The sequence below is a fragment of the Coprococcus eutactus genome (genome assembly GCF_025149915.1).
Lineage (GTDB): Bacteria > Bacillota > Clostridia > Lachnospirales > Lachnospiraceae > Coprococcus > Coprococcus eutactus.
Window position 1 is genome coordinate 2,022,501 of the sequence record NZ_CP102278.1, and the last position, 57,671, is coordinate 2,080,171.

Below are 57,671 nucleotides of genomic sequence, written 5' to 3' on the forward strand. Positions count from 1 at the left end.
TCCTATACGCTCCGCCCTCATCTTTATCTGTGAAAGGGATTCCTCACCCGACACATACAGTATCTTCTGTCCCATCTCGGACATGTTTCTGCACATCTGCAGCAATATGGTGGACTTACCTATTCCTGGATCTCCTCCCACAAGCACCAGTGAACCACTCACTATTCCGCCACCTAACACTCTGTTTAATTCGCCTATTCCTGTGGTAAATCGTGTCTCGTCAGTCGTCTCAACCTCTAAAATGCTTGTAGGCGCCACGACAGTCCTTCTACCGGACTGACTCTTGGCGCCTACCGTCACTTTCTCCTCACAAAATGAATTCCAGGCCTTGCATCCAGGGCACTGCCCCATCCACTTTGTCGATTCAAATCCACATTCCTGGCAAAAAAACACCTGTTTTTCTTTTGCCATAAATATTCTCCTGTGAAACTCTCTTTATAATCCTAATAACAGATATTAAGATTCTCTGTTATCCTATTGATCTTATTATTTCTTCCAAATCGGTCTAACCTATCTGTTTAATCAAAAGCTCTCTTTACGTCTACCTTGACAGGTCTTCCCTCTTCGAGATCAACACTTATGCTCATCTTGCCACCAAGATTAGTCTTGTTCTTGCCGACATATACATCATCGACATGAACCTTGTACTCTGTCTCTGGCTCAAGCTCAAGTGTTATAGATGCATTCTCCGGTCCCTCGACAACAAATGTTACATCATTCTCGTCTGCCTTGAAACCATGTACTGCTGTTCCCGGAACTGACTCGTACACGAACAGACCGTTCTTCTCAAGCTTTGTGATCTCATTGAATGTCTTTATCTTGTATATATCTCCCTGAAACTCAAAGCCATCCTTCTTGGTCTTTGATCCAAGTTCATAATTACCAAATTCTAATGAATCTTCCTGTACATTTATCAAATCGCTTACAACTGCCATTTAAATTTCTCCTCCTGTTTTTTACTATCCGTTAGTGCTTTTCATTATACAGTAACGGGATGCATTTTTCTACATAATTATGCATTTTCACTAAATTTTAATATTATTTTCTACTTCGTAAGCATGCCACATATATCGAACCAATTAGTCTTCTATATTCTTTTGTTTTGCAGTAAGTGATACTTTTTCAGTCACGGAGCCATTTTCACCCTTGATCTTCTTGACCGTCACAGTAACCACTTCACCTTTATGGACACCTCCGGCAAGTATAGCCTCCGCTAGTTCATCCTCGACATATGTCTGTATTGCACGCCTTAATGGTCTTGCACCGTACTTCTTGTCATATCCCTTCTCGAAGATATATTTCTTCATATTATCAGTAAACTTAAGTTCTATATCCATCTGAGCCTGAACTCTGTTTTTGAGTTCCTTCAGCATAAGTCCTGCTATGTCACGCACATTCTTCTCGCTGAGCGCATGGAACACGATGGTATCATCAATTCTGTTGAGGAACTCAGGCTTGAACGTCCTCTTGAGCTCATCCATAACGTTTTTCTTCATGTCCTCATGTTCCTTGTTGTCATCCTGTACTGTGACAAATCCAAGCTGTTTAGGGTCTATAATTCTCTGGGCGCCTGTATTTGACGTCATGATAATAATAGTGTTCTTGAAATCCACCTTTCTTCCCTGTGAATCAGTTATATGACCGTCATCGAGAACCTGCAAGAGTATGTTGAACACATCGCTGTGCGCTTTCTCTATCTCGTCGAACAGTATCACTGAGTACGGATTTGTTCTCACCTTTTCACTGAGCTGTCCGCCTTCCTCAAATCCTACATATCCCGGAGGTGAACCGATAAGTTTTGACACACTGTGTTTTTCCATGTATTCCGACATGTCAACTCTGATAAGCGCATCCTCACTTCCAAATACTACATCTGCGAGTGCCTTTGAAAGTTCTGTTTTACCCACACCTGTCGGACCGAGAAACAGAAATGTTCCTATAGGTCTTCTTGGATCCTTAAGGCCTACCCTGCTTCTCTTTATCGCTTTTGCAACGGCGGACACGGCTTCTTCCTGTCCCACCACACGTTTGTGAAGTTCAGTTTCAAGCTTTTCAAGTCTCTTTGACTCCTTCTCGGTTAGTTTGCTGACAGGTATCTTCGTCCACACTGAGACAACGTCAGCTATGTCATTTTCCCCAACAATAATGTTGTGTCTTCCTGCCAACTGACTACGAGCCGTCTTCTTCGCAAGTTCTTCCTGTCTGTGTCTTATATTTGCCGCCTCTTCTATGTTGCCAGAAATGAGTGCAGTCTCAAGATCACTGTCAAGTGTCGCAAGTTCTGCCACACTCCTGTCTTGAACAATTCCCTGGGCAGAAAATCCAAGCCGTCTCCTGGAGCATGCTTCATCCATCAGGTCTATCGCCTTGTCCGGAAGGAATCTGTCCGTGATATATCTTACAGACAAATCTACAGCCGCTTCAACTGCCTCATCACTTATCTCTACTCCGTGATGCTGCTCATAGCACGATCTCAGTCCCTTAAGTATATCAACAGCCTCATCCCTTGTCGGTTCTTCGACATTCACCGGCTGAAATCTTCTCTCAAGAGCTGCATCTTTCTCAATGTATTTTCTGTACTCAGCTATTGTTGTGGCACCTATCATCTGTATCTCACCGCGTGAAAGCGATGGTTTAAGTATATTTGAGGCATCTATGGCGCCCTCTGCATCTCCTGCGCCAACCAGTGTATGGAGCTCGTCTACAAACAGGATAACATCCCCAGACATCATTACCTCCTGGATGACCTTCTTGATCCTGTCCTCAAATTCACCGCGGTATTTGGAACCTGCAAGCATTCCAGATATATCGAGGGACAACAGTCTCTTGCCCTTCACCGTATCCGGCACATTGCCACGACTTATCATATAAGCTATGCCTTCCACCACCGCAGTTTTTCCAACTCCCGGTTCCCCTACTAGACAAGGATTATTCTTCATTCTCCTGCTGAGTATCTGCATGACTCTTTGGATCTCCTTCTCCCTTCCAACAACAGGATCCAAATTTCCATGTCTTGCTTCCATGGTGATATCCCTTGAATACTTATCTAGTGTTGGTGTGGAAACGCCCAATTTTGCCTTCTTCTTTTTGACGGATGCATATTCCTTCTTTGCTACATTTGCGTCCATTCCGCAAGTCATCAATATATCTATATATACCTTCTGTATATTGATCTTCTCTATCTGCATAAGTCTCACAGCAACGCAGCTCTGAACCTTTAGTATGGCAAGCAGCAAATGCTCTGTTCCGACTTCGTCAGATGACAGTCTTGCCGCCTCCGCCTGTGCATCCTCAAGTATCTGTCTTGCCGTCTCAGTATATTTGTCCTTTTCCCTGGTGACTGTCCCACCCGGTTCCAAAATGAACTTCAACGCATGTGCCACCTTTGCTATATCCAGTCCGTTATTATTCAATATGCTGTACGCTGTTGTATCCGAGACCGACGCCAGAGCCAGTATCATATGTTCACTTCCTACAAAGTTCTGTCCCAGCTTTCGCGCTACTTTGTTAGCCTCTTTTAAAACTAACTCCGTTTCTTTGCTATATGGCAATTTCATAAATCTCACCTCGCCTATCACAGTTTTTTAACTTCGCACTCTCATACAGAGTAAAAAAGGTTTTGAAACATTATATCTCAAAACCTCTTTTGTGTGTATAAATATTTGTTTATAATTTCATGTCTGCAACTTCAAACCTCAAAAGTTATCCTACTGCTCGTCAATAGCTTTTCCTATATCGTGTCTCATATACTTATTGTCAAATGTGATCCACTCAGTTGCAGCATATGCATTTGCACGTGCCTCGAAGAGATCCTTGCCCTTTGCTGTAACACCGAGTACACGGCCACCATTTGTCACGATTTCATCGCCGTCAAACTTTGTTCCGGCATGGAATACAAAGTAGTCATCCTTACCGTCAAAATTCTCAAGCCCGTGTATAGGATAACCCTTCTTGTATGATACAGGATAACCGTCTGATGCAAGAACGACACAAACTGCCGCATTGTCCTCAAACTGAAGATCTATCTTATCAAGTGTTCCATCGATACATGCCTCCATGACATCGATGATATCATTCTTCATACGTGGAAGTACTACCTGAGCCTCCGGATCGCCAAATCTTGCGTTGTACTCAAGAACCTTAACACCGTTAGGTGTCATCATAAGTCCGCAGAACAGAACTCCCTTGAATTCTCTGCCCTCAGCCTTCATGGCTGCCATAGTCGGCTTGTAGATATTCTCCATGCAGTACTCGTCTATATCTTTTGTATAGAAAGGACTTGGTGAGAATGTTCCCATCCCGCCAGTGTTGAGTCCCTGATCTCCATCCTTTGCTCTCTTGTGATCCTGCGCTGATGTCATAGGCTTGATAGTTGTTCCATCACAGAAACAGAGAACTGATACTTCACGTCCTGTCATGAACTCCTCTATAACCATAGTATTGCCCGCTGAACCAAAGTGCTTGTCAAGCATGATCTCCTTGACACCTGCCTTTGCCTCCTCAAGGTCATTGCATATGAGAACGCCCTTTCCAAGTGCAAGTCCGTCAGCCTTTAAAACTATAGGGAATGTAGCTGTCTCAAGATACTTGATCGCTGAGTCTGGATCTGTAAAATTCTCATAAGCCGCTGTCGGTATACCATACTTCTTCATGAGATCCTTGGAGAATGCCTTTGATCCCTCTATGATCGCCGCATTCGCACGAGGTCCAAAAGCTCTGATACCAGCTGCCTCAAATGCATCAACCGCACCTGCAACAAGTGGATCATCCGGTGCTACCACTACCAGATCAATCTCCTTCTCCTTTGCAAATGCAACCAGCTTGTCAAAATCCATCACACCTATATCAACGCACTCTGCAAGTGCTGCGATACCTGCGTTGCCAGGTGCACAATATATTTTGGATACTTTATCGCTCTTTGAAATACTTGTAACTATAGCATGCTCTCTTCCGCCGCTTCCTACTACCAATACTTTCATGGATATTCCTCCTAATCTTCCACGACTGCTATACCATCTTCCACATGAACCTTGCCGTGGGCTATCTTATCTATAACCGCAGGCAGAAGCTTCCACTCAGCCTGCTCCATAACACGTTGCTGAAGAACCTTTGGTGTATCTCCATTCTGTACTGCAACTGCCTTCTGCATTATGATAGGACCTGTGTCAGTACCTTTATCTACAAAATGAACCGTTGCACCTACAACCTTTACACCTCTTGCGAGAGCTGCCTCATGAACTTTAAGTCCATAGTAGCCTGTTCCGCAGAACGCCGGTATGAGTGATGGGTGTATGTTTACTATCTTGTTCGGATATGCATCTATCACTATCTCAGGTATGACCACAAGATATCCTGCGAGGACTATGAGATCCGCACCGGTCTCCTGAAGTTTTGCGAGAAGTACCTCGTTAAACTCTGCGCGGTCTGCGTAATCCTTAGGGCTTACGACCTCCGCTGCTATCCCTGCCTTCTTCGCCCTCTCAAGAGCAAATGCATTCCTGTTGTTGCTTATGACTGCAACTATCTCTGTATCTGTTATGACTTTATTTTCTATGGCATCTATGATGGCCTGAAGATTGGTTCCGCCGCCTGATACCAGAACTGCAACCTTTAGCATAAGTCTACTCCCTTTTCGCCAGCTACAACTGTACCGAGAACAAATGCCTTGTCACCGGCAGCTTCTATAGCTGCAATAGTCTTATCTGCGTCTGCAGTGTCTATAGCAAGACACATACCAACTCCCATGTTGTATGTGTTGTACATCATATGCTCATCTATATCGCCTTTCTTTGCGAGAAGCTTGAATATAGCTGGCACCTCATATGAATCCTTCTTAACCTGAGCACGAACTCCGTCTGGAAGCATTCTTGGGATATTCTCATAGAATCCACCACCTGTGATGTGACTGCATCCCTTGATCGTAATGCCTGCATCCTTCACTGACTTGAGAGCCTTTACATAGATTCGTGTAGGCTCAATAAGTGCCTCACCGAGTGTCTTGCCAAGCTCGTCGTAATATGTATCAAGAGATTCCTTTGTCATCTCGAAAACCTTTCTTACAAGTGAGAAACCGTTGCTGTGCACTCCACTTGAAGCAATACCTATAAGTGTATCTCCAGGCTTGATGCTCTCTCCTGTAATAAGATCCTTCTTCTCAACAACACCTACTGCAAATCCTGCAAGGTCGTACTCATCCTCAGGCATAAGTCCCGGATGTTCTGCTGTCTCACCACCTACGAGGGCAGCTCCAGACTGGTTGCATCCCTCTGCAACGCCGCTTACTATAGTTGCAATCTTCTCTGGATAATTTTTACCACACGCTATATAGTCGAGGAAGAAAAGTGGCTCTCCACCAGAACATGCGATATCATTTACACACATTGCAACTGCATCGATTCCGATAGTATCATGCTTATCCATAATATAAGCCAGCTGAACCTTTGTTCCGCATCCGTCTGTTCCTGACAGAAGTATAGGCTCTTCCATGTCTTTGATCTTAGCAAGGCTAAATGCTCCTGCAAATCCACCTATTCCGCCAAGCACCTCAGGTCTCATGGTAGTCTTGATGTGCTTCTTCATAAGCTCCACCGACTTGTATCCAGCTTCAATATCTACTCCGGCATTCTTGTAATCCAATTTCTTATCCTCCTGTTATCCGTTTTTGGCTGGCGCGATCAACAGTGACCATACATGATCACTTATATCAGTGCCACGCCCCGCCTTCATCATATGGGAGTTCACTCCCATTCAAACATTCCCATAAATTATAGATTATAAAGATTGCTTTGTAAACCTTTTCATTATTACAAATTGCTAATAAATATAGCATGTGTTATAATTACAACAGGCTGTGATTTGAATTAGGTCAAAATTATTTACGAATAAATTATCAACAATTTTGGTCAACGGTAATTATAATACAAAGGAGTGCCCAGATGACTAACAACAGACTTAACATAGGAATATTTACATGTCATATCGATAATGACTATGCTATCGAAGTATGCAAGGGGGCTGAATTTGCAGCAAAAGAACTGGACTGCAATCTCATAGTCTTCCCAGGTATGTTCCTCAACGCTTCCTTTAATGATCCAGCCAATCAATTATATGACTATCAGTATAATTCTATTTTTTACTACGCCCATCCTGAGTGTCTCGATGCACTCATAGTATCAGTGGGAGCTATCTCTTCGTTTTTATCAGAAAAGGATATCCATGCGTTTCTCTCTCATTTTGAGGGAATACCTATCCTTACGCTGGAAGAAAAGCTTGATGAATACCCATGCATCATGACTGATAATCACGTGGGCATGAGAACTGCGATAGAACATCTCATAAATGAACACCACAGTCAGCATATCTGCTTTGTCGCTGGCAAGGAGAACAATTCAGACAGCAACCAACGTTTAAACATATACCGCGAAGTTCTTTCTGAACATGGATATACAGTCACTGACAATATGATAGTACACGGAGACTTCTCCGAATACTGTGGTTCCGAGATCGGTACCCTCATAGATAATAATCCAGACATGGATGCCATTGTATTTGCAAATGACCAGATGGCTATAGCCGGTTACGCTGAACTCAGGAAAAGAGGACTTCGCATAGGTGAGAATCTGTCTGTTATCGGTTTTGATGATTCCACATCATCTGTCAACATGGATCCGCCTCTCACAACCGTAAATATCAATTCCTGTGAGCTTGGCTACCGCGCTATCTATGGAGCTGTAAGTCTTGCAAAGACCGGGGCTGCCAGATCTGAAACAATGAATTCTCATTTTATAAAGAGACTTTCATGTGGATGCAGATTGTGCCGTGAGAATGATATAGTCTCCACCCCTGCAGAGCTTCTTTCACTGAGTGACTCAGAGATAGTAGACATACTGGATCATACACTCTTTGATGAGATCAGGGATTCCTTCTTCTCACACAAGGTTATCGAATCATTCAGCGATATATTTGCAGATATTATCAGGGTGCTTAAGAACGACAGGTCCGATCCATATCTTCAAAGAAATATAATCGACAAGATAAAGAATCGTCTAGAGTCCAACATAACGGATTTCTACCCTGTCCAGAAGATCACCTACATGTTCAGGGAGATGGCTTCCATATTCTCCAGCTGTAGCATGAGCCCGGCCAGAAGGCTTGAATTCAACAATCTGAATGCAGCTATCACCAATGCCCTGTCACTGTTTATGTCAAACAGTCTGCATAATCAGATGCAGGAGAACAGGATTCTTGGATGGTCGTCCATATACATAACAAGAGATACTCTCACTTACGGAGACGATCTCAACAAAACTTACTCTTCTATCCTTAATAAACTCAAAGCTCTGAATTATAACGGAGCATACATATACACCTACGATGATGAGATAAAGATCACCGACTCAGGAAGCTGGATTGTTCCAAAGTCACTGTTCTTACAGGCTTTCTACAATCCAAACAACAGCCAGGTTCTGTTCGGCGAATCAAGAAGGATCCCGTCAACCGAAATATTTGACAATGAATACACATACTATGACAAACGTTTTACATCAGTGATAGTGCCTATATTTACAAACGAAGACCACCATGGCATATTTATTTGCAACACTGACGTTGCCAGCTTTGGCACCATATATTCAACAAGCCTACAGCTTGGCGCAGCACTTAAATATATGACCCTGCTCAGGGAACAGAACATAACTCAGGAACAGTTAAAGCTCTCACTCAACGAGATCCACGAGAAAAATGAACTGCTGAACCATCTGTCCACATCTGATGAGCTTACCGGAATATACAACAGGCGAGGATTCATGGAGCGTGTTGAGTATTACATCAACATTCCTTCAAACCACGGGCTCAAGGCTATACTGCTTTTTGCCGACATGGATTCACTCAAAGTCGTAAATGACAAGTTTGGCCACAAGGATGGTGATTTTGCTCTGAAGAATATCGCCAACATCCTGTCGATGAGCTTTGGTCCTCACGATGTCATCGGGCGAATCGGTGGAGATGAATTTGTATGCTTTGCATTTACAGGCGATCCGGATTATGTAGCACAGGTTCAGAACAGGATCAAACAGTACTCCGCAGAGCTCAATGCAACCTGTGGCAAGCCATACTTCATAGAGATGAGTGTCGGTGTTACAGAGTTCACATGCGATGGGGAACAGACAATAGAAGATCTTCTCTCTCAGGCTGACAGCGCACTCTATACCAACAAGAGATACAAGAGAATGTCTATTATTAAATAGTTTTAGACCTACAGGACAAAACGTGTTGATAAAAACCGGCATCAACTCTTTATTTTGAGGGTTAATCTCAAAATAAAGAGTTGATGCCGGTTTAATCTTTTGATAACAGTTTGCTTTTATATTCTCTCCTGAAGAGGCTCGTTGAGTTTCTCCGTTCCCGGTAATACAAATCTTCCATCTTCTATGATGGCTGTCTCGGTGCCGTCCGAATGAAGTGCGTATATACCGCCGATCTCATCGTATGGGATAGTTATGTCTGTATGGCAGTTGAAATAGGCCTTTGCCAGATCTGTCTTTCTGAGAATCGAGCACTCGTTGTCCTTTGCGACTATCTCCTTGCCGTCAGGATTGTAGAGCTTGTTGTCCTCACTCCAGCTATAGCATGTATCTCCCACTGCAAAATGCGGTCCCATTTTCTCTACAATAAGGATCGGAAGCTTGTAGACAATATTGTATTTGTTCGCCATCACATACGCCGTAGTGTTTGTTCCTATGGCGAACTCTCCTATAGGCAATGTATCCCTACCTCCAAGAAGATTTTCTCTTATAAACTTCTGGTTCATGTCGTGGTCACTGTAGTTGTCACAATCATATCCCGCTATCTTTCCATCTTCAAACTTCAGCTTCAAGTTCACATACCTGAGGCCATCGAGATAGACCTCACTCACATTCAAAATTCCATGAGTCCCCGTGAGTTTTGGAGAAGTAAACACCTCGCCGACCGGAATATTTACGTCTGCAACACAGTTTTCAAAGTTTGTCTCCTTTGCAGGATCATCCAGCTCGTGAAGCATGACCAGCATGTCTGTCTCATTACTGCCTTTACCCACAACTCTCACACGATCTGCCTTGTCCAGCTCATCTATGATATTTTGGTGTATATGCCTAAATAGCTCATTGTCAAGGGTATTTATTCTAACTGTATCTCTAAATATCTCACGATATCTGTCGCCAATCTCTGGTATAGGATATGCAATTATTGTAAAACTGCACTTATCTTGCTCAATATACTCATTTACTATCTGAGCACTTTCTGTTCGGTACTCAACCTGAATCTCCTGTTGTTTTTTATCAAGCACAGGATTTGCATCACATGATACCGGTTCAAATGGATTCTCACCAAACACCTCAATGACCGCAGGACCTGCATAAACCGACGCCTCATGTGCAAGATTCCTGTATGCCTGTCTGAGCACCTCAAGCTTTCTCTCCATAAGTTTCTTGTCAAGAAACAGCGCTTCATCCATCCTATGATCATATTCAAGCTGTTTATTCGGAACCGTTGATGAATATCCAACCCGACTGATAAGTCTTCTGTTTATACGCGAAACCGCATACCTGTAGCATATCGGTTCAAGTCCCATGGCACGGAACTGTTCTATGGCAGCTTTTACCATTCTCTCCTGGCCGAGGAAGTATCTTATATTGACAGTTTTCTTCGCTGACAGATCTATCTTGGCAGCCTCAAATCCGAGTCTGTAGCCTTCAGTGTATGTTCTCGCCATTGACTCTATTTCTTCCTCCGTAAAGGTGCTGAGATATATTGCAGTATCGATCTCGTTTTTACTGATGTATTCTCCGTATTTATAGAGGTATGATACATCCTCAAGATCACTGTTCATAACTATATCAGTCGCAAATGTGAGATCAGGACTGAGCTGCTCTCTTATTCTGTATGACATAAAAAACTCAGCATAGTCATTTTCAAAGTAATATATAACATCCTCTAGTTCTTTTACCGTAAAATTATCCTGGAACATAAAATATATCTGGACAAATAACTCCGCAAGAAGTGTTATGTCAACTATTCTGCCCTCAAATGCATACACAGTCATGCCTCTTATCTCGTTATATACAAATCCAAGTAGCTGGGCTATTTTCTTTATTTCGTTTTTCTCTCTTGAATAATCCTTCATGAACTCATCGGTGATATACCTGTAATTGGCGTAACTCTTATTATAATTATCTCCTAGAATATCACTGTAAAGGCCATGGTTCATCGCCTCAAGCTGAGACAGACTCCTGTCTGAAAGGGCATCCTTCCTCACCAGTTCAAGAACATCCCCTATGCGGGTTATGAACGCTGCAACATGGGTAAAGTAACCACCATATGGCTGCTTCACAACTGATTCATGAGTTATCTGTCTTATCCTGCTGAGTACTAGTTCATAGCGTTCTTCTATATCATCAAATTCTTCTATAAAGTTGTCATAATAATTCATCTCGCGTCCTCTCTTTTCCAGCGTATTATTACAAACCCATCAATAAAAATATAATCGACAGTCCAAACACTACTCCATTCATTATGATAGCCATCTTCTTGCCGGTTATTCCACCATTGTCAGCTCTGTATCCTATAACAGAGAAAACAATCCCTGTAAACGCCATTATCAGAGCGCTCACCATCAAAACTCCGTACACCCTTTGGACTTTTCCCTGTGTAAGGATGGACTTTATTATTGATATGATGATAAACAGCCCGCCAAAGCCTCCAAGAAAGTATCCTATTATCGTGTCCGTCGGCATTCCCGGCGCCGAAACTCTGAATTCTTTACTTCTTTGCATGATATCTCCTAAGCAGCTTTGCTGTGACATAATATATACAGTATCCTACGATTCCACCCAACGTATTCATGATGATGTCATCGATATCGAATACCCCAAGCTTCGTTATGTACTGTGATATCTCTATGGCAAGCGTAAACATAAGGGAGTACAGCAAAGCTTGCCAAAACGTTGTGTTCTTATTTCTCGCCCATCTGAGCAACATGCCAAATGGAACAAATGCAATGATATTGCCGTACAGGTTCAGAAATACACTCCAACCGGATATCTGATCCCTGTATATTATAAATCTCTCTATCTCCTGAAACGGATGAAGATTATAACGTCTTTCATCATAACCGCTTCTTCCAAACATATCACTAAAAATAAGGAAATAAACGATACAGATTATATAAAGCACAAACAGCACCAGACATATCGCCCGGAACTTTTTTCTATCTATTTGCTTCAAGATAACACTCCCACTACGACTTAATCAGCAGCACGCATCTCCATTATCCTGTCAAGAAGCATGTCTGCACACTCTTCCTTTGACATCATTGGCAGTTCCCTGATCTCGTCGTTTGTTATAAGAGTGAGAACGTTGGTGTCCACACCAAATCCCGCTCCCGCGACCTTTAAATTATTTGCCGCTATCAAATCTATATGTTTAGAATCGATCTTTTTTCTGGAATTCTCAACAAGATCCCTCGTCTCCATCGAAAAACCGCATATGATCTGATCCTTTATCCCCTCTTCCATTCTCTGGGTTCCAAGTGCCAGGAGTATATCCTTTGTTCTGCAAAGAGGTATACTCATGTCACCATCCTTTTTCTTTATCTTATGCTCGGCAACCTCCGCTGGTCTATAGTCAGCCACAGCGGCAGCCTTAATGATAACATCCTGCTCCCTGCTTCTTGACATAACCGCCTCATACATATCCTGAGCTGATGTTATGTCGACCACATTTACAAACCTTGGTGGCTCTATCTCCACTTTGCCTGTGACAAGAGTGACATCCGCCCCCCTCAGCATCGCCTGCCTTGCTATGGCGTATCCCATCTTGCCCGTTGAATGGTTGGTAATATATCTCACAGGATCAATCGCCTCCCTGGTAGGTCCCGCCGTAACCAACAGTTTCACGCCTGCCATATCCTTTTCCTTTGCAATTGCCTTCAATATATAATCCTGCAACACCTCCGGATCGGGGAGTTTCCCCTTTCCGGTGTCGCCACATGCAAGATATCCACAAGCGGATTCAACTATCTCATATCCATATGATGCAAGCTTTTTGATATTGTCCTGCACTATTGGATTCTCTATCATTCCGGTATTCATGGCCGGTGCTATTATCTTCGGACACTTTGCTGGCATGATGGTCGTGCTGAGCATGTCGTCAGCTATTCCGCTGGCTATCTTGCCTATGATATTCGCCGATGCCGGAGCTACCATGAATACATCCGCACGCTTTGCGAGCGCCACATGTTCAACATTGAACTGAAAATTCCTGTCAAACGTATCCACAAGACACTTGTTTCCAGTAAGTGTCTCAAATGTAATAGGATTGATAAAATTGGTGGCATTTTCTGTCATTATGACATGAACGTCCGCATGTTTTTTCACCAACATACTGGCAAGATTTGCTATCTTATATGCCGCAATACTTCCCGTAACTCCGAGAACGACCGTCTTTCCTTTTAACATTTTATAACTCCTCTATAAAGTTATCTATAAGTCTCGCCTTGCCAAACTTCACTGCCATGGCACAGAGTACATGTCCCTCTGCTTTCTCGATGGACTGCATGGTATCCATGTTTACCATCTCTACATAGTCTATTGTGGCAAGCGGCTCTGCTGATATAAGCTCCTTCATAGCTCCAACTATCTTTGCAGCTTCGCGCTCACCGTCAGCGATCATCTGCTGTCCAAGCTTTACTGCCTTACTGAGAACAACTGCAGCCTTTCTCTCTTCGGCTGTCAGATATATATTCCTTGAGCTCTTCGCAAGTCCGTCAGCCTCCCTGATTATAGGGCATCCAACTATCTCTATATCAAAGTTCAGATCCTTCACCATTCTCATGATGATGGCGAGCTGCTGTGCATCCTTCTGTCCAAAATATGCTCTGTCTGGTGTCACTATGTTGAAAAGCTTACCTACAACTGTGCACACACCCTTGAAATGTATAGGTCTTGTAAGACCACAGAGCGCATTTGGAAGACCTGTCATATTTATGAACGAAACAAATCCATCAGCATACATCTCCTCAGGTTCAGGATTGAAGATTATATCTGCACCTGTAGCCTCACAGAGCTTTGCATCAGCCTCAAGATCTCTTGGGTAACTCTCAAGGTCCTCATTTGGTCCAAACTGAATAGGATTTACAAATACGCTCACAACCGTTCTGTCATTCTGCTCAACAGACTTTTTGATAAGGCTCTGATGTCCCTCGTGGAGATATCCCATTGTAGGTACAAGACCAACTGTGAGTCCCTGCTTCTTCCATTCCTTTACCTGTGCTCTAACTTCATCTATCTTCTTCAAAATAATCATGACACTTTCTCCTGTTCTTTAGTATAACTTCTCTATAACTTCATCGTCTATCTTGTATGTGTGCTCCGGTCCTGGGAATGTTCCGGCATTTATCTCATCGATGTATGCCTTTACAGCTCCTCTCATGGCATCGCCCACATTTGCAAACTGCTTTACAAACTTTGGAACGAAGTCTGAGAACATACCAAACATATCCTGATTTACGAGGACCTGTCCATCGCAGTATCTTCCTGCGCCTATTCCTATAGTAGGAATACTTATGCTCTCTGTTACGATCTTTGCAAGCTTCTCTGGAACGCACTCAAGCACAAGCATATATGCGCCCGCTGCCTCGACAGCTTTTGCGTCCTCTATGAGTTTCTTTGCCGCAGCCTCAGTCTTACCCTGAACCTTGAATCCGCCAAATGCATTGATAGACTGTGGCGTGAGTCCCAAATGTGCACATACTGGTATGCTCGCCTTCACTATAGCACTTATCTGAGGACACATATCCTGACCGCCCTCAAGCTTTACCGCTCCGGCACGACCTTCCTTCATGATCCTTCCAGCATTTACAACAGCATCATAGACACTTGCCTGATAAGACATAAATGGCATGTCTGTTACAACCAGAGCATTCTTTGCTCCCCTGGCAACCGCCGCACTGTGGTGGATCATATCATCAACTGTGACTGATATCGTATCCTCATAGCCGAGGATCGTGTTGCCTAATGAATCTCCCACCAGTATCGTGTTGACACCGCATTCATCCAGTATCTTTGCTGTGGTGTAATCATATGCAGTGATCATGGATATCTTCTTGTCTGTACCTTTCATCTGCATAAGTGTCGTCGTTGTGTTCTTCATAACTTTAATTCTCCTATTCCGTCCAAAATCTGTATCAAATCCTCATAATCTCTGTCCGGATGTTTTTTCTGTGCAACCGGTACAAGGCATCTAGAAACCGCAGTGTAAGCCTGCAGTTCATCGCCGGAAAGTACCGCCATGTGCTTTTTCACAGTTCCAATGTCGCACCGTTCTACCGGCCCGGTCAGACTGTCTGCCGGGCCCTTTGCTGCAGCATTTTCCGCATTCCCGAGAAACAATGGCATGATCGCCATCTGTGCTTCCTCCTCAGAAAATCCGCACTGTCTCAGAAGCTCCTGTGATGTGGCGAGAAGCCCCGTCACAAGATTGCTGGCAAATACGGCCGCACTGTGATATTTCACCTTATCCTTTCCTGATATCTTCACACATCTGTTTCCGAGGGTCTCTATCACTGAGCATATACGGTCCGCATATCTGTCATCTCCCTCAACGGTGAAAAATGAATTGTCCACTTCTTTATAGGATTCGTACTTTGAACTTATTGCATACATAGGATGAATCGAATAACCAAAGGCTCCCGCCTCCGTTATACCTGAGAAAATATCTGATGTCATAGCCCCGCTGGCATGACAAATGATCTTGCCACGTATGTCAAGATCTTTTAGTCTCCTCCAGACTTCTCCTATCTGTCCATCTGGAACAGTAAGAAAGATAACTTCACTGTTACTGCAAAGTTCTTCCAAGCTATTGTACATAACGGTCTCGGTAAATTCTGCTGCGTCCGCTGCGCTCTCACTGTGGGCACTATAATAACCACTAACCTCAAGCTGAATATGTTCAGGCTTTGAAACAACCATCTTTGTGGTTATATATTTGCCAAATGTGAATCCTACTTTCCCAGCTCCAATAAATCCAATCCTCATACAATCACCTGCTTATATACATCTCTTCAGTATCTGTAAAGTATATGTATTCCTCTGTCTGGCAGAATAAAGTTCAGGTATAGTTTCTTTCGAATACCATCCATTCCACATACTAACATTACCTTTTTTAAAAGTAAAGAAACAAAATCTTACTTAAACTTCTCTATTACCTCTTCATTTGCCTTCATTGCTGCCTTCTCCATATCCTTGCGCTCCTGCATAAGTCTGAGCTTTACAGACTCATTGTTTACTCCAATGATCTGAAGTGCAAGATATGCCGCATTCTTGCTTCCGTTTATTGCTACTGTTGCAACAGGGATTCCAGATGGCATCTGCACTATTGACAGAAGCGCATCCATTCCGTCTAATGTTGCCCCTGAGAGAGGTACACCGATTACAGGAAGCACTGTCTGTGAAGCAACCACTCCGGGAAGTGCTGCTGCCATTCCCGCTGCCGCAATGATAACCTCTGTACCATTGTTATTTGCCTCCTCTATGAACTCCGAAAGGCCTGCATGTGCCCTGTGGGCTGACAGACATCTGACATCCACCTCAACACCATAATCTTTGAGTATTGCTACTGCTGGTTCTACCTTTGGAAGATCACTTGTCGATCCCATGATTATTGCTGCTCTCATTCTTCTTTTCCTCTTTTCTTTTAGTTTATGATTTATATTTTGTTGTCATCATTGCTGATGTTACTGACTGTTAAGATACTGGTCTATCATCTCACTAGATGTCTGATAATCCCCGGATGCTACAAACTCTTTGAGCGCGGTAAAAAATTCTGTATCTATATCACCGTACTGGTATCTGTCGAGTTCGCTGACAAGGCTTTCCACAGGTTCTCTGTCACCTGCCCTCAGAAAAGCTCTTAGTTCTTTAAGTTTTCCCTTGTTGATGCCGTCACGGTATTCCTTCTCCTCTGGCTTAATAACATGGTTTATCTTCGCCATATATTTATCTATCTGTTTGAAGAAATCGTTCATCATCGCGACGAAATCGCGGGTGTTATCTCTGGCGTACTGCTGATTTCCTATATTTATGGCTGATTCCAGGTTGGCAGCCTTTCTCTCAATACCGTAGGCTCCTAGGTTTGCACTGCTGCTCTTGATATCATGAATGATATTTTTGTAGCGTCTGACATCGTCATCTATATACGTTCTGAGCATCTGGACTTCCTCCTGATACTCCTCCTTGTAATTTTTTACAAATGTGTTGAACGTCCTGAAGCTTCCGCCCATTACTCTGACAGTATCCTCAACCGCGATGAATCTTCTGAGGATAACAGCATCCTCAATATAATTCATGTCATCCCCATTCTGGGTAAGGTCTGTATTCTTCTCCTTGACCTTATCCTCCGAAACGTAGTTTCTCAGCATCGCCTCTGCCTGGTCAAGCTCTATCGGTTTCACTATGATATCATTGAATCCCGATGTGAGTATCTCCTCCCTTGATGTCTCAACCGTGTTGGCCGAAAGTGCAACGATAGGCATTTTCTTAAACTCTTCGCCGTCTAGATTCCTTATCTCCCTCACTGTATCGATACCATCCATGACTGGCATTACTGTGTCGATGAACACAACGTCATATCCATTCACCATGACCTTGTCAAGTGCGTCGAATCCCGATGTCGCAGTATCACAATCAAGTCCGTAAGTATCAAATATGGTCTTTTCCACCTGAAGACTTATCTCTGAATCATCAACGATAAGAATCTTTGCATCAGGCAGCCACAGATGTGAGTTTGCATTTCTTCTGGCCATCTCTTTACGTTTTCTCTCATTGTAGTTGACATAACTATAATCAAATACCGACTGCCTCACGCTGAACCTTATGGTTGTACCGGCTCCATATATACTCTCGACATTTATCTCTCCGTCAAGCAGTCTTACTAGCTCCTTCGCAATAGCAAGTCCAAGACTCACCCTGAACATTCCTATGTCTGATCTCTCATACGAATCATCAAGCTCAAACATCGTATCAAGTCTCTCTTCTTTTACTCCAAGTCCAGTATCTGATATCTTGAAGTCAAGGTATATTTCATCATGATCCTGGTCAAATATGCTGGATATCTCCGTCACTGGCTCGTCTATGTATTCCATATACTCCTCATTATCGGCAGTCTCCGGTGTATGATCATCATTTTCAGCATTTCTGGCCATGTGCCAATCCACATCTATACTTATATATCCCTCTTTTGTCGTGCTGGCAGACCATGCAAATATATCCTCTATTATCTCCTTGATAGCTTGCATATCTCCTATGAGACCATTAGGTATCTTGTCCTCGATGCTAACCTTCAGATCTATAAGATCCCTGTTGATCATTCCGCCAAGTTCTTCCGATAGCTCCTCTATGAGATCAGATGCAAAATACTGCTTAAATTCAGGATCAATGATATCATCCTTAAGGTTTGACAGCTTTGATATTCCATCTGACATATCAAGTATCTCCCGTCCAGCTGAGTAAAGTCTGCTGTACTGTATATACTCATCGCTATGGGTATCCTGACAGCCGCGCATGGCTATCTCTGATATGGATATAATATTGTTGAGCGGTGCCCTTATCTCGTGATTGAGATAGTTTACATAACCATTCTTCGCCTGATTAGATTTCTCAGCCTCCTCACTTTTCTTGCTAAGTTCCTCCACCTGCTCATTCTGCTTTCTGAGCGTTCTGAATATGCTTCTCGCAACCACCACTCCGATCAGTATAAGGAGAAGTATGAGTATAATGCCCAGCATCTTTGCCAGGTTTGTCTCAAAGAATCCAAGTTCTTTGTCTATGACAAATGTCAGTGGCTGCTCACATTCGACTCCATCAGCATTGTTTGCCGTGAGGACAAATTTGTATGTTCCCCCCTCAAGATTGGTATACTCAACCTCCATCTTGTCTGTTCCCGTGAGGGTTCTCTTCTCACTCTCAAATCCCTCAAGATAGTAATTTACATTTATATCTGCTCTGTTAACATAACTGAGGACAGAAAATTTTATGGTTATTCTGTTCGTATTCTTTGGAACATCTATCTGTCCATCAAGGTCAGATACCGGATAATCCTTTCCATCAACCTCAACAGATGCCACCCTTACTTTCGGTGCCACCGAGTTCACATACTCTGACTCCAGATTAATCTTGCACAATCCCTCATCACAGCACACATATACAGTGCCTGAATTAGACACATAGTTGGTTGACTTCTCTGTTATATTGGAAATTATGCCATCGTTCTTGGAGAAGCTGATATATTCAGGGGACGCACTACTCAATATGTCCTTTTCATAATATCTGTACATTCCCCTTGATCCGAATATCCACAGATATCCAGCAGAATCCAGGATCATATCATATATGCTGTTGGTATTGTCGACCGTAGTTATCTGTCTTACCGCACCTTCCCTGTAATAAAGTCCATTATCAGTTCCTATCCATAGTCCACTGCTTCCCTCAACCATGTTTGTCACTACACTCATCTTCTGATTGTCATCGAGTGCCATATTTGTCACTCTGTAATCTGAATTGATGATGTAGATACCGGCACCGTTGGATCCAGCGTATAGGTCTCCATTATCAGACACATAAAGACTTATGATATCCGGATTGTCCAGTCCATCCATTCTTGATATATTATTGATCGTTTCATCCGAGCCTATTATGGATATTCCGTTCTCCGTGCCAACCGCAACACTGTCAGGCCCCATCTCCGTTATACAGTTGACAGAATTGCTCACAAGAGCAGACTCACTCCTGTTGAAGCTCTTGTACTGCCAATTACGGTCAACTCTTATAACTCCATATATCTTGTATGTTGCTATCCACAGCTTATCGCTTGAATCCACATACAGGTCTCGTATACTTATACCGTATAATTGAGCCACAAGCTCATTATCACTTCCGGACACTATCCTGCCATTTGAGTCGACAACATACAGTCCCTCATCAGTTCCTATAAATATACTGCCATTGTAACTGGTTACGCAGTTGACTATAGAGCTATCTATGCCATACTTCATAGTCACATTCTGGAATTTACTCTGTTCAAGAAACAACAGTCCCTTTCTATAGGAAGTGAACCAATAATTACCCTCAAAATCCTTTATCATATCGCTCATGGATTCGTTGAATCTAAGGCTCTCCACATTGACTATCTTATTCCCGGAGGTGATGTAACCCACTCCGTCATCCGCAAGAATCCATATCTTCTCACCGTCATTATATATCTTGTTTATACCGTGCAGGCTTCCTGTGCTGATGACACCGACCTTGCCCTTGCTATTTATCGTCAATATACTGTATCCGGCTGATCCGTAATATCTCGTACCATTCTCATCAATGTACAGCGAGTTGATATCATCTATGCCATAACTCGACTTTGAGGTAACTGTTATCTCACCATTCTCATCAACCCTTATCAGCACATCATTATTTGCCGTGGCATAGATAGTTCCGTCATACCCAGATATGTTTCCGATATTGTATCCTGATATTCCTTCATCATCAACCATTTTCACACCGTCACTGGTGAGATAATATATGCCTGATGAGGATGCAAGCCATAACTGGTCCTTATCATCCTCATACATGGCATTTATCGTAGAAACGCCGAGGTTGTAAGTCTCCGCAACACGATTAAATGCACCGTTGTCATAGACGTACAGACCATAGTTGTCAGTTCCCACATACAACTTGTCATCACTTGTGAGATATATGCAATTTATTGAATACTTTGTTCCGTCCTCATCGGAGTCCAATGGAAACAGTGTAAATTCGCTGCCATCGTATCTGTATATTCCGTTGTCTGTTCCGATCCATATGTAGCCACTGGTGGACTGACATACACAGTTTGCCTCTCCACTGTCAAAGCCCTCGTCCCCGGCAAATGTATGCTGGCTATAATCCGATGTGAAATCGCTGTCTGCACGCACCATTTGCCGTGGCAGCATTATAACTGCCACGGCAAATGCGATTGCAAATATTCTTACTATATTAAGCCTTCTTTTTAGCTGGTCTCTCATTTATTCCTCCGGAAAAATACAGAGAATACCGCATTTTCTGAATTCATATGCATCATTCGTTGCTATGCATTTTTCAGAAATGCCACATATCCCTTCTTTGTCTCGTAAATATCCGCCTTCGATGTCACTTCCCATGGTGCATGCATATTCAGCACAGCGACACCGCAGTCTATGACTTCCATACCGTAAAGTGAAAGTATATATGCTATAGTTCCGCCTCCGCCGACATCGACCTTTCCAAGCTCTGCTGTCTGATATGTTATCTCATCATCATCCATTAGCTTTCTGATTGCTGCCATGTATTCTGCATTTGCATCATTTGATCCCGACTTTCCTCTTGATCCAGTGAACTTGTTGAACACCATTCCCTCTCCAAATACAGCTGCATTTTTCTTGTCAAATGCCGACTCAAATGTAGGATCAAAGCCCGCAGATACATCTGATGAAAGCATTCTTGACGATGCAAGACATCTTCTGAGGGATATTTCAGAAAATCCCCCCATGGCATTCATGATCTCTGCAACTGTATTCTCAAAGAAGTGTGACTGCATTCCAGTTGCACCGACACTTCCTATCTCCTCCTTGTCCGTCAGGAGACAGCAGGTAGTCTTCTCTGGTAAATCAGCCTCAAACATCGCGACAAGTGATGTGTATGCACACACTCTGTCATCCTGTCCGTAAGCCATGATCATGCTCTCATCTATACCGCAATTTCTTGCCTTTCCAGCAGGAACGATTTCTAGCTCCGCTGAGAGGAAGTCCTCCTCCTTCATGTCGTATTTCTTCTCAAGCAGATCAAGGACTGCAGCCTTGACAGCCTCCTTCTCCTTGCCCTCAACCGGTCTGCTTGCAAAGAGTATATCAAGCTGCTCTCCTTCTATAACAGAATCTGCTCTCTTCTTGAGCTGCTCCTGTGAGAGGTGTATAAGAAGATCTGTAACACAGAATACCGGATCATTCTTGTCCTCGCCTATGTTTACAGTCAGTACATCGCCATTTGTCTTTGCCACAACTCCATGTATAGCCAGAGGAAGTGTCACCCACTGATACTTTTTGATTCCGCCATAGTAGTGTGTGTCAAGATAAGCAAAGCCGCCCTTCTCGTAAAGTGGGTTCTGCTTGACGTCCATACGAGGGGAATCAATGTGGGCTCCCAATATATTCATACCCTTTTCGAGTTTTTTCTTTCCTATGTTGAACATCGCTACAGTCTTGTTCATCCAGACCGCATACACTTTATCGCCAGCCTCAAGCTTCTCTTTGTTCTTGATTATCTTCTTGAGATCTTTGTAACCGTTTTCCTCAGCCTGACTGACTATCTCCTTGACACATTCTCTCTCAGTCTTGCCATTGTCAAGAAATTCCCTGTAGTTTTTGCAGAGACTCTCAAGTTCCTTTATCTCTTCTTTCTTGTACTTACTCCATGCATTTTTCTGTGCCATATTTCTTACCTCCTGTAATTTGAGCACTAGCGCAATTCTATACGCGTTTCCGGCGCATAACACTAGCTGCCGGGGCGTCCCCCCTCACTCACTGTATGCGTCAGTGTCTATATTATTTTCGCTCATTTTCATTGTGTATCTTCTCATAAGAATGAGCATAGCTCCAAGAATCATTAAATAAATTATATATACTGCAATCGACGGTATCCATGTAAATCTGAACAGAAGATATCCCGCCGCGCAAAATACAATCGCTATCACGATTGCTATTGCCATATTAAAAAACGCATTAAGATTGCCTCTGAGTGCTCCATACTCGTCCTCCCAGTCGATCTTTGGATGAGTCGAGTCCAGCAAAACTCCCGTGTATGTGCATATGCCCACACACAGTACGCCTATCACTATATAATACACACTATCCACGAAACTGCAATCCATGTATATGCTCAATATTACCGTACTGATAATTATTGTTATACCGCTAAACAGCATGCTTATCCACACTTTCACACGAACCTGCGTCCTGTAAGCCATAGGTATATGCTTGATAAATGATATGTGGCTGCCTTCCCTTGTGAACGATGTCGATGCTATGCTATTCATCGCCGTGGCAAAGAACGCAATGATCGTCACCACTATCAAAACTATCACATCTGACAAAAAATATCCCGTTTCAAATGTAGCCCTGAACTCTCTGATAGAGTCCGCTGTAGCAGGTATATTAAACAGAGCGATTATAAGTATCGGCCAGATTATGTTTACTACTACACAATATTTTCTGTATGCAGGCGTTCTGACAAGAGTCTTAAATTCCTTGTCAAGATATGCCTTAAATGGTGTTCTGATTGCAAAGCTCTCAAGCCCCTCTTTCTCCCTGCGTCTACGTCCGGATCTTCTGGATGAAGATACCAAATATACTCCCTTCAGATAAAGTGCGTTTCCCAAAACCAATAGAAGTGCTACGCACAGTGCATTCACCAGGATAAACAAAAACATGTAAACTATGCTGTCTTCCTGGAGAGCCTTAATGAACAGAGGAACCGTGAAGAACACTCTGTTCATGATATTTATAAATATATTGTCTCCATTTTTCAGGCTATCTATGTAATTATTTATATTTACCGAATCCATCTGTGCAAACGACCACACAAATAGTCCGGCAAACACCAGTATCGCGAGCCCAACCATAAAATCAACATTTTTTAAAAGCTTTGCCCTGCTAAAAAACGCCATAATGATCAGTGAAAATACTCCGCAGTACACAAGTGGAAGCACTGGCAAAAGGAACACTCCTATAATGGACGTGAGAACGGACACCGGTTTCAGTTCAGCTGCAATAAAGTAACCTATAAAGCCACAGAATAAAACCATGAACTCCATGACACTCTCTGCAAAATAGGCATGTGTGAACTTTGCTGCAACAAGCTCCGCAGGCTTCACTGGCAGTGGAAGCAAATGGTCAAGGTCTGACGAAAAATACAGCAGATTAAATATGACCATTATGCTGAATATAACTCCAAATACAGACATAAGCTGTATGACAAGATTCAATCCCTCGGTCTGCCCACCGGCCTCCATAAGCGCCGCAGTCATAATATACACTATGAATCCCACAACCAGACAGCACGGTATCATGATACAGCACATGGCAATTATTCCCATGACTTTATAGCCCTTTGCCTTATCTCCGTGTTCAGGCATCTCCATATCATTGTTGCGGCTTATCATCTTAAGCAGAGTTCTAAAATTCTTCATGCGTCATCTCCACAAAAATCTCCTCAAGAGATTTATTCTTATGCTGATTCTCAAGTTCCTCAAGAGTTCCCTGATATATATCCTTTCCCTTGCGTATCATTATGATCTTATCACAGAGCTTCTCTGCGACCTCAAGCACATGCGTGGAAAAGAAAACACAGTTGCCAGCATCTGCATGTTCTCTCATCATCTTCTTCAGTTCATAGGCAGCATTCGGATCAAGCCCTGTCATCGGTTCATCAAGTATCCACACCGGTGGATTGTGTACCAGGGCTGCTATGACCATCATCTTCTGTCTCATTCCATGGGAATAACTGACCATCTGTCTATTCAGGCTGTCCTCCATTCCGAATCTCTCAGCCATCTGCTCAATCCTTGCCTTCCTGTCAGACACCGATACCCCATATATATCTGCGATGAAATTTACATACTCAAGTCCTGTAAGGCGAAGGAAAATATCAGGATTGTCAGCTATGTATCCCATGGACTGTTTCGCCTCCATCGGCTTCTCCCTCATGTCATAGCCATTTATCACAACTCTGCCCTCGGTTGGCATAAGTATTCCTGTCAGCATCTTGATCGTGGTTGTCTTACCTGCACCATTCTGTCCGACAAATCCAACAATCTCTCCCTTGTTTATATGGAAGCTGAGATCATCAACCGATACAAAATCCCCTCCATACACTTTCTTCAACCCTTCCGCTTTTATCATGTATGTAACCCTTTCATTTTATATATTCTTCTTATATATTATGCATATCTCAGGGGACATATCAGATTACTGTCCACACTTATGGACATTATAACAATTCATTGTATTGTTTACAAGTTTACAGTGGTATCAAGGCAGAACGAATATATTATTTTCTCTTTGACCTTCATGCCTGTGAGCTGTTCCAGTACATCCGCATATTTATCCAGCTGGACATGATACTTCCGAACCAGTTCCTCAGATTTTTTGACCGAATCGGTCTTGTAATCCATAAGCACTATCTGTCCGTCCTCTATGAAATATGCATCTATTATTCCCTGGACAACTATCGTCTCATCGGTCTTATCTTTTTCAGAACGCCCAAGTATCTCTCCTGGTGTCATCATCATATAGAACTGCCTTTCCCTGTAGAGATCACCGCGCAGATCTGCTGCCGCCATCCTCTGCCCCAGACTGCTTCCAAGCATTTTCACTATCTTATCCGCTTTTATCTTCTCCCTGTAACCGTCATCGAATAAGCCAAGTCCAAATATGCGTTCCACATCTGCGTATATTCCTGCTTCTGTGGTCTGCCTGAAGTCTGCAAGCTCCATTATCTTGTGGTATACGGTTCCTATTTCATTTCCCGCTATGGTTTTCTCACCGCTCATGAACTTCGGAGCGGGAGCTGACTTTCTCTCAGCATACTTTCTCTCTCTGCCCATATCAATATACTCCGTGTCATCATACATTGCCTGAAGCTTTTTTATCTCCGTTATCGACATCTTGCTCTTGAGTCCGGAGGAGACGTGTCCGTATCTGAAATCTATGCCTTTTCTGATCTGTTCAAAAACTTCCTTATCTAACCCCTCTGTTTCATCCAAAATCTCCATTTCATCTGAGTTCTCAGTTTTCGATGTAAGCGAGACTGCATCTGTGTGCACAAAATCCGAGGATTTTATCTCATTAACATCGAGGAACTCTTCATGATCTATATAGCTAAGAGCCGTGTATATCCATGACAGAAAACTCTTTCCGTTAATGAGCGCCGCACTGCTCATCTCCGAACCAATCGCATAGATCCCACAGTTCTCCTTGAACTTGTCTAGGGATTTTGGACATCCCGTCATATACAGCTTTTCTTTTGCCCTTGTGAGCGCAACGTACAGTACGCGAAGTTCCTCCGCATAGTTCTCCACCCTCATCTCAGAGGCCATGACGTTTCTTAGGAATGTATCCCTCTTAACCCTGGCATCTGCATCTATAGCTGAAGCCGTAAGGTAATACTGCTGATGAACCAGCACTTTTTTCTGTACATCCTTCATGTTGAACGACTTTCCAAGCCCTGCAACAAACAGTACCGGGAACTCCAGACCTTTGCTCTTGTGCATAGTCATAACACGGACAACATCATCATTATCGCTTACTATATCCGCCTCCGCAAAATCAAGGGAATTGGTCTTAAGCTCATTTACATATCTGATAAAATTAAACACACCCTTACTATTTTTCTCAAAATCGTCAGCTTTCTTTATGAGCATATCGATATTTGCCTGTCTGCGCCTGCCCATAGGTCTTGCACCGACAAACCAGTAAAATCCCGTTTGGTCAAGAACATATCGTATGATATCGCTGAGCGACATAAAGTTCTTATTCTCCTTTAAATAGTCGAGCATGCCTACAAATGCTCTTACCTTCCCTATAAGCTTATCCTCATCACCGATGGCTGCGCTTGATTTCGCCATATCATCGAGCCCCGCGCACTCACCCTGACCTTCATCGTCGTGATTTTCAAGATAATCTATAAGTTTGTCATACAGGCGGACGTTGTAGTCTCTGCCGTCTATCTCATACCTTGTCCTGTATTCACCGACTATTCTGGCAAGCTCTTCCTCATCCATACCAACCATAGGGGATCTGAGAACCGCCGCAAGATCACCGTCTACATAACTGTTATCTATGACCGACAGCATACTGACAAGACAGCTCACCTCAACCGCACCAAAATAGCCGCTCTCACTCTGTATATAGATAGGTATTCCCTCGTCTTCAAACACCTGGTCAAATACAGTGGCGGAGCCTGATACACTTCTTAGCAAAATAACTATATCGCTGTACTCCACCTTTCTGACAGTACCATCGCCATCGTGGATATACATCGGATCGTCTCCATCTACAATCTCATGGATCTTATTTGCAATATACTTTGCCTCTATCTGCGCACAGCTGTAATCCTCATCCATATCTCCGGACACAGTATCCCCGTCTATCATGATAAGCTCTGATTTTGGTCCCTGATACACGTCACCTGGCTCGCTCATTCTGCCATGTGGATCTTCCAACGCATATTTTGAATTGAGTCTTGCAGCATCATCGTATTCTATGCCACCGATTTCTTTTCTCATAAGCTGTTCAAACAGTGCATTCACAGTCCTTAACACATTGATCTCACTCCTGAAATTTCTTGTCAGGATGATACAGTTTCCAATCATATCAGCAGATGCTTTATCATCATCGCCAAGCCTCTGATACGTATTGTACTTGCCGATAAACAGGTCAGGCCTCGCCATCCTGAACTTATATATACTCTGTTTTACATCACCTACCATAAAAGTGTTATTGATGTTCTCACCATGTCCAGCCACGCTTCCCAGTATGTACTCCTGAATAAAGTTGCTATCCTGATATTCATCGATAAATATCTCCCTGTATCTGAGGGATACCTCACGCCCCGCCTTCGACGGGACCGGTCTTCCATCCTCTATACCATCACACAGTATCCTGAATGCAAATTCCTCTATATCGTGAAATTCAAAGAGATTTTTGTCCATCTTGACTTTCATCAATTCATCCATATAGAGTTCTGTCAGATCAAGCAGCGCACCAAGAACCGGTGCGGTGATATTCAGCTGTCCTAGCACCTCATCCACTTCCGTTATTGCAGACATGAGTTCTGTTATCATGCCCTTATACACATCCCTGCGATTCTTCACAAATGCTTTCTTCTCAGGATCAGCATCCCTCGATGTTACAGCAAGGCTGTCAAAAGCGTAGTATATCTTATTTCCTGACGCATCCACAGAAACCTTTTCATTTTTCGGTCTCAATGATGCCTTATATATCTTTTTCAGCTCAAACAGATTAACACTTGAATGCGCGACCGGATCACACTCCCTAAGCATGTGGGTGAGCATCTCCGCATCCCTGTCCACCCTGTCGCCGTAAGATTTAAGTCCATATTCCTCAGTGGCGTACAACTGACATTCACACGCCATATCGTGTGCTATTTTCACCGTCTGGCGTGCCCTCTCTGCAAACAGTCTCACCATCGGAATGTTCATCACAGCATCACACTTCTCCTCAAATGAAGCGCCTTCCCTCACCTGAATGTCAAGTGCCGCTCTGGCATCTCTTATCCATCCATGACGATCCGGATAGCTTGATATGACCTGCATAAGGTGTGTCACAAGCGCCGGAACCTCGGTATCCCTCTCCTTCACGGCAAATGTCCTGACGAGCTTTATGAAACCCGGCACAAGGTTCTCGTCCTGATAACAGCTCTCCATGACCTTATCCATGACATCCTTCTTTATGATCTCCATCTCTGTTTTATCCGCTATGTCAAATGCAGAGTCCAACTGTACCTTTGCGAAATACTCCTTCACTATATGGAGACAGAAGCTGTCTATTGTGCATATCTCAGCATGGTTTATGAGTGTCATCTGCTTTATCAGGTGTTCATCATATATTCCGTTTGCCATATATTCATCTATCTTCTTCTGAAGTGCCGCACTTATCTTCTCCTTCATCTGGGCTGCCGCCGCATTGGTAAATGTCACAACAAGCAGTTCATCCACGTTTACCCTGTCCTGATCCGGCAGTTTGTTCCCATTAGAATCCACACCCAGAACCATCTCTATTATGCGCTCAACCAGAACAGCAGTTTTTCCCGAACCTGCTGCCGCAGCAACAAGAAGATTGCCAATCCTCGTGTCAATTACATGCGCCTGCTGTTTAGTCCAGCTTATCTTATTGCTCCCCATCTACGTCGCCCCCATTCTCTATATCTGTTACACCAAGTTCCACAGCCCTGCTCCTTAGCTGCTCAGCCTCCCCGCGGGCTGCCTTAAGAGCATTCTTAGCCTCCTCCAGAGCTGTTGTTGCACTTTCAAGGTTCTCACGCATCTTCGCAGTTGCCTTGTCCCCACGGCTCGTGACTTTTTCCTCCGCAGTTTCATATTTTTTGCTGGCACTGGCGAGTTTTTTCTCCGCAGACTTTATCTTTTTATCTGCCTCCGCGAGTCCGCTCAAAACCTCATCGATAGCCTTCTGACTGTCGTTATACGCCTTCTTTTCCCCATCATACATTTTGGAATATGAATTTCCGCCGTATTTGCTGTCGAACATACACACATGTCTGTATGAGCAATAGGTACACGCGCTTCTGTTCCCCTGCTTTACGGGATTGATGGCGATCTTACCGTCCGCTATGCATGTGCCAAGTCTATCTATGTTCCTGCGATTTGCCTCCATAAGCGCCTTTATCATAACCTCTTCCATGGCCTGCTTCCCCACCAGTGTTGCCTGTGTGCTGTCCATTATGCTAACTGCCCGACTGCTGCCATTGTATATTCCGGCATACTTCGACGCATCCAACAGCCCGCTCTCTATAGCATCCACCTGAAACCTGCCAAATGTCCGCTTCTCATCCGTGACCAGCTCCTGACTTTCCTCGTCGTATCTTATATCCCCGTCAAAGTCCGTCATGTCCACTATCGGATCATCAAATGTATAATACAAAAGACCGCCTACATGCACCTGCTCAGATGAGCGTCCAAGCTCATTCATCCTTCGTTTCTCAAGCTCATATGCAATAGCGCCGTAGGTCACAAGCTGCATCTGAAGTCCAGCCAGCACCCTGTCCTTATCAATCTTCTGATCTGATGATTTGTAGTCTATGATCTTGAAATAGACATCTCCGTCGCTCACATACTCGTCAACTCTGTCTATAACACCCTTAAGGCTCATCGTCATTCCGTTTGGCAGTTTGAATATATAGTTCTCTATGCCGTCTCCCAGCTTTGAGGTATCAAAGTATCTCTCAAAGTTCTCCGGATGCATATCTCCGCACAACACAAATGTTCTCAGTGTTTTCGCTGTTCTCACCGCGATATCCTCAAGGAACTTCTTCACATACGCCGCTCTGCTCGAATCCTCAAAGTATTCTGCCGCCTCATCATCCGCCGAGGCATCTACAAACTCCACAGCTCTGTCAGCAAGCTCTGTTTCCGTGATATCAGCCCAATTGTTACCGCATTTTGTCTTGATATATTCAAACATTTTCTGCATGGAGCTATGCAGAATGATTCCGACATTTGCAGCATTCAGCTGATATGTCTCCCTGTCCATAAGACCGAGTCCATACTGCAGGAAATATTTAAACTGACATTCTGCGTATTTTTCAAGTTTGGACACGCTCTCCGTGAGCTCTGTTCCATATAACAACCTCACAGTCTCCGGAGAGAGCGTCTTTGTCTCATTCACATAGTCATATCCGCTCTGCATGGCTCCAAGCCATGTCGCATACTCAGTGTTTCCTCCTTGCTGCTCTATAAGGCGTTTTACCGCCTGGAGTGTCCCATCACTGCCAACCTCATCATATCTGCTCACCAAATATCTGAGCGCTCCATTCACCGTCTCCGGTATCTGACTGTCAAGGTCATAATCCTCTATCTCTATGTCCGGGAAGATATTTCTTATCCTGTCGACGAGGTAGGACGGACCGACTGCGTTCATGTCCTCACCCATCTTTCTGAATACGATATACAGATTGTCTGACGGCTTTGTGAGGCTCGTGTATATATAGAACTGTTCTATATATGCATTTGTCTTGTCCGATGGTGCAAGTGTAACACCGCATTTTTCTAGATTCTGTCTGTCACCGTTTGAGAGTATCTTGCCCTTCTTAGCCGGCTTCGGTATTATCCCCTCATTCACGCCAGTGAAAAACAGAGCCTTCACATGATTCAGTCTCGATCTTGTCATGTCGCCCACAACTACTCTATCTATGGTCGGAGGAACGATCCCGATCTCCATATCTGATATTCCGGCCTCAAGGACTCCGGCATACTCCTTGACAGTCATCTTCTCATCGCCGAGTATTGTAACGACTTTGTCAAACAGAGCAACTATCTTGTCAAATATCTGACCGTACGCATCGCCCTCATCAAACAACTTTTCCTCGTACAATCTTTTTCTGCGCTCCTCAAGCTTTTCACACACATGCAGTTCATCGAGGAAGTTATAAAGCTCTTTGGTATAATTTGTGACAGTATCTTTGGAATTCGGGCTTGACGGCTTGTACACATCGATGCAATCTTCGCCAAATATTGACACTATCTGTCTCCTTATTGAATCCATCTCCTGCGCATAATCGCTGTTATTCTTGTCCGTTATCTCCTTAAGCCATGACTTATATCCCCTGAGATTGCGTTTTAAGGCATAGTTCTCCATGCGCTCAACATCCATATACGCCACCTCTGTCATGCCGGACTTGAGCAGCCTGAACACACTGTTAAACGAGAAATTATCAGACATGACAGCAAGGAATGCTCTCACTGTATCTGAACAAGGATCTCCCCTCAGTGCTGTATTCTCATCTATAAACACGGGGATCCTGTACTCGTCCATGGCCTGTCTGTAATACCCTGCCACATCATGAAGATCACCTGCTACAACAGCGATATCCTTGTATCTGTACCCCTTCTCCCTGACCAGTTTTCTGATCTGAGATGCAACATACAGAGCCTCATCTCTCGCCCTGTCTGTTCTCACGAGCTTTATACTGTCCGCCGCTCCATTTATCTTCTGATGAGGGTATCTGAATATGTTCCGCTCAAATGCCGCAAGACATGGATCATCCCTGAATCTGTATGGGATCTCCCCCTGTCCGCACATCACTACATTGTCCAGGATGTCAACGTGAACATCTGCCGCAGCCTTACATATAGCCGCTATGGTCTCCTTCGTCAGCCTGAACAGTTCATATTCCTTTGGTTTTGCGAGTCCTATCCTGTCCGGATCTATGTCAAATGCAAATGTTACACTTGCAGCATGACTCATAAGCTGTGTTACCAGTTTCATCTGCACCGGGGTAAACCCTGTAAATCCGTCAAAATACATATGACTCTTCGATATAAACTGCGACTTTTCAACATTTGCAGCTAGAAGCTGGGAGAGCTGCTCCGCCACGATATACTGGTCGTTTGCATTGTGCTCCTCGAACTTCTCATAGATGAGTCTTATGTCGTGGAGCTTCCTGTATGTTGAACTCTCACTGTCCATCTGCTCCATAGCCATATCTATCTCTTCCCTGTCCACCGCATACTGGAACAGCTCTGACATCATAGATTTCATCTCGTCTACAAATCCCATCTTGTCCATGTAATTGCCATACATGAGCAGATCATCCTGGTTCTCCATAAGGATACGCTTAACGAGCATACTTTTCCCAAAATCCTCAAGCACCTGCCCCGGATTGATGGATAACTCGTCAAACACTCTGTATGCAAGCCTGTTTAAACCTATGGCATCAATGTTCATAGAACCGTGTCTTGGATGCCTGGTGACTATATCTCTCTGTGCCTCCATGCTGAACTGCTCCGGAACTATGTACAGATAGCTCATATCATCATGCAGCATTGACTCCTCTATAATTGTTTTTAACATGTACTCTGTCTTGCCGGATCCTGCCGGTCCAAGGACAAACTGTACCCCCATATCTGATCCTCCTTGAATTAATGTCATAAATATTATCTGTCCTGAATAAAATGTATAAATAAATAGCAGGGAGAGCAAATAATGTCATCAACGAAATTAATAGTACTTAAATCAAAAGAACTTATATATACCGCAATCCTTCTGGCTCTTATTGTTGTATTTGTCATCATTCTCATAAACATGTTCAAACGAAATGACAAGTCTGACGGCAGCCAGTCTGGTCCCGCCAAAGCTGTCTCCGCCCCCGCCGATCCGGGAACTGGTATATATAATACCCGTTACACTCCAGGTACATATTCGTCACCTCTGATACTTGGAGAAAACACACTGTCAGTTATTGTAACCGTGGACGACTGCCAGATCACTGATGTGTCTTTCCAGCAGATGGGCGAAACCATAACCACCATGTATCCTCTCCTGGAATCGTCCCTCGAGGACATCAACACTCAGCTTCACTACATATCATCGGTGGACGATATAATTCCATCCGGCGACAGCACGTACACCACAAAACTTATCATCGACTCCATCAAAAATGCTCTTAAAGAAGCCGTTGTCAACTGATTGTTTTCCCTTTATAGAAAACGGACAGACTCATATGTAATTCTACTTTACATATTTATCTGTCCGTTTTTTTGTATACGTCTATGAAACATCTACTGCTTTGCCACGATATTGTCCTTATCCTTAAATATACTATGTGATGGAACATATCCCCTGACTCTTGATACAGGATATATATTGCTGAACGGACCTATTACCGTTCCAGGATTCAGCACGCTGTTGCAGCCGACCTCAACATTGTCTCCAAGCATAGCACCGAACTTTTTGAGACCCGTAGGTATGTCAAATGTCTTTCCGCATGCCATTCCCTTCACATGCACCAGAGTCTTGTCCGACTTTACATTTGATGTGATGCTTCCGGCTCCCATGTGGGACTTGAATCCAAGTATTGAATCTCCTACATAGTTATAATGTGGAACCTGTACATTGTTGAATATGATAACGTTCTTAAGCTCTGTTGAGTTTCCTATCACACAGTTCTCTCCGACTAGAACACTGCCCCTGATAAAGGCGCCAGGTCTCACCTCTGTACCTGCACCTATGATGGTCGGTGCAAGTATTGTTGCTGTTCCGTATACTTTGCAACTCTTGTGTATCCACACATTCTCGCTGACCTCATTGTACTCATTCTTATCGAGAGTTTTTCCAAGATTTAACACAAAATCCTTTATGAGAGGAAGAGCCTCCCATGGATATGTTAATCCCTCAAGCAGTGATCCTGCCATAGTCTGATCAAGTGAATAAAGCTCTTTTATTGTTACTGATGTCTGAATATCTTCCATTGTTTCTATTCTCCTTTTTTGAAACCTACATTTGTCTTCTATAATATGTGTCAAGCATCTTTTTTATCGGCTGTCTGCCTCTGTTTTGGCTCAGCGGACTTATCCACGTTTGCGCTTCCCTTTGCATCCGTTGATTTTTTCGCCTGGTTTACGCCGCTTTTTGCGTAATACGCTTTCGTCTTGTTAAACACTCCCGTTATTCCGCCCTGATTCTGTATCTGTTTCACTCGGTTGGTATACTGTGTCACATAAGTGGTCATCTTCTGTGTATATTCTTCCTTCGAAATCTGGCCTTCTGCCACACCCTCAAGTCCTTTTTCCCAGCTTGCAGTGAGATCCGCGCGCAGCAGACCATTTATGGAATAATAAACTATATCGTATATGATCTCGCCGAGAAATGTCGGTGTGACTATCTGTGTCTTCTTATTAAGTGATATATATTTATTTGTCTCAAGCTTAGTTATGATACCATCTCTCGTCGCACTGGTCCCTATGCCCGCACCCTTTATCTGTTCACGAAGATCTTCGTCCTCTATGAACTGTCCCGCATTCTCCATCGTCAGGATAAGGGATCCTGAGTTATATCTCTTAGGAGGCGATGTCTCACCCTCCTTTATCTCTATGCTCTGTACACTCAGCTTATCGCCCTTTTTGACATTTGCCAGACGCTCTATAAACTCCTGGCTGTACTTCGGCTCGTCCTTCTTCTTTGAAAAACTGTTGGCAGAGACCTTGAGATATCCCTCACTTATGAGGTACTTGAAATTGGCAAACAACTTTTCGCCGTTTTTTGTGAGTGTCATTGCGACCTTCTGATACTCCGCCGCAGGATAGAATATGCTTAGGAATCTCCTACATATTATCTCGTACACCTTGAGGGCAGTCGGCGCCAGACTCTTTAATGCACCAAATCCCTGTCCCGTAGGAATGATCGCATAATGGTCGGTTATCTGTTTGTCATTTACATACTTCGTCTTTGCTATACCCTTGTATGTACCGCTGTCCATAGCCCCTTGTGCCCATGCAGCCACAGGCTGGAAATTCTTCAGTCCCGAAATATTTCGTCCTATCTCCTTCGCAACCGCTGTGGAGAGGACTCTGGCATCGGTTCTCGGATAAGTCACCAGTTTTTTCTCATAAAGCTCCTGTACTATCTTGAGTGTGTCCGACGGGCTTATCTTGAACAGTGCCGAACAGTCATTTTGTAGTTCGGCAAGATTGTACAGCATCGGTGGCTGTTTCTTCTCTTTTTTCCGTTCAACTGACTCGGCCACAGCCTCCGGCGCTCCCTCATTCAGCTCCGCGAGCAGCTTTTCTGCATCCGCCCGTTCCTTGAAACCATTCTCCTTGTAAAGAAGAGGCGACTCGAAGTATTTCGTATCCTTAACGGCTTTCCACTCGGCATCAAAGGTCTGTCCTTCCTCGCCAACGCTTGCTACAAGTCTGTAAAATGGAGTCTTGACAAATTCTCTTATCTCTCTTTCCCTCTTCACTACTATGCCCAGAACACACGTCATGACACGTCCAACAGCTATGACACACCTATCCATTCCGAGATATCTCTGCACCACATTTGAAAACTTGAGCGAAAGCGCCCTGGAGAAATTGATACCCATAAGGTAATCCTCCTGCGCTCTCAGATATGCCGCATCGCTAAGGCTGTCATACTCAGAAAGAGGCTTTGCTTCTCTTATTCCCCTGAGTATCTCCTCCTCGGTCTGGGAGTCTATCCAAACTCTTCTCTTCTCCTTGCCGCTCACCTGCGCCATAGAATCCACAAGTCTGTATATATACTCTCCCTCTCGTCCCGAATCCGTTGCCACGTAGATGCATCCCACATCTTCACGGTTCAGCAGGCCCGCAACAATATTGAACTGTTTCTTTGTATTTGGAAGGATCTCATATTTGTATTCAGTTGGGATAAATGGAATCGTCGCCAAATCCCACTTCTTGAGAGCCGGATCATATGCATCCGGATAGCTCATAGTGATCAGATGTCCGACACACCATGTCACGATCGCCTTATCTGATTCCAAATAACCATTTCCGGCATTTCCCTTCACCCCCAGCACATCGGCAAACTGTCTTGCAACACTGGGTTTCTCTGCTATATATAAATTCTTCAAATTCTACTCCTGTTCCGGTGGCAATTGCCCGTTATTCTATCATCATGCAACCGCCCATAATACATCACAACACATCTTTATAATATAACAGAATTCTCGCCAAGGGGCAAGTGGGGACGGAGGTGCCTGTCCCCATCCATGTCCCAATACCGAATTGCTTCGCACTTCTCCACACGCATTGCGCGTTAACACAGAATTGCTTCGCACTTCGTGCTCCCGCATTTCTGCGCGGCATTCACACTCCGACCTATCGGCCTTCGTGTTCATGTCGCGTCATCCCGTCAAATGCGCTACATGCCGCGAGCAAGCTCTCGCATGTGCGCGCTTGACGGGATTATAACGCGCAAAAAGCACCCCGCCTGCGACATGCGCAGACAGGATGCCTCTAAACTGATTTATATTGAATTTAGTAGGATTAGCAAACTCAATCTATGTCTTACTGCTCGAATAACAGCTGCTCGTATGTTGGGAATGGCCAAGCTGTCTTTGGAAGCTCCTTCTCAAGCTCATCAGCTGGCTTTCTCACTGTGTCAAATGCTGCAAATACTGTGTTGTGGAAGTACTTAGCCCAAGCCTCTGTATCTCCCTCGTAATCTGCTGCCTTTGTAACCAGCTCCTCAAGGGCTACTGTAGCGCTCTTGAGCTCTGTGAGCTTCTCTGAGATGGTGTTCAGAAGTGATACCTGAACTGTAGGATCAATTCCGAGAGCCTTGATCTCAGCTGCACCCTTTGCAAGCTCTGCCTGATATTCCATAACTGCAGGAATGATCTCCTCATTAGACATCTCTATCATAGTGAGTGCCTCGATGTTGATCTTCTTTGCATAGTTCTCAAGCATTACATCAGCTCTCGCCTCAAGCTCTGCCTTATCCATAACTCCAAGATCCTCAAAGATCTTAACGCTCTTGTCTGCTGCAAGATAAGGAACAGCATCAACCATGCACTTGATATTTGGAAGACCACGCTTTGCTGCCTCCTCAACCCACTCGTCTGAGTAACCATTGCCATTGAAGATGATTCTCTGATGTGCTGTGAGTTCTCTTCTGATGAGTGCCTTGCATGCTGTCTCGAAATCGTCTGCACCCTCAAGCTCATCTGTCATCTTCTTGATCTGATCTGCAACTATTGTGTTAAGTACCATCATTGGGAATGCGATGGACTGCGTTGAACCAACCATTCTGAACTCGAACTTGTTACCTGTGAATGCAAATGGTGATGTTCTGTTTCTATCTGTGGCATCCATTGTAAATGTAGGAAGTGTTGATGCACCTGATACATATGTCTTGCCCTTTGGTGACTCTGTAGCCTCCCCCTTCTCGATGATCTGCTCAACGATCGACTGGAGCTGTTCTCCAAGGAATGCTGAGATGATTGCTGGAGGTGCCTCGTTAGCTCCAAGTCTGTGATCGTTTCCTGCTGATGATGCTGAAAGTCTCAGGAGCTCAGCGTTGTTATCTACTGCTGCCAGAACTGCTGCAAGGAAGAACTGGAACTGAAGATTTGTCTCAGGATGCTTGCCTGGATCTATAAGATTCTCACCCTCGTCTGTTGAGATAGACCAGTTGTTGTGCTTACCTGAACCATTTACACCGGCAAATGGTTTCTCATGAAGTACACACTCGAGGTCATGCTTTGCAGCAATCTTCTTCATAGTTGCCATAACCAGATGGTTCTGATCTGTGGCGATGTTTGTTGTCGAGAAGATTGGAGCAAGCTCATGCTGTGCAGGAGCAACCTCATTGTGCTGTGTCTTTGCAAGGATGCCGTACTTCCACAGCTCCTCGTTCAGCTCTGTCATGTATGATGCAATCTTATCCTTGATCGCTGCGAAATACTGATCATCAAGCTCCTGTCCCTTTGGAGGCATTGCTCCGAAAAGTGTACGTCCACAGAGCTTAAGATCTGTTCTCTTTGCAAATTTCTTCTTATCTATCAGGAAGTACTCCTGCTCAGGACCAACTGATGAAGTAACCTTCTTGGCTGTTGTGTTGCCGAACATTGTAAGAGCCTTAAGGGCTTCCTTGCTGATGGCATCCATTGAACGGAGAAGAGGTGTCTTGTAGTCAAGTGACTCTCCTGTATATGATGTGAATGCTGCCGGGATACAGAGGATACATGTTCCCTCATCTGTTGTCTTTACAAATGCTGGTGATGTACAATCCCATGCTGTATATCCTCTTGCAGCACATGTCTCACGAAGACCGCCTGAAGGGAATGATGAAGCATCCGGCTCTGACTTGATGAGTTCCTTGCCTGTGAACTGAAGGATAACGCCGCCATCACCGACTGTGCTTACGAATGAGTCGTGCTTCTCTGCTGTTGTCTCTGTAAGTGGCTGGAACCAATGTGTATAATGTGTTGCACCAAGCTCCATTGCCCATTCCTTCATGGCTGCTGCAACTGAATCTGCGATTGATGTATCGAGAGGCTCGCCCTTGTCAATAGTCGCCTTGAGTGACTTGTAAACTGCTTTTGGAAGTCTCTCTCTCATGACCTGATCTGAGAATACGTGTGAGCCAAATACGGCCGAAATTTTGTTCATCATAATTACTACTCCTTTTCCTGATTAAAATGAATCCTTAACGTATCCTCAAAAAAAGAGAAAGGTGTCCTCCTTCTTGAGAACACCTTTGTCCATTTCGTATCATTTAATTGTTGAATATAAAATACTCTATATTCTTTTAAAAATCAACCCCTAATTTTAAAAAAATTATAAATAGGGTTTCAAATACTCCACCAATTCATAAACCTTTGTTCATGGTGCCTAATCAAATATAAACCACTCTGTCCTCATCCACACAGTAGCACGCCAGCTTTCCGCCCCTATATCTCTCACCATTTCCACAGTCGAGATCCATATAGTAAGGCGTCTTGTAAACGTTGTAAGAATGGTCTTCATTAAGCCTGTTCGTCGTAACATGTCCGCAGAACACATACCTGTCAAATGCCTTCTTGTCTGCAAATGGAACATTATGGATATCAGGTGAGATGAGAAATCTGTACTCATCTCTTCTCGCTGCATTCATAATAGACTCAGTGATATTGATGGTCCTGTCAGCATTTCTGATGTATGAGCCGCAATGAATACCTGAATGAGTAACAACACAACCTCCGTACTTCGGCGACTTGATCTCAGTATAATGTGGCAGATGTGCCAGAAACCCATGCAGCTTCATCTGATCATCCACATTGAGCTTCTTGATATCTCTGACTGTTCCACCACCGCCGAATATGATCCACTGTCTCTCTGACATGCTTCCATCTATGTACATCTGGGCAAACAGCTCATGGTTACCCTTTATGAACTGCATGGAACCATCCACAAGATAGTCCGACATAAACTCGAGAAGGGGAATTCCCTCATCGTTCCAGTCGAATATGTCCCCCATGACTATCATTTGATCCGTGGCTGGGTCAAAGCTTATCTTTTTCAACATTTTTTTAAATGATATGACATCCCCGTGAATGTCGGATATGAGATATAGCATTTATTCTTCCTTTGACAATCATTATATTATTCCAGTCTCTTAACAAGCTCCTCATATATCTCCTCAGCGACCGCCAGTTTGTACGCAAGCCTGGTAGGCTGAGGCGGAAGTTCAACATAATACGTCCGCACATCGCCATCTATATCTATGGCAAAATACACCTGTCCCGGAACTGACGCGTCAGGATTTGCCGGATCCACATTGCCCATGGTTCCAGTCACGCCGATCCCTATATTCGCATTATATGCCTTCCTGCACGCCTGCGCCATGGCACCTGCGGTTTCATTTGAATAGACTGTATACCTATCTATAATCTCCGCCGGAACCCCCTGCATGATCTTCGCCTCATTGCAGTAGGTGACAAATGCGCCCTTAAGCACAGCAGATGAACCTTCCGTGTCTGTTATGAGGGATGCTATCTGCCCAGAGGTCGCAGACTCCATGGTTGTGATGGTGAGGTGCCTCGATATAAGGAGCTGGGTGAGATGGCTGTAGTTGGATCTGATCTTTTTGTCGTCATATACCTTATCATTTGAAAAATTATCCATATTATCCTGGTGTCTGTTATCTTCATATTTCATATAATTCATCTTCTTTTCTTGTACCAAAGCCTTATTCAGCTTACTGTTCACTGTTATCTTCTCCTGATGACATTTCAGCATCTATTTCATCATCATCGTATCCCATTTCCTTAAATTTCTGTCTGTATGCATCATCTATCTTTTTTTCCTCTGCTTCTTTAAATTTATTCATCTTATCTACTAACTCTTTATAATTAACAGGGGCACCTTTTTCCTGTACAGAAGCAATTACATTGTTCATTTCATCTCTATATTTTAAGATACTTTTTTCAACCTCACTGTCCGATTCAATAAGATATGCCACATGAGCCCTATCTTTATTCTGAGTCACTTCCAATACCTTCATATAGTTTATAAGTGTTTCCAATTCATCCTGTATACCGCCGATATATGTCATCATGATCTTATTTTTAAATTCAAGTTCTTGTATCCTTTCCTCCTCGCTACTAAAATTGCATTCCATATCAGGATAGGACTCTACCGGAATGATAAGTGCCCTGATCGCAATAAACAATACGATAACGTTTACCAGGTCGAATATAGTAAATAAGCTGGAATACCCAGCGCCGATTCCAGTCTCAGATATCACATCAATCACCAACATTAAAAACATAAACATCGCAGTCCAGATCAAAACCATCATTCTGCGTCTTGAATACTCAGACACCTTTTTCAAAGCATATATCATTATTACAACTATAATCAGGAAACTCACATACATTGCCAGCAGATATGGATTCTTGAACGCCTGTATTCCTGTATCGGAAACACCCACAAAACCTATCAAATCAAATAAATTATAGTCAACTGACGCCACTGCCATCTTCACCGTTTTGTAGAATATAAATACCGGGATTCCGATGGCTACAACCAGTTTCCAAAGAATTGTAAATAGATTTCTATCATCTTTATCCACGAGCAATGTATATACTACAAATGCAATTGCAGATGACAAATATAGCATGATAAGGTAGGCGTCTACATATCCCATATGTATCCAACTAGAAGGATCCGCAGAATCAAGCACCACATCAGCCCTAAAATATATACAATAAAATATCGATCCAAAACTGCCCATATTATATATAGTTACATATAAAAGCCAGCCAAATGCTGTGCTAAAGTACTGCTTTAAATTCAAACATAAAACAAATCCCAAAGCTGCATTACACAAAATAACTGCCATCTGATATTTCACATGAACAGATAATACAATCCAAACAGGCAACGCCAACATGATAACTAAATATCCTATAGTAGTCCATTTCCGGCTTTTGTCCGAGTCCTTATCTATGAAGTCAAAATTCTTATGAACAACGTTGTATATAATCTCATAAGGAATCAACATTATTATAACCCCAATGATCATATAGCTCTTTCTTTCATCAAACCACCACTTGATAAAGGATGATATCCCCACTTCATCACTAGCTGATTCATCCATAATTTCTCTGAATATCACATAATCCTTCACCAGAAATGCTATTGCCAGAAGTACTGCGATAACGCACACCGTGATCTTATATTTCCTTGATGTTACGTGGGTGTTATCATCTTCATTTGTAGCAGCATCCACGGCCGCATTTTCTTCAACTAAGTTTTCTTTACTCATCTCTCTGCACCTCTCATCTTTTGTATTGTAGCCTATAAAACTATATGCCACTTTTTATAATATAACCCATTATAGACAAAATTGCATCACCAATGCCACAGTCATTTATGTATAAATATAGCGTGATGTCTTTGCCAAATATGAGGTATATATAGTATTCATTTTCGGAATAAATTACCCTCTTCATCCACGCCACAATCCGAATTACCTTTCGGATCATCAGAAATTATATATGTCTCCTAACGATTTTGCTTACTTGTTATTTATGTTATAAATCCATATTAACACTTCAAAAACCACGAGATCACTAGGGGGAGTAGGTTTATAGTACATAAAAAAGACCTGAAATCATACGATCTCAAGTCTTTTTTATAACCACTGGCCGTTCGCCTTGATATCACTCAAAGCATCAACGACTCTTACTTACTAACCTTCCTGAAGTTCTTCTTTCCACGTCTCACAACAACGCCCTCTCCGTCGAACTTCTCCTCTGGAATTGTAGTCTGGACATCTGTGATCTTCTCGCCGTCCACAGCAACACCGCCCTGCTCTACGGCACGTCTGCCCTCGTTACGTGATGTTACAAGTCCTGACTTTACGAGAACTGACACAATATCGATCGAGCCGTCCTTGAAGTCATCTGCTGCAAGTGTTACTGATGGCATGTCTGCTGCAACGCCCTTTGAGAACAGTGCTCTTGCGCTCTCCTGTGCCTTAGCAGCCTCCTCCTCGCCGTGTACAAGCTTTGTGAGCTCGTATGCAAGGATCTCCTTTGCCTGGTTGAGCTGGCTGCCCTCCCAGTTGTCCATCTTGTCAATCTCCTCAAGTGGAAGGAATGTGAGCATACGGATGCACTTCAGGACATCTGCATCTGCGACATTTCTCCAGTACTGATAGAACTCAAATGGTGAAGTCTTATTAGGATCAAGCCATACAGCACCCTTCTGTGTCTTACCCATCTTCTTGCCCTCTGAGTTGAGAAGGAGTGTGATCGTCATGGCATATGCGTCCTTGCCAAGCTTTCTTCTGATAAGCTCTGTACCGCCGAGCATGTTGCTCCACTGGTCGTCACCGCCAAACTGCATGTTGCAGCCGTACTTCTGGTACAGTGCGTAGAAATCGTAACTCTGCATGATCATGTAGTTGAACTCAAGGAAGCTGAGTCCCTTCTCCATACGCTGCTTGTAGCACTCTGCGCGGAGCATGTTGTTTACTGAGAAGCAGGCTCCCACATCACGGAGAACATCAACATAGTTAAGATCAAGAAGCCAGTCTGCATTGTTGACAAGGAGTGCCTTGTCCTCTGAAAAGTCGATGAATTTGCTCATCTGCTTCTTGAAGCAGTCAACGTTGTGCTGGATAGTCTCCTTTGTCATCATCTGTCTCATATCTGTACGGCCTGATGGATCACCGATCATGGCTGTACCACCGCCTATCAGCGCGATAGGCTTGTTGCCTGCCATCTGAAGTCTCTTCATCAGACAGAGCGCCATGAAATGGCCTACATGCAGGCTGTCCGCAGTCGGATCAAATCCGATATAGAATACTGCCTTACCATTATTTACCAAATCTCTAATTTCATCTTCATCTGTTGTCTGCGCTATAAGCCCTCTGGCTACAAGCTCGTCATAAATCTGCATGTCCTATAGACCTCCTACATTTTTTGTATATCTCTTTATATCTGTCGCAGTCATTTATATCATAGTAATATCTCTTATCAATATAAATTTACAATAAATCACCACACAGACAGATATTATAACATTTAACCATGTCAGGTGACAAGTAAGTTCAACCATAAATATAATCGTTTTATAATATTATCTGCCTACTTCCTCTGCAGTTTCAGTCTCCTGCCGATTCCGGCTGCCATGGCGGCAAGCAGAAAAATGTACGGCGTCGTCAGCGACTGGTTGAGGTTGAATAACGCCTGAACAGCATAACCGGCTATTCCAAGAGCAACTGCAATGCACGCACAGAAATCATGGTCAGACGAACTGAATGCCGTCCTTATCATACTGACAAATGCAGACACGATAAGTCCAACGTATGTCACCGCGCCGAGTACTCCCGTGGTTACCAAATACTGCAGATACTCATTGTGGGCATTATCATACACGACCCCCACCTTGGATATCATCTCATCATAATATCCGGCTGTCATTATGCTCTTGACAGACTCATTTCCGTATCCGAACAGCTTATTTACCAATGGGAACTCCTTGTACGTGCTGACAAGCCTGCTCCACACATATCCACGGTAATTACCCCATGAATCGTCAAATCTGAATATCCCATCGGCCTTCACCGAGCTGAAAATGACCGCGCACACTATTCCTGCAATCACAAGGACCGAACATACCACAAGTGAGATCTTCCCTGACCTATTAAATGTGTTACCATTCGAATCTTTCCTTGACAGTCTAAGTCTCGATACTGCATAGATCACGATACGGATCACCGCAAGCACACCAGAAGCCACTGCTATCAGTTCCGTATTTCTCGCAAAATTACTTATACCATCTAACTTTGCGATACTCTCCGGCGTTGTCTTAAGAAGCAGACTCACCGCAAGAAATCCAAGTGACATCACAAGCATCAGTTCCACAAATTCCTTTATCCTTCCACGGTATGTTGAAACCAGGAGCAATATCGCGGCTGCTGCACAGACACCTGCATACGCCAGATCTGCATTTGTCACAACTGTCGCAGCCGCCCCTGTAAATACCGCAGTCCAGGCGGAGAGCTTCACCCAATTGAACTTCCATGTGGCATCACCATCATATATCCTACGGTCGTCAAGCCCCACACCAAATCCGACAGGGATCAGCACGCACAGAAAGCTTGCAAATATATCTATATTGCCAAATGTCGATATGTATATATCCATTATGCTGGATGCTAGCCCGTCCCTTATTCCAAGGAAATCTATACCGACATACTGAAAAACCGCGATTATACACGTAAATGAACCGACACACAGAAATGCCGGGAACACACATTTTCTAAGACGCAGGCCGCGTCCCATACAGACATACAGGAGCATGGCAAGGATCATAAACTGAAGTCCGCACCTTCTGCCCTCCTCGCCAGTATAGGCGGCCATTTTATCTGATGCCATCACAAACGCAAGTACATTGGCTACGAAAAAGCCAGCCATGAACCAGTCCGTTGCAACATAGCTTTTTCTGTACTTAAACATCACAAATGGCTTTTTCCCGTCAAACACATCGAGCAGCACTGCCAGCACCATGAGCACCGCGTACACACACAGCGCCACCTCAAATGCCTTGTACTTAGTTAGTGTGATGTCAAAATATTTGTCGTGCATTATGAGTGGATACAGAGTTCCCATATATAACAGAAATATCGTGCTGAGCCAGTCCTGCGCCGTCCCGGAATCATCAGATTTTTTCTTACGAATCTTATCCATTTCGAGTCTCCTTTTAAAGCAGTGGCGATAACAGGTTGAGCAGCGGTCCTATCAGGGACACCTTGCTTATGTTATTTCTACACCAAAGTATGTCTATCTCCTCCGACTCCTCAAATGTTGCAAACATATCATTCTTGACATCCGCTATCGCCTTGCAGTCATAGAGCAGGGCGCCACACTCAAAGTGGTGATAGAAGCTTCTGTTGTCCATATTGATCGACCCCACCGACGCAAGCCTTCCGTCCATAATAAGTGTCTTGGAATGTATAAATCCAGGTGTATACTGGTATATCCTCACGCCAGCAAGAAGCAGCTCCTTGTAGTTGGACTGTGTCATCTTGTATATATACTTTTTATCCGGTATGGCTGGTGTGACTATTCGCACATCCACGTCTCTCTTGGCTGCAAGCTTGAGTGCCGTCATCAGCTCATTGCACACTATCAGATACGGGGTAAATATGTATATATACTCCTGCGCATCATTTATCATCTGAATATAGAGATTTTCTCCGACATTCTCTCCGGTCAGCGGACTTGACTTATAAGGCTGTACATAGCCATCCTCTATATTTGAAAAGTCCACCTCCGGCTTATAACTCAGGTAGCTTCCCTCCGAATATCTGAAATAATTCCACATCTGGAGGAACATGACTGTGAAGCTCCAGGCACCCTCGCCCTCAAGTCTCACTCCGCTGTCCTTCCACCTGCCGTACTTTGTTATGCGATTGATATACTCATCCGCCATATTGTATCCGCCGGTATGGGCGATCTTGCCATCTATGACCGTTATCTTCCTGTGATCTCGGTTGTTGAATATCGTTGCAAAGAAAGGCACGACCTGATTGAACGCCATACATTTGATTCCGTATGACTCAAGCTCCTTCCAGTAATACTTTGGCACATTGAACACCGATCCTATGTCATCATACATGAATCTTACATCGAGTCCCTCTGCAGCCTTTCTCTTGAGGATCTCCAGGATCGTATCCCACATATATCCCTTATCAACGATGAAATACTCCATGAAGATGTATTTCTCAGCACTCTCCAGATCCCTGATAAGGTCATCCATGACATCATCGCCGATTGCATAGTATTTTACATTTGTATGCTTATAAAGGGGGGCCTGTGCCACATGCTCCATGTAATTGCATATTCTGTACGTTGGCTCGCCCTTGATATCTGCTGCCTGGCAGACATTTGCGCCCTTCACATTCTCATACACTTCCTGCTGCATAACTCTGAGCATGTTCTTCTTAAGCCTCTTCGGTATGAGCACATGTCCATAAAGCACATACATTAAACCTCCTAGTACAGGAAACAGCAGTATCGGCACCATCCACGCCATTTTGATCATCGGGTTGGTATCCTTTGTTATGAGATGAAATACAACTATCACGCTCAAAAGCTTCAATATTCCTGAGATGTAAATGTACCTTTCCTGCAGAATTATAATTCCAAATATCATCACTGCAAGCTGCAGGACGACCAAAAAACATGTTATCACCATTCTGCTGAGAAGTTTGTTAAGTATTTTCTTCATTCACGTATAACTTCCTTTTCTACAAATGATTACTGAACTGAGATCACCTTGTAGTCCTGATCCTCAACCGCCTTTGTGAGAACAGCGTCATCTACATCAGCATTTAGTGTAACTATCGCTATACCCTTCTCGTGGCTTACCTCGGCCAGATCGACCTGTGGCAGAGCCTCCAGGCACTTCTTGACTCTTGCCTCACAGTGTCCGCACATCATACCCTCTATCTTCATTGTCTTCTTCATATCATCATTTCCTTTCTCATTTTCAATTCTATGATTATTTTCAATTATATAATTATTCTCAGTGTTATCACTGTCATTTCCCTTGCGACCTGATCCTTCATCTTTTACTCCTACAGATCCGCTTCTATATTTTTCCTTGATCCTGTATCTATTATTTTTATCATAAATATCAGCCAAATTCAACCTCAGCGCGTTTGTTACTACACAAAAACTTGAAAGGCTCATGGCAAATGCTCCAAACATTGGATTTAAAGTCCATCCAAATATCGGTATCCACACACCTGCTGCAAGAGGTATACCGATTATATTGTAGATAAATGCCCAGAAGAGGTTCTCCTTGATATTTCTCATTGCTGCCATGCTGAGCCTTATCGCCGCAGGCACATCCAGCAGTGAACTCTTCACAAGAACTATATCGGCAGCATCTATGGCGATATCTGTTCCCGCCCCTATTGCAATTCCAATGTTTGCCCTCGTGAGCGCAGGCGCATCGTTTATTCCGTCGCCGACCATTATGACATTTGCATCGTCCATGAGCTCTCTGACGACCTTCTCCTTGCCATCAGGAAGCACTCCGGCGATAACTCTGTCTACTCCGACCTGGGCTCCGATCGCCTTTGCAGTCCTCTCATTGTCACCTGTGAGCATAACTATCGAGAGTCCCATCTTCTGCATCTCCTCTACAGCCTTCCTGCTCTCCTCCTTCACAACATCCGCAACAGCGATTATACCAAGCACCTTTCCGTTTCCAGATTCCGGCTTGCCGGCAAAGAACATCGGTGTCTTTCCATGTTCTGCCAGCATGTCAGCCTGAACGTCCATCTCATCCGGGATCGTTGCTGATTCGCTTATATATTCTCTGTTTCCTCCCACCATCACCATTCCATCTACCACTCCGGAAAGTCCATGTCCCGGAGCTGCCCGGAACTGTGTGACACTGATGTCTTTTGTCTCCCTGGCATCACTGTACGCAGGATTGTCATTCCACTCGTCAACTATGGCCTTTGCCAGAGGGTGTTCACTCTTTCCTTCAAGCGCCGCTGCCAGCATGATAAGTCTTTCATTAGTTATACCCTCCGCGGGTATTATATCCGTAACAACCGGAGTACCCTTTGTTATTGTTCCCGTCTTATCGAGGACGACTATTCCTGTCTTGCCTGTCTCCTCCAAAGCTGTTGCAGTCTTAAACAGGATACCGTGCTTTGCACCCATTCCATTTCCAACCATGATCGCAACCGGTGTGGCAAGTCCCAGCGCACAAGGGCAGCTGATCACAAGTACAGATATTCCTCTCGCCAGCGCGTAGCCAACTTCCTTTCCGGCAATAAGCCATACGATCATAGTAACCACTGCAATAGCGATGACCACCGGCACGAACACCCCTGATACCTTGTCTGCTATCTTGGCTATCGGTGCCTTCGAAGCCGCTGCATCACTGACCATGTTGATGATTTTGGACAATGCAGTGTCACTTCCAACCTGTGTAGCCCTGCACTTCAAATATCCCGACTGGTTTATGGTTGCCGCCGACACCCGGCTTCCCTTGCTCTTGTCCACCGGTATGCTCTCACCCGAGAGCGTAGACTCATCCACTGCAGAATCTCCATCAAGTACGATTCCATCAACAGGAATGCTCTCTCCTGGTTTCACCACAAATATATCTCCGACAGCCACCTCGTCTATGCCCACCGCAACCTCCGCTCCGTCTCTTATGAGAACAGCAGTCTTAGGTGCAAGATCCATAAGTCCTTTTAAAGCATCCGTTGTACGTCCCTTGGAATATGCTTCAAGCGTCTTTCCAACGGTTATAAGAGCGAGTATCATGGCGGCAGACTCAAAATAAATGTCATGCATGAGTGTCATGACCTGAGCATCATCTCCCGCGGTCTGTGCCGCCGTCATGGCAAAGAGCACATATACACTGTATATAAATGATGCTCCGGAACCCATGGCGACCAGTGTATCCATGTTTGGAGCTCCGTGTATAGCACCCTTAAATCCACTGACAAAGAACTTCTGGTTGATGATCATCACCAATATGGTGAGAAGCATCTGTGTAAGTCCCATTGCCACATGGTTGCCGTCAAAGAACGATGGCAGCGGCCAGTTCCACATCATATGTCCCATTGATATATACATCAGAGGGATCAATATTATGACAGATGCCACAAGTCTTATCTTCATCTTTGACAGAGCCGCATCGCTCTCCGACTGTCCACCGCCCGAAGTCTTGTCGCTGCTTTTCGTCTGCGCTCCGCCATCTGCTGGAGAAGCGCCATATCCCGCTTTCTCCACGGCTGATATAATATCATCCCTTGAAGCAGTTCCGTCCACCATCATGGAGTTTGTCAGAAGATTGACCTGACATGTACTTACACCATCGACCTTGGAAACCGCCTTTTCTACTCTCGCACTACATGCACTGCAGCTCATTCCTGTCACATTGTATTTGTCCAATGCACACACCTTCTTTCTGTATTACATTTGTCATTTCATCCAGTTGCATAATTTCAGTTACATTATTTCAGTTATATTATTTCATAAGTCTTGTTATCGTATTTACAAGATCCTCTATCGTGTCATCCTTGCCATTTCTTATATCATCAGCCACACAGGTCCTGATATGCTCTGCAAGAAGTACCTTATTGAAGCTGTTGAGCGCCGCGTTTATGGCTGACACCTGGAGCACTATGTCTGTACAATAGGCATCATTTTCAAGCATTCCCTTGACGCCTCTTATCTGTCCTTCTATCCTGCTTAGTCTATTCATAAGTCTCTTGTATTCCTCATCTGTCCTCTGTCTCTTTCTGTCGCTGCAGCAGCATGCGTGTTCATCACTCATAGTATCCGCCTTTCCTCTGTAAATATTTGTACATGTATGATCTTTTATTTCATTTATCTATCTTTCGTATATTTTATATACCCTAGGGGGGTATTTGTCAATTCTTATTTCTTTATTGATAATCATAATCAATATCGCTATCTTGCTTGCCTACGGTTTATAACACAAAAAAATCCCTGTGAAAGATCTGAAATAAACAGATCGCTCACAGGGATCATATTCCTGTTATTCTGTATTTACTGCTCTGCAGTTATCACTCTATAACGCTTACTCTTCTACAGCATCTGTAGTATCATCCACCTGAAGATCAAGATCATTGATATCTATTGAACCATCATCAGATGAATCTGAAGAGTCATCTGATGCAGCGCTGTCATCCGTTATTGAAGCTCCGTCCTCATCGAGATCGGAACCATCTAAAGTCACAGTATCATCATCGCCACCTACCACTGTACTGTCAGTATATGAGAATGACTGTGTGTTGAGTACACTCTTGAGATCGATCAGTTCTCCTGTCTCAGCATTCAGCATGATAAGCTGCAAAGGATTTGAAATATCAAGACCGTCATCACTCTGTGAACTATCACCATCGCTAGTCTTTTCACACTGTGCAAATACCCATACAGGAAGATACTCGTACTTATCTCCATCCTTTATCTTATAGTAGGCAAGCTGCACGTTGTTAAACTCTATGCTACTGTACTGAGTCTTGTTCTCAGCATAATATGTGTTGACTGCCTTGGGAAGAGCCTTCACTGCATCCTCCCATGAGATAAGATCAACATTCTCCTTCTTGTCTCCTGTTGCCTTGAAATAATCGTAGCAGTATGCTGAAACAATGCCATTATCGTCTATCTGCAGCTCAAATGTCTCATCCATAGTGTCATACCATACATCATCTGACGAATTCAGTGAATCAATATTGTATACAGATGGTGTATACGGAGCTATTCCATCAACTGAGCGCTTGTATGTGATCACATATCCACTCTTCTCAGATGCAAGTGTGTTGTATGATGTATCGCTGTACTCCCATATAAGGTCTGTGCAACCTGTCTCAATTATGTCTGAGATTCCGCATCCAGCAAGGAAGCTCAGCCCCTGCTGTATAGCATCATCCTGGCTGACCGTTGCTGTATTTGCTGTGTCCTCACCGTCATAATAATCGCTGCTGTAGCAGTATACTGATGATGCGCCCTCCTTAGGTCTATAATTGATGAGCTGATCTGATGGATAGTAGTCTATTGAGAATCCTCCGCTCTCTCCAGTCTCTGTTGAGTTAAATGAGATCATGTACATATTCTCACCCTTTGAGCCAACAAAGGCATCTGCAGAATAATCACCGGCGCCCTCTCTCTCATCTGTTGCCGTCTTGAGCTGCTCCTTTAGTGATGAGATGTAATCGTCAAAAAATGACTTCTCGTCATCACTTGTCGACTGCTTTGAAAGTTCCTCATAATTCTCTATCTCTCTCTCAAGATCTCCCTTGTAAGGCTTTTCCCAGCTGTATGTATATACACCGGCACTTACATCAAAGAAGTTCTCACACACTCTCTTTTTATATTCATTATCTACCTGATTCTGATTGTAGTAGAGTATAGACATCTTGTCTGTATCAGGTACTGTGATCTTGGAGGCATTTATCTTAACATCCGTAAGACCGGTCGCATCGGTGTCTATTCCCTCCAGAGCACCCTCATAGGAGTCTGGCACATCAAGTCTTGATGCAAGCTTTCCGCCACCACCTGAACCATTCTCATCATCACCCATATTGTAGTCTACTTTCTTCTTTCCGCATCCTGTGAGGACTGTTCCTGCCACAAGAGATGTTACGAGAAGCAGAGTCAACGCTTTTCCATAACCTTTTTTCTTCATATAATACCAACCTTTCCTGCTTTATAAGCACCACGACATCTATATACTCCCTGTCTTTTCAGGCGCATTTGTTAAAATTATAATATATTTTAAAGTTCGTTACAACAAATATGCCATTCGTTAACATTTGTTCAGCTTTGCGACTATATTACTCCTTTGTGATGATGACCTTGCCATCGACAACCTGTACCTTTACCTTGTTGCTGTCGATTCCAGCTGCCGCAAGTATGTCGGGACTGATCTGAACACGGTTTGCCTTGTCCAGAATGGAGTACTCCTCATGGGAATCATCTGATGAAAATCCATCTGTGGACAGTTCGTTCATCCTGTCTTTATATGATTCCTTCATGATCTTCTCTGTGCTGATCTTACCATCCGCTATCATAACCACACGTCCAACCTTATTGGCAAGGCTTATATCATGTGTAACTATGATTATCGTGATTCCAAGCTCCTCATTCAGCTTTCTGAACAGATCCTGTATCATGTTGGATGTCTTGGTATCAACAGCACCTGTAGGCTCATCCGCAAGAAGGATCTTAGGATTGTTTGCCAGCGCTATGGCTATAGCGACTCTCTGCTGCTCACCACCTGACATCTGTGAAGGATAAGAATTGATCTTATCCTCTAGTCCAACCCTGCAGAGCAGGTCGTGTGCTCTCGCATATTTGTCTTCCTTATTGCTCTTATCAAAGTACATTGGAACCTGCACATTCTCGATAGCTGTCATATACGGAAGCAGATTTCTTGAGTTCTTCTGCCACACAAATCCTACCGTGTGCTTTCTGTACTCAACCAGCTCCTTGTCCGTCATGGCAAACAGGTCCTTGCCATCTACATACAGCTTTCCGGCTGTCGGTCTCTCAAGTCCGCCTATCATGTTGAGCAGTGTGGACTTTCCTGATCCGGACTTTCCTATGACTGCCATCAGCTCTCCATACTTGATGTTGAGCTCAAGTCCCTGAAGAGCCATTACCTCGACATCATCTGTCTTGTATATCTTTACCAGACTGTCACACTCTATGATGTTTTCATTTGTCTCCTGACTAGGAGCGGAACCGTCCGCATCTGATGTTCCACTTTGAACATCCTCACTGCCCTGCTCCGTCTGATCCATACCATATACGAACTCTTTCTGTTCTGGCTCAATCTGTTCTGGTTCATTCTGTCCCTGTACTGCGGTATCAGGTCTTGTATCCACATTACTATCCGGTGTTATAGTATCCGGTGTCTCATTTTTTTTCTTCTTAAACAAATGCTTATCGCCCAACTATCTCACCATCCTCTATCTCATATACCACATCTCCAAGTTCCATCAGTTTAGGGTCATGGGTAGTCATGACAATCGTTATTCCCTCTTTGTATACAAGCTCCTGGAAAAGCTTCATGACCGCAAGTCCAGACGCCGTATCCAAGGCACCTGTAGGCTCATCTGCAAATATTACCTTTGGCTTATGCGCCACTGCCCTTGCAATAGCAACTCTCTGCTGCTCACCACCTGACATCTGATTAGGGAAGTGAGACATTCTTGATGAAAGTCCCACCAGATCAAGTACCTCCCTTATCCTGGCATCTCTGTTTCCCTCATACTCGGCAAGCCTGAGTCCGAAGTCTACGTTCTCATACGCACTCATAATCGGTATGAGTGCCACCGACTGGAATACGAATCCGATATTGTATCTTCTGAGTTTTTCCTTCTCTTTCTCATTCATCTGGCTGTAGACATGCTCGCCTATGATGACATCGCCCTCTGTCGGATCGTCCAGGGCGCTCAGTATGTTCAGAAGAGTGGTCTTTCCTGAACCAGAACGGCCCTTCAGTATTGTAAGCTTGCCTGCAGGCACCTGCATGTCTATGCCCTTGAGTGCATAGAAATCCTCACCGCTTCCAAGTCTGAAGCATCTCTTGATTCCTTTGGCCTCTATCATGATATCGTCCATGACTGAAGCCCCCTTCTTAAGCTCTGCGGCAGGATCAAATATATATTCTGTATTGTTTGTATTTTCACCCATAGATTAATCCTCCCCCAGCTTCAATGCCTGTGTGATATTCATCTTCTTCAGAATAGTCCTTATAACTATGAAGCAGACGATGAACATAAATATAACTACTGCCGTCAGCTTTATCAGGTCATATGGATCCACCGCTATCGATATTGCTATATTGTGTGCCTCCGGCAGATAAACAACAGCAACCAGCTTGACAAACAGAATAGTTGCCGCAACCCCCACTCCATATCCCGCCAGACTGGCAAGAACCGAGCTGAATATCTGCTCATTTATAAGCATCTTGTTGATCTCATGCATACTCATACCCATAGCTCTGTATATACCGAACATAAGCTCTCTCTGCTTGATGGATGTTATCCAGTATATCAGGAATCCAACCATACAGAGTATGATTGCTATTATAAATGACAGTGAGAACAAACCGTTTGTGATAAGTACGAGAGGTGACTCCTGCATCTCCTTTATATCCTTATCAAGGCTGTCATACTGTACTATGTTGATATCCTCTGCATCAATTGCTCTTAGTGCATCTTTATAGCTCTTGCCGTCCGCAAGTCTCATCCACACCTGATATGGTGTCTGACTGAATGCACTTACAACATACGCATAGTTTGCAACAACGAGATATCTCTCAACTTCCTCCATCTCTCCATCAGAGTTCTTCTGGTACACATACTGCTGGAATCCAGGGAATGCATCCACTATGGCACATACGGTTCCACTAGGTGATGCGATCTCCTCCTTCTCCTTGCCCTTCATCGGACTGTACCTCGCATAATTTATGGAATCTCCGACTTTGATATTGTATTTCTTTGCAAGGTTCGACGATATGATGACACCGTTTGACACCTCTGCAAGATCGTTCAGATAGTTGTACCAGTGTTCCTTGTTAAGTCCGCTCTGAAGCCTTGCCGTCTCACCGAACTCCTTGGTGTTTATTCCCATAAGTACGCTGCCTGCAAGCTCCTCTCCGCCGGCCTTTATCACCGCATCATCGTCATATATGACTCTTGTCACCTTGTCACATACAGAGCCCTCGAGCTTTGTATATCTCTCAAAATCTCCCTCGGTGTAATACCAATGAGTCTTTTTTTTCTTATCTATATATGTTCCTCTAGTCCACTGCTCCTGAACTACCAGGTCAGTTCCCAGATTGTAATTGATACGTTTTGTCTTATTATCATTTATCGTCCGCGCCATATTTGAATTGAACATTCCCATTGCAATGGTCATTACAAGGAATACAGATATAAATCCCTGTTTCTTCACCGTCCTCGTTATCTGGAGGAAAGAGGCGTATACCGCAGGTGACCATCTCTTCTTACCTATCCTGTATATCAGTCTTATGAGATACTTGATAAGTCTGAGCACGAGAAGTCCAACTGCAAATATAAACAGTGACGAGTTCAGGAATATAACCGGATCAGGTCTCTTTCCTGAGAGGATATCCAATGCGATCGTAGACTTCTGCTTGTTGTAATTGTAGAGAAGATAGATTGACAATACCACCAGGATAACATCCACAAAGAACTTCTCCCAGAACGGTTTGTAATTTACCTTTCCTGTCCTGCTCTTTTGCTCGACGATAGAGTTTTTAGCGTATTTCATAACCGGCAGAGTCACAAACAGGATCGCAATAAGGGCTGCCGCCAGACTGTATACGACCATCCACGGATCTATTCCGTAAAAGTGTGTATCCTTGAATTCAAACTTCAGGAATGAGCTGGCACTCGCCGCCATCTTACACAGAAGGTAGCCCACCGGTATTCCTATTATTATCGCTATGACCGACAATATCGCCGACTGTCCCAGATATATTCCAAGGACCTGCTTCGTGCTTGTTCCTCGGCTCTTGAGCATCGCGATCTCTCCATCCTCCATCTCCAGTATCTGGCTTGACACCATGTAGATGAATGCTAGGAGCAGTACAAGGATAGGAAGCTCAAGTACCCATATGATTATTCCTATCGTCCTAGCATCGCCTCTGTAATCTATAAGCACGTTGCTGAAATTCTGTGTAAAACTCTTGTCCGATGACTCAAATGACTTTATATAGTAGAGTGTGTCAGCTGCATTTGCATGTGTTATCTGTGAGTAATCCAGCATGTCATGCTCACTGTAATATATTGTGAGGAAGCCGTACTTTGTGATCATCTCATCGAAATCACTCTGCTTCACATATACCTGTCTGTCCAGATCTGCAAGCTGATCATACCAGAAATCATCCGAGTAATCCTTCTCCTCGAACACTCCGACTATCTGGTATTTCATAGGATTGCCACTTGCATCCTTGACATCTCCAAGTCCCGTGTCGATGGTAAACACCTCTCCAACGACTAGATTATATTCATCGAGATACCTCTGTGATATAAGACACGGATATACTCCACTCTCCGTCTTTGCATCTTCAAGGCTTACTCCGTATGTTATGTTGATGTGGTCTTCAAGATTCGGCATATACACCATCTTGAAGTTGCTTCTGTGTCCAAGATTACTCTGTGTGTATCCAGCCTCAAGGCTCAGACTTGTCTGTTCCTCTATGGTGTCTATCTCAAGGTAGTAATTCCACATCTTCTTATACTTCTCTATCCTGTTCAGCACGGACTCAGAATCCGGATACTCATCAACAGCACAGGATCCCTCCCTGCCTATTGTGCTCGGATATTTGTTCTGCTCTGTCATAGCTGCGTCAAACTTGGATGACATAAGCATGTCAAGCGCTCCGTTCTTGAACATCGGGTTACATGATGCCACCGCCACAAGGAGTACTATTCCAAGGAGAAGACATGCATTAAGCCACTTTTTATTAAGAAGTTTGTGTGATAAAAATTTAAACATCTTTTCTCCTTTCCATTACTCTGCTACAGCATCGTCCGCTGCTCCGGCTGCATCGCCTGCTCCGTCATCATCTGTCACATTTTCCGATGTATCTCCAGAGTCTCCATCGGAGGAGTCTGAGGAACCGGCCGCGCCTGATGAATCAGAGGAATCACGTCCTGAAGATGACTTGCTACCTGACGCTGATGCTGACTCCTTCGCTATCACATCTCCCTCTGAGAGACCTGACAGTATGATCGTCTGTGTCTTGCTCGCCTCGCCCAGCGTTATATACTGTTTCACGATCTCGCCGTCAAGGAGAAGCCATACATAATCATACTCTGATGAGTTGTTCTTGCTCGCCTCATGGTAGATCATATTCGTAGGTATCATGACAACATTGTCGTACACCGCTGTAGGGTAGCTTACCTGGTAGTTCTTCGTGCTCTTGTAAACATTTGCATCATCGACCTTGATGTAGTACTTCAGTTCATCGGAACCTGCACACTTTGTAATATGTACATTTCCCTGGTCATCTGTCTGTATGTATGATCTTGAAGAGTCTCCGCTTGTTCCCACGCATATTCCGCTTATCTTCTTGGTATTATCTTTCTTGCTTGTGATAGTTACCTTCTGATTGATTCCAAGCTTGCCCTCTGATACTGTAAGTGCCAGTATGACATTTTTGCTGCTGCCCACCGTGAGTACTGTCTGACCTTCCTTTATCGCAGCATCTGTGCTCGCGCTGATCTTCTTGACTGTTCCCGCCTCGTCAGCATACACGCTTATCTTACCTGTTCCATCGTTGTTCTTGTTGAGCTTTGTCTTTTTGTCGTTGAGACTTGCTATAGTCGCGTTATGAGTATATATAAGAAGCTGCTTATTATAATTCACAACATTTCTCTGGCATGTGAGCTGCTCTACCATATACAACGGATTGTCCGCATCAGTAGGTGTCGCTTTCTTCTGCTTTTGATATTCCTGTATCTGGTCATTTATGTCATTTAT

38 protein-coding genes (2 of these 38 cut by a window edge) are annotated in these 57,671 nt (G+C 43.9%); 2 read left to right on the forward strand and 36 right to left on the reverse strand.

Annotated elements, in window-relative coordinates; translation table 11 throughout:
* From radA to purM, 6 genes are all read right to left on the reverse strand, one after another.
* Window positions 1-411: the beginning of a DNA repair protein RadA gene (gene radA / locus NQ536_RS08830; RefSeq protein ID WP_004849065.1), read on the reverse strand. Its footprint begins 951 nt before the window's first position; the window shows 411 of its 1,362 coding nt (coding positions 1-411); the start codon lies at window positions 409-411; the stop codon falls past the left edge of the window.
* A gap of 107 nt (window positions 412-518) precedes the next feature.
* On the reverse strand, window positions 519-935 hold the full coding sequence (locus tag NQ536_RS08835) for a hypothetical protein (RefSeq protein ID WP_004849067.1): 417 nt from the start codon (window positions 933-935) through the stop codon (window positions 519-521).
* Between the two features lie 144 nt (window positions 936-1,079).
* Window positions 1,080-3,557, reverse strand: coding sequence for an ATP-dependent Clp protease ATP-binding subunit (locus NQ536_RS08840; RefSeq protein WP_004849068.1), 2,478 nt, complete (start codon window positions 3,555-3,557; stop codon window positions 1,080-1,082).
* A gap of 150 nt (window positions 3,558-3,707) precedes the next feature.
* A complete protein-coding gene (gene purD / locus NQ536_RS08845) occupies window positions 3,708-4,979 on the reverse strand; it encodes a phosphoribosylamine--glycine ligase (RefSeq protein WP_004849070.1) in 1,272 nt (423 codons plus the stop codon).
* A gap of 11 nt (window positions 4,980-4,990) precedes the next feature.
* Window positions 4,991-5,617 carry a phosphoribosylglycinamide formyltransferase gene (gene purN / locus NQ536_RS08850; protein ID WP_004849072.1) on the reverse strand — a complete coding sequence of 209 codons (627 nt, stop codon included), beginning with the start codon at window positions 5,615-5,617 and terminating at the stop codon, window positions 4,991-4,993.
* Window positions 5,611-6,636, reverse strand: coding sequence for a phosphoribosylformylglycinamidine cyclo-ligase (purM, locus tag NQ536_RS08855; RefSeq protein WP_004849073.1), 1,026 nt, complete (start codon window positions 6,634-6,636; stop codon window positions 5,611-5,613). The genes purN and purM overlap by 7 nt, the downstream gene beginning before the upstream one ends.
* 299 nt (window positions 6,637-6,935) lie before the next feature.
* Here purM and NQ536_RS08860 point away from each other — a divergent pair, with 299 nt between their 5' ends.
* Window positions 6,936-9,245, forward strand: a complete 2,310-nt coding sequence (locus tag NQ536_RS08860) for a diguanylate cyclase (protein ID WP_004849074.1) — start codon at window positions 6,936-6,938, stop codon at window positions 9,243-9,245.
* A 116-nt stretch (window positions 9,246-9,361) separates the two neighbouring features.
* Here NQ536_RS08860 and NQ536_RS08865 read toward each other — a convergent pair whose 3' ends face one another.
* The 14 genes from NQ536_RS08865 to NQ536_RS08930 all read right to left on the reverse strand — a co-directional run bounded on the left by NQ536_RS08865 (window position 9,362) and on the right by NQ536_RS08930 (window position 32,752).
* Window positions 9,362-11,467, reverse strand: coding sequence for an aminopeptidase (locus NQ536_RS08865; RefSeq protein WP_004849076.1), 2,106 nt, complete (start codon window positions 11,465-11,467; stop codon window positions 9,362-9,364).
* A 28-nt stretch (window positions 11,468-11,495) separates the two neighbouring features.
* Window positions 11,496-11,810 carry a hypothetical protein gene (locus tag NQ536_RS08870; RefSeq protein ID WP_004849078.1) on the reverse strand — a complete coding sequence of 105 codons (315 nt, stop codon included), beginning with the start codon at window positions 11,808-11,810 and terminating at the stop codon, window positions 11,496-11,498.
* A complete protein-coding gene (locus tag NQ536_RS08875) occupies window positions 11,797-12,261 on the reverse strand; it encodes a VanZ family protein (RefSeq protein WP_004849081.1) in 465 nt (154 codons plus the stop codon). The genes NQ536_RS08870 and NQ536_RS08875 overlap by 14 nt, the downstream gene beginning before the upstream one ends.
* Window positions 12,262-12,281: 20 nt before the next feature.
* Window positions 12,282-13,493: a bifunctional phosphopantothenoylcysteine decarboxylase/phosphopantothenate--cysteine ligase CoaBC gene (gene coaBC / locus NQ536_RS08880; RefSeq protein ID WP_004849083.1), complete on the reverse strand. Its 1,212-nt coding sequence runs from the start codon at window positions 13,491-13,493 to the stop codon at window positions 12,282-12,284.
* A 1-nt stretch (window position 13,494) separates the two neighbouring features.
* A complete protein-coding gene (gene panC, locus NQ536_RS08885; RefSeq protein ID WP_004849084.1) occupies window positions 13,495-14,340 on the reverse strand; it encodes a pantoate--beta-alanine ligase in 846 nt (281 codons plus the stop codon).
* Window positions 14,341-14,358: 18 nt separating this feature from the next.
* Entirely contained in the window at window positions 14,359-15,186 is an 828-nt protein-coding gene (gene panB / locus NQ536_RS08890) for a 3-methyl-2-oxobutanoate hydroxymethyltransferase (RefSeq protein WP_004849086.1), read from the reverse strand.
* Window positions 15,183-16,070 carry a Rossmann-like and DUF2520 domain-containing protein gene (locus tag NQ536_RS08895; RefSeq protein WP_004849087.1) on the reverse strand — a complete coding sequence of 296 codons (888 nt, stop codon included), beginning with the start codon at window positions 16,068-16,070 and terminating at the stop codon, window positions 15,183-15,185. The genes panB and NQ536_RS08895 overlap by 4 nt, the downstream gene beginning before the upstream one ends.
* Before the next feature lie 149 nt (window positions 16,071-16,219).
* Entirely contained in the window at window positions 16,220-16,708 is a 489-nt protein-coding gene (purE, locus tag NQ536_RS08900) for a 5-(carboxyamino)imidazole ribonucleotide mutase (protein ID WP_004849089.1), read from the reverse strand.
* A 60-nt stretch (window positions 16,709-16,768) separates the two neighbouring features.
* Window positions 16,769-21,085, reverse strand: a complete 4,317-nt coding sequence (locus NQ536_RS08905; protein ID WP_004849091.1) for a response regulator — start codon at window positions 21,083-21,085, stop codon at window positions 16,769-16,771.
* A 62-nt stretch (window positions 21,086-21,147) separates the two neighbouring features.
* A complete protein-coding gene (locus NQ536_RS08910) occupies window positions 21,148-22,527 on the reverse strand; it encodes an aminopeptidase (RefSeq protein ID WP_022059541.1) in 1,380 nt (459 codons plus the stop codon).
* 84 nt (window positions 22,528-22,611) lie between these two features.
* Entirely contained in the window at window positions 22,612-24,282 is a 1,671-nt protein-coding gene (locus tag NQ536_RS08915) for a hypothetical protein (RefSeq protein ID WP_004849095.1), read from the reverse strand.
* Entirely contained in the window at window positions 24,269-24,994 is a 726-nt protein-coding gene (locus NQ536_RS08920) for an ABC transporter ATP-binding protein (protein WP_004849097.1), read from the reverse strand. The genes NQ536_RS08915 and NQ536_RS08920 overlap by 14 nt, the downstream gene beginning before the upstream one ends.
* A 110-nt stretch (window positions 24,995-25,104) precedes the next feature.
* Window positions 25,105-29,016 carry a helicase-exonuclease AddAB subunit AddA gene (gene addA, locus NQ536_RS08925; protein WP_004849099.1) on the reverse strand — a complete coding sequence of 1,304 codons (3,912 nt, stop codon included), beginning with the start codon at window positions 29,014-29,016 and terminating at the stop codon, window positions 25,105-25,107.
* On the reverse strand, window positions 29,003-32,752 hold the full coding sequence (locus tag NQ536_RS08930) for a PD-(D/E)XK nuclease family protein (RefSeq protein ID WP_155803764.1): 3,750 nt from the start codon (window positions 32,750-32,752) through the stop codon (window positions 29,003-29,005). Before NQ536_RS08930 ends, addA begins: the two co-directional genes overlap by 14 nt.
* Before the next feature lie 81 nt (window positions 32,753-32,833).
* Here NQ536_RS08930 and NQ536_RS08935 point away from each other — a divergent pair, with 81 nt between their 5' ends.
* A complete protein-coding gene (locus NQ536_RS08935) occupies window positions 32,834-33,316 on the forward strand; it encodes a hypothetical protein (RefSeq protein ID WP_004849103.1) in 483 nt (160 codons plus the stop codon).
* Between the two features lie 92 nt (window positions 33,317-33,408).
* Here the strand turns inward: NQ536_RS08935 and NQ536_RS08940 are convergent, their stop codons facing one another.
* The 16 genes from NQ536_RS08940 to NQ536_RS09015 form a co-directional block, all read right to left on the reverse strand.
* Entirely contained in the window at window positions 33,409-34,098 is a 690-nt protein-coding gene (locus NQ536_RS08940; protein ID WP_022059537.1) for a GlgC family sugar phosphate nucleotidyltransferase, read from the reverse strand.
* A 50-nt stretch (window positions 34,099-34,148) separates the two neighbouring features.
* A complete protein-coding gene (locus NQ536_RS08945; RefSeq protein WP_004849107.1) occupies window positions 34,149-36,224 on the reverse strand; it encodes a DNA topoisomerase in 2,076 nt (691 codons plus the stop codon).
* A 436-nt stretch (window positions 36,225-36,660) separates the two neighbouring features.
* Window positions 36,661-38,769, reverse strand: coding sequence for a glutamine synthetase III family protein (locus tag NQ536_RS08950; protein ID WP_004849108.1), 2,109 nt, complete (start codon window positions 38,767-38,769; stop codon window positions 36,661-36,663).
* Between the two features lie 223 nt (window positions 38,770-38,992).
* On the reverse strand, window positions 38,993-39,661 hold the full coding sequence (locus NQ536_RS08955) for a metallophosphoesterase family protein (protein ID WP_238045963.1): 669 nt from the start codon (window positions 39,659-39,661) through the stop codon (window positions 38,993-38,995).
* A gap of 77 nt (window positions 39,662-39,738) precedes the next feature.
* Entirely contained in the window at window positions 39,739-40,344 is a 606-nt protein-coding gene (locus tag NQ536_RS08960) for a CinA family protein (RefSeq protein ID WP_227135503.1), read from the reverse strand.
* Window positions 40,334-41,905, reverse strand: a complete 1,572-nt coding sequence (locus NQ536_RS08965) for a hypothetical protein (protein WP_004849113.1) — start codon at window positions 41,903-41,905, stop codon at window positions 40,334-40,336. The genes NQ536_RS08960 and NQ536_RS08965 overlap by 11 nt, the downstream gene beginning before the upstream one ends.
* A 419-nt stretch (window positions 41,906-42,324) precedes the next feature.
* A complete protein-coding gene (gene tyrS / locus NQ536_RS08970; protein WP_004849116.1) occupies window positions 42,325-43,545 on the reverse strand; it encodes a tyrosine--tRNA ligase in 1,221 nt (406 codons plus the stop codon).
* 188 nt (window positions 43,546-43,733) lie between these two features.
* Window positions 43,734-45,338 carry an O-antigen ligase family protein gene (locus NQ536_RS08975; protein ID WP_004849117.1) on the reverse strand — a complete coding sequence of 535 codons (1,605 nt, stop codon included), beginning with the start codon at window positions 45,336-45,338 and terminating at the stop codon, window positions 43,734-43,736.
* 13 nt (window positions 45,339-45,351) lie between these two features.
* Window positions 45,352-46,881, reverse strand: a complete 1,530-nt coding sequence (cls, locus tag NQ536_RS08980; protein WP_004849119.1) for a cardiolipin synthase — start codon at window positions 46,879-46,881, stop codon at window positions 45,352-45,354.
* Window positions 46,882-46,910: 29 nt separating this feature from the next.
* A complete protein-coding gene (locus tag NQ536_RS08985) occupies window positions 46,911-49,577 on the reverse strand; it encodes a heavy metal translocating P-type ATPase (protein ID WP_044997752.1) in 2,667 nt (888 codons plus the stop codon).
* A 76-nt stretch (window positions 49,578-49,653) separates the two neighbouring features.
* Entirely contained in the window at window positions 49,654-49,962 is a 309-nt protein-coding gene (locus NQ536_RS08990) for a metal-sensing transcriptional repressor (protein WP_004849122.1), read from the reverse strand.
* A gap of 267 nt (window positions 49,963-50,229) precedes the next feature.
* On the reverse strand, window positions 50,230-51,837 hold the full coding sequence (locus NQ536_RS08995; RefSeq protein ID WP_004849123.1) for a hypothetical protein: 1,608 nt from the start codon (window positions 51,835-51,837) through the stop codon (window positions 50,230-50,232).
* A gap of 148 nt (window positions 51,838-51,985) precedes the next feature.
* Window positions 51,986-53,092 carry an ABC transporter ATP-binding protein gene (locus tag NQ536_RS09000; protein ID WP_306801013.1) on the reverse strand — a complete coding sequence of 369 codons (1,107 nt, stop codon included), beginning with the start codon at window positions 53,090-53,092 and terminating at the stop codon, window positions 51,986-51,988.
* Between the two features lie 4 nt (window positions 53,093-53,096).
* Window positions 53,097-53,849, reverse strand: a complete 753-nt coding sequence (locus tag NQ536_RS09005; RefSeq protein ID WP_004849126.1) for an ABC transporter ATP-binding protein — start codon at window positions 53,847-53,849, stop codon at window positions 53,097-53,099.
* 3 nt (window positions 53,850-53,852) lie between these two features.
* On the reverse strand, window positions 53,853-56,684 hold the full coding sequence (locus NQ536_RS09010) for an FtsX-like permease family protein (RefSeq protein ID WP_004849128.1): 2,832 nt from the start codon (window positions 56,682-56,684) through the stop codon (window positions 53,853-53,855).
* Window positions 56,685-56,699: 15 nt separating this feature from the next.
* Window positions 56,700-57,671, reverse strand: partial view of a biotin/lipoyl-binding protein gene (locus tag NQ536_RS09015; protein ID WP_004849130.1) — the final stretch only. It continues 1,524 nt past the right edge of the window; only the last 972 of its 2,496 coding nucleotides appear in the window; its start codon lies beyond the right edge, outside the window; it ends in the stop codon at window positions 56,700-56,702.

Bases quoted from the DNA above. Each gene is read 5' to 3' on its own strand.
- addA (WP_004849099.1), bottom strand. From the start codon at position 29,016: ATGGGGAGCAATAAGATAAGCTGGACTAAACAGCAGGCGCATGTAATT.
- NQ536_RS08995 (WP_004849123.1), bottom strand. From the start codon at position 51,837: ATGAAGAAAAAAGGTTATGGAAAAGCGTTGACTCTGCTTCTCGTAACA.
- NQ536_RS08930 (WP_155803764.1), bottom strand. From the start codon at position 32,752: ATGGGGGTACAGTTTGTCCTTGGACCGGCAGGATCCGGCAAGACAGAG.
- coaBC (WP_004849083.1), bottom strand. From the start codon at position 13,493: ATGTTAAAAGGAAAGACGGTCGTTCTCGGAGTTACGGGAAGTATTGCG.
- NQ536_RS08895 (WP_004849087.1), bottom strand. From the start codon at position 16,070: ATGAGGATTGGATTTATTGGAGCTGGGAAAGTAGGATTCACATTTGGC.
- NQ536_RS08870 (WP_004849078.1), bottom strand. From the start codon at position 11,810: ATGCAAAGAAGTAAAGAATTCAGAGTTTCGGCGCCGGGAATGCCGACG.
- NQ536_RS08975 (WP_004849117.1), bottom strand. From the start codon at position 45,338: ATGGATAAGATTCGTAAGAAAAAATCTGATGATTCCGGGACGGCGCAG.
- NQ536_RS08965 (WP_004849113.1), bottom strand. From the start codon at position 41,905: ATGAGTAAAGAAAACTTAGTTGAAGAAAATGCGGCCGTGGATGCTGCT.
- tyrS (WP_004849116.1), bottom strand. From the start codon at position 43,545: ATGCAGATTTATGACGAGCTTGTAGCCAGAGGGCTTATAGCGCAGACA.
- NQ536_RS08950 (WP_004849108.1), bottom strand. From the start codon at position 38,769: ATGATGAACAAAATTTCGGCCGTATTTGGCTCACACGTATTCTCAGAT.
- cls (WP_004849119.1), bottom strand. From the start codon at position 46,881: ATGAAGAAAATACTTAACAAACTTCTCAGCAGAATGGTGATAACATGT.
- NQ536_RS08910 (WP_022059541.1), bottom strand. From the start codon at position 22,527: ATGGCACAGAAAAATGCATGGAGTAAGTACAAGAAAGAAGAGATAAAG.
- purE (WP_004849089.1), bottom strand. From the start codon at position 16,708: ATGAGAGCAGCAATAATCATGGGATCGACAAGTGATCTTCCAAAGGTA.
- NQ536_RS08835 (WP_004849067.1), bottom strand. From the start codon at position 935: ATGGCAGTTGTAAGCGATTTGATAAATGTACAGGAAGATTCATTAGAA.
- NQ536_RS08920 (WP_004849097.1), bottom strand. From the start codon at position 24,994: ATGATAAAAGCGGAAGGGTTGAAGAAAGTGTATGGAGGGGATTTTGTA.
- NQ536_RS09005 (WP_004849126.1), bottom strand. From the start codon at position 53,849: ATGGGTGAAAATACAAACAATACAGAATATATATTTGATCCTGCCGCA.
- NQ536_RS08935 (WP_004849103.1), top strand. From the start codon at position 32,834: ATGTCATCAACGAAATTAATAGTACTTAAATCAAAAGAACTTATATAT.
- NQ536_RS08860 (WP_004849074.1), top strand. From the start codon at position 6,936: ATGACTAACAACAGACTTAACATAGGAATATTTACATGTCATATCGAT.
- panB (WP_004849086.1), bottom strand. From the start codon at position 15,186: ATGAAGAACACAACGACGACACTTATGCAGATGAAAGGTACAGACAAG.
- NQ536_RS08840 (WP_004849068.1), bottom strand. From the start codon at position 3,557: ATGAAATTGCCATATAGCAAAGAAACGGAGTTAGTTTTAAAAGAGGCT.
- NQ536_RS08915 (WP_004849095.1), bottom strand. From the start codon at position 24,282: ATGAAGAATTTTAGAACTCTGCTTAAGATGATAAGCCGCAACAATGAT.
- NQ536_RS08905 (WP_004849091.1), bottom strand. From the start codon at position 21,085: ATGAGAGACCAGCTAAAAAGAAGGCTTAATATAGTAAGAATATTTGCA.
- purN (WP_004849072.1), bottom strand. From the start codon at position 5,617: ATGCTAAAGGTTGCAGTTCTGGTATCAGGCGGCGGAACCAATCTTCAG.
- NQ536_RS08955 (WP_238045963.1), bottom strand. From the start codon at position 39,661: ATGTTGAAAAAGATAAGCTTTGACCCAGCCACGGATCAAATGATAGTC.
- NQ536_RS09010 (WP_004849128.1), bottom strand. From the start codon at position 56,684: ATGTTTAAATTTTTATCACACAAACTTCTTAATAAAAAGTGGCTTAAT.
- panC (WP_004849084.1), bottom strand. From the start codon at position 14,340: ATGATTATTTTGAAGAAGATAGATGAAGTTAGAGCACAGGTAAAGGAA.
- NQ536_RS08865 (WP_004849076.1), bottom strand. From the start codon at position 11,467: ATGAATTATTATGACAACTTTATAGAAGAATTTGATGATATAGAAGAA.
- NQ536_RS08990 (WP_004849122.1), bottom strand. From the start codon at position 49,962: ATGAGTGATGAACACGCATGCTGCTGCAGCGACAGAAAGAGACAGAGG.
- purD (WP_004849070.1), bottom strand. From the start codon at position 4,979: ATGAAAGTATTGGTAGTAGGAAGCGGCGGAAGAGAGCATGCTATAGTT.
- NQ536_RS08940 (WP_022059537.1), bottom strand. From the start codon at position 34,098: ATGGAAGATATTCAGACATCAGTAACAATAAAAGAGCTTTATTCACTT.